Source organism: Citrobacter sp. Cb041 (assembly GCF_030336655.1).
In the GTDB taxonomy this organism is placed as follows: Bacteria; Pseudomonadota; Gammaproteobacteria; order Enterobacterales; family Enterobacteriaceae; genus Citrobacter; species Citrobacter braakii.
Map to the genome: position 1 here is coordinate 80,772 of NZ_JAOWDD010000039.1, position 57,671 is coordinate 138,442.

Genomic DNA, 57,671 nt, shown 5'->3' on the forward strand with positions numbered 1-57,671 from the left:
GTGGTCGCGCTGGGCATCGTTAGAAAATGGACAGACGTGCCGACGAATCTGTATCAGTTGCTTTTCTATAGCGCCCTGGCAGTGGGAATAATGAGCTTGTTTGTAAAATCCTGAATGAACAGCCGCAAGTTCGGAAGATGTCTTTTCATTTTCGCTCAAAGCAGACCAGGCAATCAGTTGGCCTGTCTGCTTCGAGCCAGAAGCTAACATCGATAAAAAATAACTTAATGGTCGAGCTCCACCAACTTCAGACCTTAGATTGCGTATTCAAAGTTTAAGGGTAAGACAGTCACAACGGACATGTAGACTTAACAGGCCGTATATATTACAAATTTAAGATCATTTTTCTCTCATAAAGTAAGGGCCTCTCCCATGTCTTTAATCATACGACAAGCAACATTAGCCGATTCGGGATTACTAAATGAGCTTGGCTACCGCTTCTATACTGCGCACTTTAAGCATATGTGGAAGTCAGAATCAGAATTTGATAATTATTTGGAGGGTGAATATTCACTTCCTGTTATTGAGCAGAGTATTAATGATAAAAACATTAGCTGGTATATAGTTGAAATCGAGCAGCCGATTGGTTTTGTGAAGCTGACATGGCAAGCAACTATCCCGAATACAGACATCAGCGGTGTTTTACTTAATAAACTCTACCTTGCCCCAACCAAAACGAATCAGCATTACGGTCAACTAATGTTTAATAAAGTCATAGATCTTGCCCGAAGTCAGGGGAAAAAATTTTTATGGCTGGAGGTTCTTGAACAAAATGAACGTGCTCAAAAATTCTATAAAAAGCAGGGAATGAAACACATCAGCGACATCATTTTCGAAACAAATTCACAGAGGAGCATACTCAAGTTAATGGGGATGTGTATATAAGGCCCGCTCCTCGCTCAGACCCGTTACCCTGACACGTGTGCAGCCTGGCCTTCATTCATAAATTCTCAGTGTATCGATAACTGCTCGCAGAGCGGGAGACACATTGCGGTGCGGATAATAGAGAAATGAGCCTTCCAGGCGTTGACTGTAGCGTTGTAATACTCTGATGAGCGAACCCTCTTCTAAATCATCGGACACCAGTTCTTCCGGAACATAAGCCAGCCCCAGCCCCAGTCTGGCGGCTTTGGCTTCCATATAACTGTCAGCAAAAGCCCATTGTCCCTGCGGCTGATGCGTTATTTTTTTACCATCCTGTTGAAGCTCCCATGTATAGAGGCTTCCATCGCCAAATTGATAAGCGATGCAGGGATGAACCGCCAAATCTGCCGGGACTTGTGGAAAGCCATAGCGGCGAAAGTGTTCTGGCGTACCAACAATGGCCATCTCCATGTCGGGGGAAATACGGACCGCTATCATGCCACCGCCAACTTCCGGTCCGAGACGTACACCGGCATCGAATCTTTCCGCAATAATATCGACAAAACGACTTTCGCTGATGAGTTCCAGCCGGATGTCAGGATAGCGTTGCTTAAACACCGCAAGCTTTGGCAGGAGCAGTTTATCAATAGCGTGCTGACTGGCATTAATCCGTACCGTACCTGACGGGGACTGGCGATAATGGGCCAGCGTGGCAAGCCCCATATCTAAAGCGTCGAATCCTGACTCAATGGTCCGGTAGAGCTGTTCGCCGGCATGGGTGAGCGATAGCCTACGCGTAGTGCGAGCCAGAAGCTGAACGCCCAGTCTTTCTTCAAGTTCGCGTACAGAACGGCTTATACCTGATTGTGCCAGGCCGAGTCGTTGCGCCGCAGCGGTAAAACTCCCTTCCCGCACCACCTGCATGAACAGGTATAAATCATTATAGTTTTCCCGTTTCGCCATCACGTTTCCCTCGCTATCGCATCACCATTTAGAACAATATGGTATTAATTCTAGCAATTTTACCCCTCTAATAAGCACTATTACTGCTCACTATAATGCTCGCATTGCAACAAAGCACAGCAGTGTTGTCCGTATGAAACCTGTATCTATCACGTTTTATGAGGGGATTTTGATGACTGCCTTCACCAAAAAACTGACAGCCGCGATACCAGCCATGCTGCTCTGCGCATCATTAAGTGGAGTTACAACGATGAGTTATGCCAATACAACCAATCCGAACGCGCCAGTTTCACTGGTCGAGACATGGGATAAAACCTTCGCTAAAAGTACGAAAATTAATCACCGTAAAGTGACCTTTCAGAACCACTTCGGGATCACCCTGGTCGGTGATCTCTACATTCCAAAGGATCGCGGCGAGCGCAAACTGGCAGCCATTGCCATCAGCGGGCCTTTCGGCGCGGTGAAAGAGCAGTCCAGCGGTCTGTATGCGCAGACGTTGGCTGAGCAGGGATTTGTTACCCTGGCTTTTGACCCTTCATATACGGGGGAAAGCGGTGGCTATCCGCGTAACGTTGCCTCTCCGGATATCAACACCGAGGATTTCAGCGCGGCTGTTGATTTCCTTGGCCTGCAAAATGAGGTTGATCGAAATCGTATCGGATTACTGGGTATCTGCGGATGGGGCGGGATGGCCTTAAACGACGCCGCGATGGATACCCGCGTGAAAGCGGTGGCGACCAGTGTGATGTATGACATGAGCCGTGCGATGGGGCATGGCGTAGGTGATGGTAAAGACCGTTATACCACTGCGGATCGTCGCGCCGTATTACAGTATCTGAACGCACAGCGCTGGGAAGATGCGAAGAACGGAGCTTTCGCGCCCGGCGGGCATGACATTTATGTTGATGAAAAGGGGGACGTCAGTACGTCGAAACGTATTCTGCCAGAAACGTTACCCGCAAATCCCAATCCGGTTCTGAAAGAATTCTTTGATTATTATCGCATGCCGCGTGGTTTCCATGCGCGTTCGGTCAACTCAACTGGGGCCTGGAATGCGACGATGCCGCTGTCATTTATGAATATGCCGCTGCTGAGCTACGCCAATGAAGTCACTATCCCCACGCTTATCGTGACCGGCGAAAAAGCCCATTCACGCTATTTTGCTGAAGATGCCTTTAGGGCGATCGGCAGCAATGAGAAAGAGCTGGTGATTGTCCCGGGGGCAAATCATGTTGATCTGTACGACAACGTTGCGGGTAAGATTCCGTTTGCTAAATTTGAGCAGTTTTTCAATACCAACCTAAGATAACCGCTCCAAGCCGCCTGATATTTACAGGCGGCTGTAAAACGCCTGTAGATCATTTTCATCCATGTTTTGACGTGATTTCCTGAATGACGTCTGTCCGGACTGCGCCTGAACCAGGCCGATTCGATATTAAGAGATCTGATAATGTCCACAGTAAGACTAAAACCACATTACGAAAAAAAGCATGCGCATTGGGGGGGCGTGTTTGCCATGACGCTGTGCGTGTTTGTGCTGATCGCTTCCGAGTTTATGCCGGTCAGCCTGCTTACGCTTATTGCCAGTGATTTACACATTACCGAAGGGCTGGCTGGCCAGGGAATTGCAATCTCTGGCGCGCTGGCGGTCATTACCAGCCTGACTATCTCCCATATTGCCGGAGATCTGAACCGAAAACATCTCCTGCAGGGGCTGACGGTTTTAATGGCCATATCGGGGATAGTCGTCGCCCTGGCACCCAGCTATCCGGTTTATATGCTGGGGAGGGCCCTGCTTGGGGTGGTCATTGGTGGATTCTGGTCCATGTCTGCTGCAACCGCCATTCGGCTCGTTCCGCAGCATCAGGTTCCCCGCGCGCTGGCGATTTTTAACGGTGGGAACGCGCTGGCTACCGTTGTAGCGGCACCGCTTGGCAGCTATCTGGGGACGACCGTGGGCTGGCGAGGGGCTTTTTTATGCCTCGTTCCCCTGGCTATAGCCGCGTTCATCTGGCAGTGGGTCAGCCTGCCATCGATGGAAAACGATAAAAAACAAAAATCCCAGAGATCTATGCTTCGTCTGTTCCGCATCACCATTGTCCCTGCGGGACTCCTGGCCTGCGGGCTCTTCTTCATGGGGCAGTTTGCCTTATTTACCTACGTGCGCCCCTTTCTTGAAACCGTAACCCGCGTAGGCCCTTCTGGTCTCTCTCTGATTTTGCTCGCAATAGGCGTGGCGGGTTTTGTCGGCACACTGGCCGTATCAATATTCCTGAACACAAGTTTTTATCAGACTTTAATCATGATCCCCCTGCTTATGGCTGCGACTGCCGGGGCGTTACTGCTGGTTGGACACAGCATCTGGGCTGTTGCCGTATTGCTCAGCCTGTGGGGACTACTAGCAACGGCTGCGCCAACGGGATGGTGGACATGGATAGCGCGGGCACTACCCGAAGATGCAGAGGCGGGTGGTGGCTTAATGGTTGCGGTGATCCAGCTATCGATTGCACTGGGTTCAACGGCAGGTGGGTTGGTATTCGACACTCTGGGATGGCGCAGTACTTTTGGCTTGAGTGGTTTCTTACTTCTGGCGGCGGCAGCAATGACGATTGTCACATCCCGTCAAAACAGCAAAGCAAACTAGAACTATCCATTCATTTCTGGCGTGCTCTCTGTCATGGCATACGGCAGAGAGCCGAGTGTCCGCCCTCGCTGATCGCGGACCATTAGCCCAGTTATCTTCTATTTTTTCACCAAATATTTTCGCATCAGTGCATTTTGTAATGTCACTCCGCGACAGGCAGGAAACCCACGTTCCACAACATGAAAGCCGTGTCGTAGAAAGAATGCCTCCGCAGCCTTACTGACATTTGAAGTCAGTTCGCCAATTCCACGTTGTCTGGCTTCTTCATGAATGCGATTCATCAGTAGTGTCCCTACTCCCTGTCTCGGGTAGGTTCCCGAGACAAAGAAATGGTCAATGTACCCATTTGGCTGAACATCTGCATATCCAGCTATTTCACCATCCACTTCAACAACAAAGGGGCGTAATTCCTTCATGTGATTGGCCCATTGTTCCGGGTCGATATCCGTTGGGGCCCACGCATCTATTTGTTCCTGTGTGTAGTAGTGTGATGCGAGGGTATGTACAGAAGATAAAAAGACGCTGAACAACGAACTTTCATCTCCATTACTAAACCTTCTGATTTTCATAAGACCTCGTCAGGAGAGTGACTTGTAGAACAATACCATTTTTGGTGCAGCGGAGCGTCAGCCCCTCGTGGTGAGTTTAATGGGTCAATGCAACGCTATTCTTAATCAAGGGAGATGCTCAGGCAACGCCGTTGAGTCAACATCAAACCATCGGCCTGTGGCGGTAATGTCGCTGCGCCACGGGTAAGGCTTTTTCCAGTTGAGTATGTAATATTGACTTATTGTGTAAAAAGATTACTTTTCAGGACATGAAGAAGATACTCATTATTGTTCCCGATGGCGGTATGCTGTTTGAGTCCGCCGGTATTGCCGACATTCTGATGCAGGCCAACCGCCTGCATACCAAAGGCGCTACGGAGACGTGTTACCAGGTTCAGTTAGCGACAACGCAACCGCATCAGGTGATCCATGGCCAGTCCGGCCTAAATCTACTGGCAGATCACCGCCTGCATGAGATAGATCCTCGCGAACCTCTCGATACCATCATCATCACTGGCAGAGGTCAAAACCCGCAGGAAGGGATTGCGGTGGTTGACTGGCTACGCCTTGCCGCTCCCCACGCCCGCCGCATTGCATCCATTTGCGGCGGCGCGATGCTGCTGGCAGAAACCGGGCTGCTGGACGGCAGACGAGCCACCACCCACTGGAAGCTACTGGAAACCATGCAGGCAGAATTCCCAAAGGTGCGCGTCGAAAGCGGTCCGCTCTATATCCAGGACGAACATATCTGGACATCAGGTGGCGTCAGTTCCGGCTTTGACCTGACGTTAGCGTTAGTTGAAGAGGATTACGGCTTCAGTCTGGCGCGCGACGTCGCTCAGGATTTCGTCATGTACCTGCGCCGTCCCGGGGGACAACTCCAGTTTAGCCGCTACAACCTTCAGCAGACCAGCACCCTGGGCCCGATTAACGATCTGCTCGCCTGGCTGCTTGAGAACCTCACCGCCGATCTCAGTGTGGATAAACTGGCGGAAAAAGTCGCCATGAGTCCGCGTAATTTCACCCGCGTGTTTACCCGAGAAACGGGCGCATCACCGGCACGCTACGTGGCCGAAGCCCGTCTGGCCGCTGCCCGACAGCGTCTGGAGCAGACCAACGAGACGCTGGAGCGTATCGCCGAACAAACAGGATTTGGTAGCAGCATTAACCTGCGAAGGCTGTTTGAAAAACAGCTTCACCTGACGCCTGGTGAATATCGCCAGCGCTTTCACTGTCGTAAAATGGCGTAAAGTGATCCTTTTTTGTCATTTACGCCAACACGTGACCGGCCTAAATTTACTCCAGAGACAACAGATAAGGAGTTCATCATGGTAAAGGTCGGTATTAACGGTTTTGGCCGTATCGGACGTAACGTACTGCGTGCTGCACTGGGTAACCCGGAGATCCAGATCGTGGCAATCAACGATCTGACAGACAGTAAAACGCTGGCGCATCTGCTGAAATACGACTCGCTGCTCGGTAAACTCGACGCCGACGTCACCGCCGGTGAGGGGCAGTTGGTGGTTAACGGTAAATCTATCACCGTGTTCAGTGAACGCGATCCAGCCAACATCCCATGGCGTCAGCGTGAAGTCGATATTGTCATTGAAGCAACCGGCTTCTTCACTGAACGTGACAAGGCGGCGGTGCATATCCACAGCGGTGGCGCAAAACGAGTGATTATCTCCGCCCCCGGTAAGAACGATGATTTAACCATCGTGATGGGCGTTAACGATCACCTCTACTCCGCGGATAAACACTTTGTCGTCAGCAACGGTAGCTGCACCACTAACGGTCTGGCACCTGCCGCACAGGTTTTGCACCAACATTTCGGCATTAAGCATGGTTTGATGAATACCACCCACGCCTATACCAACAGCCAGGCGCTGCACGACCAGCCGGAAAAAGATCTTCGTGGTGCCCGCGCCGCTGCATTGTCGATTGTCCCCTACTCCAGCGGCGCCGCGAAGGCGCTTGGCAAAGTCATCCCGGAGCTGGATGGTCGCTTAACCGGGTATTCGTTGCGCGTACCGGTTCCGGTGGTGTCCATTGTCGACCTGACCGTAACGCTTGAGCGGGATGTAACAGCAGAGGAGGTCAATAATGCGTTTCGTGACGCCGCTGCGACAGGGCCACTGAAAGGGATCCTCGGCTATAGCGATGAACCGCTTGTCTCAAGCGATTACCAGGGTGATCCGCGCTCATCCATCATCGACGGCCTGTCAACGCTGGTGATTGGCGGCAATATGGTCAAAATTCTGGCGTGGTACGACAACGAATGGGGATTCTCTAATCGCCTCGTCGACCTGGCACTGCTAATGGCAAGGCACGAACGTTAATCCCCTGCTCTCACACTCTCTCTAAATCCACGCCAGGCGTGGATTTTTTTATATCTGTTACGTGTTTGTCGCAGTGACAATCGCGCACAACGTCACGCCCCCCATTTTTAGTCGTCACCTAACGATGCTGCTGGGGTGACGCGTTTAAAAACATTAGCGATAACCCGACAAAATAATAAATCGCCAGCACTTCAACGGTCAGTTTATTAATCAGACAGTTGCGACCATAATAAAATGAGTAATGCGATCTTATTTGAGGATTCCGGCATGATCACCTTTTATCAACTTACAGCCACCCGTCTGCATGGTGAGCCCGTCTCTATGGCCGACTACGCTGGCAAACTGGTTCTGGTGGTCAATACTGCTAGCCATTGTGGCTTCACGCCGCAATATGCAGGCCTCGAAGCGCTTTACAAGAAGTACGCCGCGCAGGGTCTGGTGGTGCTTGGTTTCCCCTGCAACCAGTTCGGTAATCAGGAGCCCGGCGGGGCCGACGAAATCTCGCAAACCTGTCACATCAACTACGGTGTGAGCTTCCCGATATTTGAGAAAGTGGAAGTCAACGGTGCGGCTACGCATCCGGTGTTTCGTTACCTGAAAAACGAATTACCCGGCGTGCTGGGTGGGCGTATCAAGTGGAATTTCACTAAGTTCCTGATCGGGCGTGACGGCAAACCGCTCAAGCGTTTTGCGCCGTTCACTACCCCTGAGAAAATAGAAACCGCGATCCTTGCTGCGCTTAAAGTCTGAGCGCACCTGTCATTCAAACCGTCCCCATTATGCCCCAGCGCACAGCCTGAATAAAAAACACGCTGCAAAATCAACAAAATATAATCAACTTGCTTAATTACTCTGCAATCGCGTGAGTTCAGGAAGAAAAATGCTATTTCCCTCTTGCCTCATTCGGTCTGTGCCGCTAATATTCGTCCCCGTTGTCACCTACAACGTTGCGTTCATAGCTCAGTTGGTTAGAGCACCACCTTGACATGGTGGGGGTCGTTGGTTCGAGTCCAATTGAACGCACCATCTTGCGTCCGTAGCTCAGTTGGTTAGAGCACCACCTTGACATGGTGGGGGTCGGTGGTTCGAGTCCACTCGGACGCACCAAATTATTTCTATGATTTGGTGCTATTTCCCTTCGTTACACCTCATAATTTCTTTTTATTCCCCTGTTCGTAGCCTTAAGCTTAATCATTACTCCGTATGATGCTGGCACAAAGCGATGCGCCAAAGCCTTCTAAACGCTATGCTCAGCGCGTATCATTTATCCTCTTCGCAAACCCTTTTTCGTCAGAGATCGGATACCATGCCCTCTTCCATTATTCTGTTTGCCGCGGGCAGTTTACGCCTGGCATTTGCCCCTTTGATAAGCCAGTTCTCGCGCCATAGCGGAATAGACGTGAAGGTGGAATATGGTCCGGCCGGTTTATTACGCGAGCGTATTGAAGCCGGTGAACCGTGTGCGCTCTTTGCCTCAGCCAATCGGGAGCACCCGCAACGCCTGCTGGCTTTGCAAAAAGCTGTCCTCACGCAGACCTTTAGCTGGAATCAACTGAGTCTGGTCAGCAACCGAAACGGCGCCTGGCTGGATTTGCTCCGCGACCCAACGCTAAGAATAGGTACATCCACGCCCGGCTGCGACCCTTCCGGAGACTATACCTGGGCATTTTTCGACAATATGGATGTACTGGAGCCAGGACTCGGACAACAGCTTCGGGCGCGCGCCATCCCGCTGGTTGGTGGGCGTGATACGGTGAAAATCCCGTCTGGTGAACTGGCGAGCGCCTGGATCCTTCACCAGGGACTGGCCGATCTGTTTATCGGCTACGCGCATTACGCGAAAACGCTGCGCGCCCAACCCGACGTGCATTATGTAGCTATCCCTGATGAGCACAATATTCGCTGCGAATACCAACTGGCGGTGCTCGAGGCATCCAACGAGGTGATGGCGCTGGTTAAATTCATGCTCTCCAACGGCGGTCAGGCGTTTCTTACCTCCGCCGGGTTTTTACCTCTTAACGACGAACAGAAAACAGCGGTGCGATAAACGGCGTCGGGTGGTTCTCTACACGGAGTTTTCGCAGCAGTAAGCCATAGGCCAGGAACAGATTCTCTTCCGTCACAATGCTGTCCGTTGGCCCTGCCCGCCATTTTCCTTCGGGGAGCAGCAGCAAAGTATGGGTGGCTATTTGTAACGCATGCAGCGGATCGTGGGTCGAAAAAAGAATGCTGCATCCCTGTAGATGAGCCAGATCGCTGATGAGCTGAAGCACCACCTGCTGATTGGCGAGATCCAGCGCGGAGCACGGCTCATCAAGCAGCAGCGTTTGACACTCCGTCACCAGCGCCCGGGCTATCATCACCAGTTGCTGTTGCCCCCCGGAAAGTGAGCTAAACGAGTGGGAAGCAAGCTGGGCAATATTTAACTGCTCCAGCGCCTGGGTCGCTCTTTGTTGATCCTGCTGGCTGGGTTGCGCAAAAAGCTTCACGTGCTGTGCCCGCCCCATCAGCACCACGTCGCTCACCGTATAAGGAAATGGCAGGTGGCAATGCTGCGCCACAATCCCTATCCCGCCGTCATTTTCAATGCTGCCGTCCAAAGCTGGTAGCGTGCCGGTTAGCGTATCGAGCAGCGTACTTTTACCCAGGCCGTTACGTCCCAGCACAGCCCAGATCTCACCTTTCTGGCAACTGAATGTAAGCGGCTCAAATAGCGGCGTGCGATATCCATAGGTAAGCGTATTTACACGCAATGCGGCAGGTTTCATGATGTCCCCCGGCGGCTGGAGCGGATGAGTAAAAAAGCAAACAGCGGCGCGCCGAATAATGCGGTGATGATCCCAAGCGGTATCTCCGCGTGCATCAGGGTACGCGCAATATCATCCACCACAATCATAAAACCGCCTCCCATCCAGAAGGCGCACGGCAGTAGACGACGATGATCAACCCCCACCAGCAAACGCGCCAGATGCGGAATAACCAACCCAACCCAGGCGATACTGCCGCTGACCGCTACCTGAGCGGCAACTAAAAAAGCGCAGCACAGCAAAACGCTGCGTCGCAGAGGAACCACCGCGACGCCTAGCGAACGGGCATCTTTATCATTGAGCGATAACAGGTTTATCCGCCAGCGTAGCTGGTACAAAACTGTCGCAGCGATACCGACTGGAATCGCCAACAGCAGAACTTTATGCCAGTTAGCCGTCGCAAAGCTGCCGAGCAGCCAGAACACGATATTGGGTAACGTTTCTTCGGTATCAGCCTGATACTGAATCAGGCTTACCAGCGCGGCAAAAAAACCACTCAAAATGATACCCGACAGGATCAGCACCAGCGTATTCTCCAGCCCCTGCAGCGCAGCAATGGCATACACCAGGACCAGCGCCGTCAGACCGAAGAAAAACGTTGAACCCATCATCAACCACGGCGACAGGCCAAGCAGAATAGCCAGCGTTCCGCCAAAAGCGGCCCCGGACGTCACGCCAATAATATGCGGGTCGACCAGCGGATTATGAAATACCCCTTGCAGCGTCGCGCCACATAACCCCAACGCCCCACCCGCCAGCAGCGCCATCAGAATTCGCGGTAGCCTGACTGTCCAGATAACCTGACCGGCAATCCCTTCAGCGTCGCTATAGTGCATCAGGTGATAAAAGACTTCGCTTAACGACAGCGGATATTGTCCGAGGCACAACGAACCAAGGCCCAGCAACAGGACCGTCGCGATTAAGAGTGGTTGCTGGAGTAAAATGCGCTTACTTAACTGCATCAGGCTGCCAGTTCACACCATAAAAACGCTGATAGTAGTCTTGCGCCTGCGCATCAACATCCACGTCTTTATAGGCGTCCGGGTACAGTTTTTTGGCCATCCACAGCTCACCAATCGCCAACGCTTCAGGCATCGGATAGCCCCAGGCTTTGGCGTACTCAGGCATCAACCAGACGCGATGATTTTTCACCGCATCAATCCCCTGCCAGTTAGGATCGTTTTGGATCTCCGTTACCACCTGCGGGTAGCGATCCTGAACAAAAATTACCTGCGGGTTCCACGCCAATACCTGTTCCAGCGCAACCTGACGGGCGCCTTTCACACTGGCAGCCGCCACGTTTAGCCCACCCGCGTGCTGCATCATGAGTCCCGTGTACTTCCCGGAGCCGTAAGTCATCAGGTCGGGGTTAGCCATATAAATACGGACTTTTTGCGCATCCGGGATTTTTGCGACCGGCGCATTGAATTTTGCCCGCGCCGCAAAAACGTAGTCGATCAATGTCTCAGCTTGCGGTTTGCGCCCCACGACATCCGCAATCAGGCGAATCCCCTGCTTTAACCCTTCGTTGTAGACCTGCTCTTCATCAGCCATGGTCGGGTTCATTTTATTCTGTTGCCCGGCTGCATCCTTGCGCAATGAGATAGCCACGACCGGAATACCGACGTTCTGAATCTGCTGGATCATCTCCGCTGGCGCATAGTTGGCGACAAAAACCACCTGTGGATGAATCGCCAGTAGGCTTTCAATATTCACGCTGGTGAGATCGCCCGGCGTCGGCAATGTGGCAATTGTCGGCATAAAGCGCGCAAACTCAGGCCCGAGCTGTTTTTTCCAACTCGACATCACGCCAATAATGTCCTGCTGAGCATTAAGCTGGACCAGAATATTCAGCGTCTGGTGTTGCAGCACGACCACTTTGTCGACGTGGTCCGGAATCGTGACCTGACGACCAAGCTGGTCGGTGATTGTACGGTCGGCCTGGGCAGAAAACGCAAACAACATGCTGGCGCATACCAGCACAAAAGAGCGGAAAGTTAACATGGGATACCATCTGGATAGCGGAGTAAAAACGATGTGTATTAAATTATATAACGATATAACAGGCAACCCATTCGCGATAAATACCGCACGACACACGAGGAAGATCAATTTATGCCGACAAAAAAGCCGACGGTGATGACCACCGTCGGCTGTGGGTAACACTATGACTAACAGATTATTTGGTTGCCGCTTTAATGATATCGAGCGCTTTGGCGAACTGATCCTGCGGGATCGTCAGCGGATAAAGAAAGCGAATAACGTTGCCATACTGACCGCAGGTCAGCAGCAGTAATCCTTGCTCAAGGGCTTTCTTCTGCACGCGTTGTGCGGCGGCTGCGTTGGGTTCTCCCGTCGCTGCATCACAGAATTCAGCGGCGATCATAGAGCCTAAGCCGCGCACTTCGGCCAGTTCAGGACACCCGGCTTGCGCGTCAGTCAGAGTGGCGCGCAATTGTTCGCCGAGAGCTGCCGCACGCTGGCACAGCTGTTCATCACGAATGATATCCAGCACCGCATGAGCTGCCGCAATTGACAGCGGGTTTCCGGCGTAGGTTCCGCCCAGACCACCCGGCGCAGGCGCATCCATAATTTCAGCTTTGCCCACGACGCCAGACAGCGGCATGCCGCCCGCAAGGCTTTTTGCCATAGTCATCAGGTCAGCTTTGTCAGCGTAGTGGTCCATCGCAAACAACTGGCCCGTACGGGCAAACCCGCTTTGCACCTCATCGGCGATCATCACGATGCCATGCTCGTCGCAAATACGGCGGATGGCAGCCACAAACTCCGGCGGCGCCACCACGAAGCCCCCTTCACCCTGGACGGGTTCGAAAATGATCGCCGCGACCTGGGTGGGATCGATATCGGCTTTAAACAGGCGTTCAATCGCTTTGATGGAGTCCGCCGTAGAAATCCCCTGCAACTCGCAAGGATACGGTGCGTGGTAAACGGAGCCAGGGAACGGGCCGAACCCTTTTTTATATGGCGCCACCTTGCCGGTTAACGCCATCGTCATGTAGGTACGCCCATGAAAACCACCGCCAAAAGCAATAACGCCAGGACGGCCGGTATGTGCGCGCGCAATTTTCACCGCATTTTCGACCGCTTCAGCCCCGGTGGTGAAGAATGTGGTTTTGCGCTTGCCGTCGATTGGCGCAACGGCGTTGATTTTCTCCGCCAAAGACACATAGCTTTCGTACGGGACAATCTGATAAGCCGTATGGGTAAAAGCCTGCAGTTGCGCTTCGACTGCCTGCACCAGGCGAGGATGACGATGTCCGGTGTTCAGCACGGCAATCCCGGCGGCAAAATCGATGTACTGATTGCCTTCGATATCGGTAATTGTGCTGTTTTCTGCTGACTGGGCATAAAAATCACACATTACACCCACGCCACGCGGGGTGGCATCCAGACGACGTTGTTGCAGGTTTTTATTGTTCATTCTCTACACCTTGTCCATTAATACATTTAGGTTGAATTACCCTTTAAATTTAGACGCCATCTGGTACTTTAATCGAGAGCCAAATCGTTTTATTTTAAGGATCCAAATGCGTTCACTTGCCGGAGATGTGATCAAGCAGGCATTTAGCCAGCAGACCGATGAAAAGCTGCATCGTCGCCTGTATGCCGCCATCTGCAGCTGCATCCTCGAAGGTAGCCTGAAACCGGCTACCCGAATGCCTCCGTCGCGTGACCTGGCAGGCGAACTGACGCTATCGCGCAATACCGTCCTGCGGGTTTACGAGCAATTGCAGGCCGAAGGTTATATTTCCGCGCGCACCAGCAGCGGTACATTTGTCACCGACAGCGTGCTGGACAATCTCGACCTGCGTCCCCACAAAGAGCCCGTTGCAGCCACACTGGAGGATCACACCCGCTTATCTGCCCGCTGCCTTGAGCTGCTGGGCCATGCCAGCGCCAGCCCTCGTCAATGGGGCGCATTTATTCCAGGCGTGCCTGATGTGGAGCATTTCCCTCACCGGGTGCTCAAAAAAATTCAGGATCGGCTGGCGAGACGGTTGCGCCCGGAGTTTCTCACTTACGATGCCGCAGGCGGCGTGACTGAGCTGAAAGAAGCGCTGGCAGACTATCTGCGCACCGCACGCGGGGTGCGGTGTTCACCGGAGCAAATTCTGATTACTGAAGGTATTCACCAGGCGCTGGATCTGGTGACCCGGACGCTATGCAACCCGGGGGATAACGCATGGATTGAGGAGCCGGGCTACTGGGGAATCAAAAATATTCTGCGCATCAATGCGGTTAACTTTTCGGCGATCCCGGTTGATGAACAAGGTATGGTGCCGCCAGAGGCTAGCGAATCTGCGCCAAAGCTGATTTTTGTGACACCGTCACATCAATATCCGCTCGGTTCGGTAATGAGCCTCAACCGCCGTCGGGCACTTCTCTTTCGCGCACGTGAAACGCGAAGCTGGATAGTGGAAGATGACTACGACAGCGAATTTCGCTTTTCCGGCCAGCCAATTCCATCATTGCAGGGACTGGAAGAAGAGACGCCGGTCATCTATATCGGGACATTCAGTAAAACACTCTATCCCGCACTGCGGCTCGGTTATGTGGTACTGCCCAAACCGCTCGCCGCGCCGCTGAAGAAGGTTCATAACGACCTCTATCGTGGTGGACATTTGCTGATTCAGGCAGCGCTGGCGGAGTTTATCCGCGAGGGTTACTACGCGGCGCACATTCGTAAAATGCGCCAGTTATACAGTCGTCGCCGCCAAACCTTGGTGGAGCTTATCAGCCGCCAGTTGGGCGAGCAGTATCTTGGCTCCTTCAGCAGCAACGCCGGGTTGCATATGATTCTACAGTTGCCCGTCGGGAGCGATGACGTTCTCATTGCCCAACAGGCAAATGCGCAAGGGCTGCTGGTGCGCCCGCTGTCTCGCTATTACGTGAATGAAGAGAAACGCAGCGGCCTGCTGCTGGGATTTGCCAGTATCGAAGAGAATGAAATGGCGTCGGCGTTTACCCGACTGGTGGGTATTATCAGAGTAAACGCCGTTTAAGCACTGCCGGATGGCGCTGCAAGCACCTTGTCCATCCGACATGCTGTTTAATGTGACGCTTTTTTAATTCCTGCCAGGTCCTCCTGGCTTACTTCGCCATTCCCTTCTCCCCAACTTTTACGCACGTAATTAATCACGTCGCGCATTTCGTTGTCGCTTAACATGCCACCGTAAGCCGGCATCTTAAAGGAGACGCTGCCACGCGTTGTCGGTGTTTCTGCGCCGTGGGCAATCACTCTGAATAACGGCGTCGGGTCATCAACCATCACCAGCGGATTGTTGATTAAAGACGGTGCGTTATCATCCGTACCTTTCCCCTCCAGACCGTGACAGGTGGAGCAGTAGCGGTTATAGGTCACTTTGCCCGCCTCGGGTGAATTCGACCAGGACACCGTAGTTGCCGCTGCGCGCACCGTTTCAGGCTTCTCGCTTTTCAGGCTCAGCAGATATTGCGCGATCGCCGTGGCATCGTCATCGGTCAGGTACTGTGTACTCTGCGTAACGACTTCAGCCATCGAACCTGAAACCGCGGCATGCTTGCTTTTACCGGTCAGCAACAGCGATTTTAATTCCTGCTCAGACATTCCCGTGCCGCGCAGCGAAGGCGCATACCAGCCGTCGATCATCGCGCCGCTCAGGTACTCGGCATCAGCATTGGTATACGCTTTTTCGTTCATCGCCATGCCTCTCGGGGTATGGCAAGAACCGCAGTGTCCGGGACCTTCCACCAGATAAGCGCCCCGTTTTACCAACGCAGTGTTGTCATCCGTTTTCGCACGTTCTACAGCCGTCGCTGGCGCGTCGGTAAACAGCCAGTTCCAGATATGCAGCGGCCAGCGGGCGGAGAGTAGCCACGGAATGGCATTCTCTTTATTGGGCTGCGCAGAGGGGGTGACATCATGCATAAAATAGCGATACAACGCCTTTACATCGTCATCAGAAAGTTTCGCGTAAGAGGGATAAGGCATGGCCGGATAGAGCGGATGACCATCTTTGGCAATTCCCTGACGTACGGCCTTGTCAAAATCCTCGAATGAGTAATTACCAATACCCTGGGTTTTGTCTGGGGTAATGTTGGTCGAATAAATATCCCCTACCGGAGTAGGAAACTTTTTGCCACCCGCCATCGCCGCCCCCCCTTCGGTGGTATGACAGGCCACACAGTCAGAGATACGGGCGATATATTCGCCATTAGATTCCGCTGCACTCACAGAGGCGGTAAACAAACAGGCGGCAAGAACGGTTACGTTACGCATAGATCACCCCATATCCTTGAGTTCATTAACCGCACGCCATGCCTGGTCGATGGCCGTATGGGCATAAGCGCCCCAGTCAGAATCGGAATTAGCGATGGCAATGCGACCAACTGGCTGACGCGCCCGCTCGATAATTTCTGGCATTTTATCCATATCATCGAACAACGCGTTGGCGTAATACGCATAGCCATGCGCCCAGCGGTTAACCGTAATGGCGGAGATATCGCGTTGATTATCAAAGCCCGTTGAGCCAAACATTTCCTGCAACTGGGAGCGAATCATCTCCTCATGCGTCGCAAATGTGGTCCCCAGTAAATACGCTCGCCCCAGACGGAACTGCTCTCTGGCCGACAGATTACTGCCTGGATAAGTAGGCACATAGACCATGTGAATGACCATCGGATCGTCCGGTGAGGCCGGGTGTTGATACCCGCCGATGCTGACCGGATAGTCGAGCTTAATCCGGCTGTATGGTGCCGCCGGAGAGTAAAATTCATGCACGCCAAGCTGTTTGAACGCCTGCCAGTTTTTGACCACCACGTTGGTGTACACCAGCGGAGCCTTCACGTTCAGTTTGAGATCCGCCTGCTGCTGTTCCGGCATCTCAGGCACCAGATACGGAATCATCATGTTATAGCCCGCCATGATGGTGTTTTTACCGCGCACGCGATGCATTTTGCCGTCACGCAGATAGGTCACCACCACGCCATCCTCTGTGTTGGCCGCATTAATCACCGTGCTGTTCAGACGCAGGCGCGTGGTGTTTTCCGGCAGATCCAGCTTTTCGTAATGCAGTCTGGCAAGGACAGAGTCTTCCATCGTGTTACCCGGTAGCGCATCCGGCAGCATATACCTGACTAACAGTCGGGCCAGCCCGGCGTTACCGTCAGGGAAATGGTAAACATACGGCTCTTCGAGGTCGGCCAGCGACTCGCCGTCCAACGGCGGTATTCCCAGCGCCTCCATGCCGGGTAATGCGCACGCTCTGGCATCGCTACAGGAAATGCCTTCAATGCCGATGGCAAAGAAGTCATTAGAACGCTGCTGAAAATAGAGCAGCGCCATTTTGCTCAAACCAACTTTTGTGGCCAAAAATTCACTGTAGCTGTGGGTATCCAGCCATTCCATTTTCTCATCGACCGTCATGCCCGGAAGATAATCGCCAGGATGGACGTGCAGGTCGATCAACGCCTTTCGGTCGTGCTCACTTAGCGGAAAATCATTGATAAAGTCTTCAATTTTACGGCCATTGAGCCTGTTCGGCGGGATATCATCAGATACCGCGCGCCCCGGATCGCCGCTGACGATTTTTGTCTCGCCAAAATTCTTTTTGTCGAAGAAAACACCGCGACTGAGCTGCCAGTCGGGGTAGAAGTTTACGTCAAAACTCTCTTTTAACCGCGTGACGCTGACGCCCACGGTTTCCATCAGTTTTTGCACCTCAGGGCTGAAATTGTGCGCGGGCGACTGGAATGCTTCGCTACCGCCATAGCCGAGTAATTTCTTACCTGAGCTCGTAAATTCGTTACGTTTGGCGTGTCCGCCAAAATCGTCATGGTTATCGAGGATCAGGATCCGGCTATTTTGCCCGGCAAGCTGGCGCCAGAAACAACCGGCAGCCAGCCCGCTAATACCGCCGCCCACAATCACCAGATCGTACTCTTCCTCAACGGGCAGAGCGTTTAAATCAAAATGTTTATGCTCGCGGCCTACTGCATGCGCCATTTCAAACGATCCAGGATGATTACCCCGCAGCCCCGTCAGCCCTGGCGGATAATAATTTCCATCTATAAATGCGTTTCCCTTTCCTGCCGCCCTGACCCATTCCAGCGGGGTAAGCCCCGCCGCAATAGTCACCGCGACGCCGTTGAGAAAATCACGTCTGGTAATTGCCATTAACTTTTTTCCTTATTGCTACACACTGCCCTAAATACGACACAAATAAGAGATGTCCCCCTTCATAGTAATAAAGGGGTACAGCCGACTATTTCCCTGGCTTTAACTCTTCATCCAGTTTTTTAGAATCATAATAATCACCCTGCCAGGTGATTTTACCTGCTTTAACATGAATATAGCTGACACCTTCAAATTTTATCGGATTATTTGTCGGCGGACTCCCTGCCCATTCGCCACTATTTTTGCCTGAAAATTCCCAACGAAACGCCACGGTATCTTCGTCGTAAACGGGTTTGCCGACCATTTTCCAGCTCAGATCTGGCACCGCCTTAATAAAGGCACCGATAACCTCTTTTTCAGCTTTTTCTCTGCCATTTATCGGTTCGCCAGCGGCGGCATCATAATAGACTGCGTCATCAGCAAGATATTGCGCGGCTCGCGAAGCATCGTGTGCATTCCAGGCCGCCATATACTCTTTAACGGTATTCAGCGATGTGCTTTCTGCCAGGCTATAGCCCGAGAACATCACGAATGAAAGCACCGCTATGTTTAATGTTTTCATCGAAATCCTCTCTATTCAGAAATGTCACACATGATATGTTTCACCCGAGTATATTCTTCGAGCGAATAGGATGAGAGATCTTTGCCATAACCCGATTTTTTGAACCCGCCGTGCGGCATTTCGGCGCACAGAGGAATGTGATTGTTGATCCACACGGTGCCAAAATCGAGGTCAATGCTGAAGCGCTGTGCGCGACCATGGTTACTGGTCCAGACGCTGGCGGCCAGACCATATTCCACATCATTCGCTTTGTGTAGACCCTCTTCATCAGTCGAAAACGGCTGAATAGTCATTACCGGTCCAAATACTTCATGCTGAATAGCTTCGTCATGTTGATGCAATCCGGAGACGATCGTCGGCTCAAAATAGAAGCCCGGACCTGGCCCGGCACGCCCACCCGTTTCAATTTTTGCATGTGCCGGTAAACGCGCAATAAAGCCTTTCACCTGCTCCAGTTGGTTTTTACTGTTCAATGCGCCATATAGCGCAGCCTGATCCGCTGGCGGTCCAAATTTAATACTCTTCGTTTTCTGAACCAGCTTTTCCAGGAATTCAGCGTAGATGGATTGTTCGACCAGAATACGCGTAGCCGCCGTGCAATCCTGGCCGGCATTGAAGAAGCCTGCCGTGGTGATCGTCGCGATCGCCTTGTCCATATCTGCATCAGCAAACACCACCGCAGGCGCTTTCCCGCCCAATTCCAGATGTGCCTTGGTCAGGTTCGCCGCTGCCGAAGCCGCAACCTGTAGACCCGCGCGGACCGAACCGGTAATCGAAACCAGTGAGGCCTTTGGGTTTGAAACCACCAGCGAACCGGTGCTGGCTTTACCTAATACGACGTTAAACGCCCCTCTTGGGAACAACGGCGCGGCCAGTTCAGCCAACAGCAGCGTGCTGACCGGCGTGGTGTCGCTGGGTTTTAATACGACCGTATTGCCTGCTGCCAGCGCTGGCGCAATCTTCCATACCGCCATCATGAACGGGTAGTTCCATGGCGTGACTTGGCCAACGATACCCAGCGGTTCACGGCGGATAGTCGAGGTAAACCCAGCGGAATATTCCCCTGCCGCTTTCCCTTCAAGACAGCGCGCCGCACCGGCAAAAAAGCGGATGGCATCGCAGGATGCCGCGATCTCTTCCTTCTCAATAAAATGGCGAAGCTGACCGGTCTCCTGACTCTGCGCGTTCACCAGCCGCTCAACGTTTCGTTCAATCTCATCTGCCAGCTGCAATAACGCCTTTTGCCGCTGTGCCGGCGTCGATTTTCGCCAGATGCTAAACGCCGCCTCCGCCGCCGAGTAGGCCTGCTCCACCTCTTCCGCATTGGCGTTGGGTGATAATGCGTACGTTTCGCCGTCGACCGGACTCACCAGTTCGAAGGTATCTTCGCTACGACCTGCTACGTATTGCCCATTGATAAAATGCTTCAGGGTTTTCATGTCTGTCTCCTGCCCGTTAATACATAAAGAATCTTATGTAATATATATATTGTAAAAGATTTTCAAATGCGCAACATTGACACTATGATAAGCCTCGCATTTTTAACTTAATTTTTACATTTTCGGGATAAGGCTTTTCATTGTGAGCCGAGGCTTTATGCTCAGCTCATCATGAGGTTATCGGGACACACATCCGCTTGTGCAGTGACGTTGCGCATAGGCATGTAAAATAACTCGGCCATTCTTACCTTCCTTGCCCGACGGGCATGTGTTAAAAATGGTCGTTGTTTCAGGGAATTGAGTGCAGAAAAGATTATGATTACTCACGCGGTCATATTTGCGCCTATCGGGCAGGTCAGTCGTTCAGACCAGATAGTGCAGCGCCTGTCAAACGCCATTATCACGGGGTTGCTGGAGCCAAAAGAACAGCTCCCCAACGAAACTGATTTGGCAAAGATGATGGGTGTCTCACATATCACTATCAGAGAAGCGCTAAACACGCTTCGGGCTAATAATCTTATCCATACGGTTCGTGGTCGTAATGGCGGGAGCTTCGTTTGCGAAAATATTGATGGCAAAAACAGCGCCCTGCATCCGTTCAAAGCGATCAGTACGGATTATCTTTCTGACCTGGGCGAAATGCATTGCGCCATTATCAGCCATAGCGCAAGGCTGGCTTCCAGACGGATGACCGGCGCGGATATCGCCAAATTTCGCGAGTTTGTTGAGGTGCTCAGCAAGGCAAACTCACCAGAGCTGATGACCCAGGCCGATATGCGCTGTCTACTGGCGATAGCTGCCAGTTCACATTCCGCGCGACTGGCCAATCAGGAGCTGCAGGTCCAGGCTGAATGGGCATCGCTGGTGGCGATACTTTATCGCGCAGACAACATTCATGCCGAAATTATTGCGCTTTACTCGGCACTGGCCGATGCGCTGGCTGCTCACAACGAGGCAGAATCCGTGCAGCTTGCCACACGGATCATCGACACGTTTACCTATTACCTTATTGAAAAAAAGCTGAAATATAACTCGAACTGACAATCAGTGAAGGCAGGACAGACAATGAGCTCTTCGACATCCTTAAGCGCATTAATTCGTAAGATTGATGATATTACCGCCTCTACCGTAGATTCTACCGTTGCGCTGGCGAGGAGCATCCATGAGGCGATTTCCGGGGTGCAAAAGGCCTCAGCAGAAGTTGTCCTCGATCCATCGGTGAGATCTACCGTTCAGCAACACATCAAGCGCACCCTCAGTAACAATCATTACTGTTCAGGGGCCGGGTTCGCCAGCCATATTGAGAGCACTGCCACCACAAAAGAGTATTGGCTGCTGGAATGGTGGTATAAGAAAGATAATGGTTTGAGTCAGGCAAACCTCGATTTAGATCAGGCCACCCAGCAACGTCTGGATTTCAGAACCTTCGAGTGGTTTAAGCACTCACCTCCGGCAGGAAAAGCCTATATCCACGGTCCCTACGTCGACTATATCTGCAATATTTCCTACACCCTGACCTCGGCAGTGCCGATCTACTACAACGATCAGTTTCTTGGCGTTGCCGCCGTCGATCTGCTGGTCAGTCAGATTGAGGCCGAACTGCTCTCCTGCGCTCATCCTGACTATGTCATTCTGACCAATCTGGAAAACAGAATTATCTTTTCCAGTTGGCCACGTTTTCGCGTGGGTGAATTACTCTCTCCCGCAAACAGTACCGTTGTTTATCAGAGCGACTACTTTATCCTTTATCACTATCAAAACTAAGGGCCCGAAGGCCCTTAGTTTTTAGTTATCCTGCCCCATATTCAGTTTGTTAGCGTAGGCAATGGCGTCGTTTTCCGGTGCCGCAGAGCGACCAAACGGTCGGGTCAGGAACATATAGATAAGCCCGGAGCCAACGACAATCGCCAGGCCGAACAGTACCGTCCAACGGTCGATGAAATCGCTGCTGTCTGCCGGTTGCGCCAACAACCAGATCCCACACAATCCATAGGCTAGCGCCAGCACGTTCACAATCACGCCCCAACCGCCAATGGTCCACTCCCCGGCCGGTTTCCAGCCTTTCAGGCGCTGGCGCAGTGCGGCAAGCACAACCATCTGGAACGAGATATAAATACCGATGACGGCAAACGCGGTAATACGCGACAGATTGTCTGGCTGGAAATAGACCCAAACGCAGATGATGACTGGCAGCAGACAGCTAACAACCATGGCATTATCCGGAACGCCATTTTTAGAGATCTTTGACATCCACTCACTTCCCGGCAGCATTCTGTCACGGGAGAAAGAAAAGATAAGGCGGCTTAACGCAGCCTGCAGAGACAAAATGCACGACAGCATCGCCACAATCGCGACGATGATAAAGATAGTTGCACCAGTTTCACCAAGAGCTTCATTAAGGATGGCCGGAATCGGGTCAGATGTTTTGCCATTCACGATACTGACCAGATTTGGTGAAGCCAGGAGGTATCCCATGACGGAAATAATCGCCGAAATCGCACCAAATACGATGCTCAAAATCATCGCAACCGGGATCTTTTTACTCGGATTCTGTACCTCTTCCGCAACGTTACCGCAGGCCTCAAAGCCAAAGAACATAAACAGCCCCATCAGCGCGGCAGACATAAACGCGGTGGAATAGCTGCCGTCATGCGCCAGCACGCCCATCGAATCAAAAATTACGGAGAATGGCTGCGAACGGTGGAATATCAGCAGATAAATTCCCAGCGCAATCACGCTAACGATTTCACACCAGAAGCCAATTTTTGCGACCCGAGCCAGATTTTTAGTCCCGGACATATTAACAGCCATCATCAAAAGCAGCAGCAGGACGGAAGTCGCCAACATAGTGGCTGGCGTCTGACCATAGTGGAAGAGCGACTCAACAAATGTTGACGTATATTCCGCGATTGACGTAATGGTGACCACCAGGGCCCACAGGTAAATCCAGGCAGCGATCCACGCATATTTCTTGCCCCATAACCTTCTGGCCCAGGGATAAAGCCCGCCGGTTATCGGATACTGGGAAGCCACCTCACCAAACACCAACGCCACTAAAAGTTGTCCACATGCGACGATTAAAATCCACCAGACTGCGGGCGGCCCCGCCAGCGTTACGGCCAGTGCAAACAGCGAATAGACGGCGGTAAGCGGCGAAAGGTAGGTAAAACCCAACGCAAAGTTTGAAATAAGACCGATCGAGCGATTGAACTGTTCTTTGCCATCTTTTTGAAAATTATCGTTTTTCTTATCAGGTGTCTGTTCCATATAGCTTTCTCTTTTGTGGAATAGTCGCAGGGTTGAACAATTAATGTATAAAAGATATTAAGTTATATGTATAGTGATTTTGTCGCTAATTTGTTAAAAATGATCGCGCATCACGTTAATGAAAAAGTGGAAGTAGAACAGTCGAGGGCACAAGTATTTTTCGGTATTTCCGCTTCACGGTTCTTTAGCAATTGCGAACTGTTGGCCAATTGGCGGATAAACAGGCACCCCGAATTGAGTTCGACGCTAAGTAGCAAGAATCGCTGCTGTTAAGCAACATTTTTGCAATATAATAATGTGATGTTAAACGCTGAACCTGAGCAGGTGAATGATGGAAATTGATCTCGATAATCTGGTCTTTGATGGACTGGAAGAAGCGCAAGAGCGTAATGCTGAACGTCTGGAAGATGCTGACAAGAAAGCGCAGGACATTATTGCTGATAATGACTGCGGCGACGCCTGTAAAATCTGATTTCCAAACCGGCGCAATGCCGGTTTTTTTACCGCCAGACTATGCCCCTCCTCTTATCTACATTTCCCATTGCGTTTACCCATTGTTAACACCGCTTTCACTAATAACATTTTGTAAATAGATAAGAATTTTTTCTTATTTTGTCCTGAACGTAAGTTATGGGAGCGTAAAAAGCACAAACCAAAAACGACAGGGATTTACATCATGATGGCAACGAAAACTTACCGCGCTAAAAAAACATTGCTGGCACTCGGCGTGCTGCTGGCCACCGGCATTGCCGCCTCGCAGGCTCAGGCTGACCAACTGGCCGATATCAAAGCCGCAGGCGTAGTAAAAGTTGCGACATTCGACGCGAATCCACCGTTTGGTTCCGTCGATGCCAAAACGCATAAGATTGTCGGCTATGACGTTGATTTTGCTGAAGCGCTGGCAAAATCCCTCGGCGTAAAACTGGAACTGGTAGCGACTAATCCGGCAAACCGCATTCCGTTATTACAATCCGGTAAAGCCGATTTAATCGTGGCGGATATCACGATTACGTCTGAGCGGGCGCAGGTCATTGACTTCTCCGTCCCCTATTTTGTTACCGGGCAGCAGTTCCTGGTACCGGCCAAATCCCCGGACCAGCTCGATGCATACAGCAAAGCGCGAATCGGTGCGGTGAAAGGCACTACCGGTGAGCAGGCGCTCCATCAGCGCTTCCCGCAGTCGCGTGTGCTGGCCTACGACGATATTCCACTGGCGTTAACCGCGCTACGCAATGGCAATGTTCAGGCCATCACCCAGGACAGTACGATTCTGGCCGGTCTATTAAGCGGTGCGCCGGATAAAGCAGATTTCAAAATTCTGCCAGACCTGCTGAGCAAAGAAGAGATTGGCGTGGGAGTGAAAAAAGGTGAGCCAGCGCTGTTAAAAGCCGTCAATGATGAGCTTTTGAGGCTGGAATCTACCGGGCAGGCGGCAAAAATTTATGATGTCTGGTTTGGCCCTGAAACCAAAAATCCGCAACCCCGCGCCTTTAAAATAGAAGCGAAGTAATATGCTCTCAGCCCTGTTTCATCGTTGTGCAGTTTCCGCGGCGGATTTTAACCATTTGCGCCAGGCAAGCGTCGAACTGCGCAATGTCATCAAACAGTTTGACACTCACACCGTACTTAACGGCGTCAGCCTGTCAGTTGAACCCGGTGAAGTTGTGACTATTCTGGGCCCTTCTGGCTCGGGAAAATCCACGCTTATACGCCTTATCAATCAGCTTGAGTCGCTCAGCGGTGGCGAGATTTTCATTGATGACAAACCAATTAGTCAGTTGCGCGGGGCAGCATTACGCCAGTTACGCAGCCGTATCGGTTTCGTTTTTCAGCAATTCAATCTCTATTCGCATCTGACAGCGCATCAGAACATCTCGCTGGCGCTGGAATATGTTCACGGCTGGAACAAGGCGGCAGCGGCGCGTCGGGCACTCGAATTGCTGGATCAGGTGGGACTGGCAGAAAAAGCGAGCGCTTATGCCGCACAGTTGTCCGGTGGGCAGCAACAGCGCGTGGCCATCGCCCGCGCGCTGGCCTCATCGCCACAAATCCTTCTGTTTGATGAACCCACCTCCGCGCTGGATCCAGAAATGATCGGCGAAGTATTACAGGTGATGAAAAACCTGGCCCACAGCGGTATTACCATGATCGTTGTGACCCATGAAATGCATTTTGCCCGTGAGATTGCCGATCGCGTGGTATTCATCGATGGCGGAGAAATTCTTGAAGTGGCCGCGCCGGAGGATTTTTTCACCCGGCCACAGCACCCGAGAACCCGGCGTTTCCTGAAAAAAGTGCTCGACCCGTTACACCAGGAGTCATCGCTATAATGCTTGCAATGGACTGGCAGGGAGTGCTGAGCGGGCAACCTCTGCAATGGATAATTTCCGGTTTTCTCACCACGCTCTGGGTGACACTGGCAGGTGTCGTACTCGCCACGCTCATTGCCATCTTCCTACTCGGCCTGCGTCTGACGGGCAATCGCTTCAACAAAGCGGTGGTCAGTGTATGGGTTTCGGTGTTTCGCAACACGCCTTTACTGGTGCAACTGATGTTCTGGTATTTTGCCGCATGGAACTGGCTGCCCCGCAACGTCATTACCTTCATCAATGCAGAGCATCCCTGGTCTATTCTGCCAGGCGATGTATGGTGGTTAACACCAGAGTTTATCTGTTCAGCATGGGGGCTGGGCGTATTTACCTCGGCATTTTTGGTCGAGGAGATCGCCTCTGGTTTACAGGCGGTTTCTGCCGGACAACGTGAGGCTGCCGTGGCGCAGGGTTTTTCATCCTGGGCGACGTTTCGTCACATTCTGCTCCCTCAGGGACTGGCGAACGCCTGGCAACCCATTGTTGGGCAATACCTTAACCTGATGAAACTTTCCTCGCTTGCCAGTGGTATTGGATTTGCTGAGCTCACCTACCAGGTGCGGCAAATTGAGAGCTACAACGCGCACGCGCTGGAAGCCTTTGCTGTTGGCACTGCGCTCTATCTGTTCACAGGCATCGTTCTGGGTATGCTGCTTACGCGTCTTGGCCCATGGCCTGCATCGGGTAAATCGTCAAAGGTTAAAACGCGTATCTTCAGCGTCAGGAGCATACTGCATGATCGCTAATATTTCGGTCATTACCGACAATCTTGATTATCTCCTGTGGGGACGGGTGGCGGATGGACAACCCGGCGGCGTTCTGCTCACGTTGTTAATGGCTCTCGGCGCGGCGCTGCTGGCCTTGCCTGGTGGGATAGTTCTTGCCTGCTGCGCCTGGCGTTTTCCTGGCACGGTTCGCAACGGGTTGTTTATCTGGGCGGAGTTTATTCGCGGCATTCCGCTAATCTTTGTGATTTTCTGGATGTGGTATTTGCTACCCATGCTGACCGGAAGCGATCTCCCCGGAGCCGTTACCGTGACGCTGGCGCTGGCATGGTTCACCGCTGCCTCGGTCATGCACTCAGTGTATGCAGGAATTAGCGCGCTGCCTGGCGGGCAATATGATGCTGCCGTGGTTCAGGGTTTTCGCCCGTATCAGGCCCTGTGGCTTATCTTATTGCCGCAGGTGCTGCGTAACGTACTGCCATCGCTAACGGGTATTTTTATTGGATTACTGAAGGACACGTCGCTGGCGTTTATCGTTAACGTGCCGGAACTCACAACGGTTGCGGGTCAGGTTAACAACCGGGTACAAATCTATCCGGCAGCCATTTTTATCTTTACCGGACTGGTCTATTACCTGCTGTGCCTGAGCCTGGAGAAAATCACCCAACGCCGCTTCGCGTTAAAATGAGATCACGGCTCAACATTCCACAAACTGGTGGTCTTCGTTGAGCCGATATTTCACGCCCGCCCGGATGTTATTTTCCCCCTCAACGGCAAGCGCAAAACGCATTCTCTCGCCATCGTGATAGGCCAGCGCCGCGCAGCCGCCGGGACCGAGTATTATCGAATCGACAACACCGGTACTGGCAACAACGGCGTTCTCTCCGCTGGCAATAATGTGGATGTTGTCGGCGCAGTTGGCGATTTTAGACTCTGCGCCAAAACAGGCCAACTGAGTTAAATCACCACCGCAGGCAATCCGGTTTCTGTCGCCGAGCGAACTGATGCGTACGCGCATGCCGGTACTGGCGATACGCGTCCCGTCACCCACGCTACTGATACGTGCCGAATTTCCCGCAACCGCAATTCGCCCGCGATCGCCTGAACTGCCGATATGCGCGTTATAGCCTACGCTACCAATACGTGCGCTGTAACCTGCGCTGGCGATCTGTGCGGCATACCCGGCGCTGGTGATTTTAACGTTATCGCCTGCACAACTGAATCGGGCGTTATCTTCCGCACTCGCCAGCGGACGGCTGATTTCCCCCGCCGTTTGCACACGGGAAATATTCCCCATCGCGCGAATATCCTGCTGGGCAAAACTCGCCTCTTCCCGCCATTTTGACCAGCCGTATTCCACCAGGCTATTTGCCCAGTCTGTATATCCATCCCGCTGGAGCGCACGATGGACATCAGCATAGCTTCCGCCAGTTGGAAACGCGCGTAGAAACCAGCGATACATTACGGGCCCAACGCGCCAGGCCCGTAAGTCACTTCGCGTAATCATCATCGCTTAATGCCGGTGATAGCCATCCACCATACACTTGAAGGTTTCGCCCGGCGTACGACCTGTCGTGCAGAGATAAAGATGCCCAAAAATGAAAAACAGACTGATTATTGCCAGCGCGAAGTGCGCCTGGAGCAACCAGTAACGCACGCCGGGGAACAGGTCACCGACAACCGTCGGATAGAGCGATAACAACCCTGAGATCAGCAGCAGTGGCAGTAAGCCGTACATCACGCCAACATAGGCCGCCTGCTGTAGCGGGTTGAATTTACAACGCTTTGATGCCGGGAATGGGTGTGACTCGCCCTGCATAATGCCAAACAGGTAAAAACGCGTTTGTCTTTGCGCTCGTCCGATCCAGCCCTGACGTTGAATAATATAGTGATGCCCGTTGCCGCCAATCAGATTGATCAGGACAAAGCCAATCCAGCAAGCGAGCAGCAAAAAGCCGCAGATCTCATGCACGGTAAGCAGGCTTTTCATCACCGACGCACTGACGACGGAGAAGTGATTGACCAGGCCACTGACCAGAAGTAGCAGAAATAGCAGCGCATTCGACCAGTGCCACAAACGAACGGCCTTCGAGTATAAATAGACTTTCTCACCGTGCCCTGCCGACGCTTTATGCGCGGCCCGAAAGCGCAGCATGGCGTGTAGCGCCAGCACCAGCCACATCCCCACCAGCATTAACCCGGCGATGACCAACCACACAGGCCAGTAGTCCGGTGAAAACAGGGGAACAAACTGCGCAAGCTGGGCGTGAAACTGTTCGGCATTCTGCGACGCGTTCATACATTTTCCTTTTTAATCAAATGTTGACCGAACCGACGATACAGATGGGGTTTCCCGGCGCCTGCAAGTTGATGCTCGTAATACTTATTTTCTCTCAACCAGGTCTGAATTTCCGGGCTATCTTCGCGACCAAAAATCAGCGCATGTTCCGGGCAGGCGTTAACACAGATCGGCGGGAAACCTTTCGCCAGACGAGATTCAGCGCAGAAGTCGCATTTATCCGCCACTTTGGTCTGCGGGTTGAGATAACGCACCTGATAAGGACACGCGCCAATACAGTAACTGCAGCCGATACAGGAAGACGTGTCTACCCGCACAATGCCGTTGTCATCTCGCCATGAGGCGCCGGTCGGACACACCTCAATACAGGGGGCATCATCACAGTGCTGGCAGGACTGACGGAAGTAGTGATACAGCGTTTCGTTGTCGTTGTCCGAAACCGGAATATGAGCTATCGACAAACGGCTACCCTGCGCAGGAACATGATTGGTTTTCCTGCATGCGCGGGCGCAGATATTACATCCGTTACACAGTGATTCATCGTGAATCATGACGTAATGTACGTCTTTAGAACTCCTGGTACTCGCTAACAGATTTTGACCTGGGCCAGTGAAAAAAATCACCGTCCCCATGCCAATGACAAATTTTCGTCGGGTGAAGGACATCGGGTTATCCTCTAATACTGTGACAGTGGTCGTCCACACGTTCCATGACATCAACCTGAATAATTCAGGGGTTCTGATACTGCTCAACCTCAAGCCATTCGCACAGGCCGTACGCTTTGCCATAACTCATAAAACGTTCGCTGAACAAATAAGGCTCCGCATTTGACGATTCCACAGTCCGTATATCTGCATAATCAGGATGCGTTTCCATGGCCGTGAGCGCAGCGGCAATCTGTTGAGACTCAAAGCGATACGGCGGTTGCGTCAACATGGCGACCTTATAAGGGCGAGGATACGTTCGACAGTCGAAGCGTACCGCCTCGGCAATCGCACGGCAGATGTCGTTTTCCACCACCTGCACACACATGTCGGCGTAATTTGCCGTCATGGTTTGCGTCGAATAGAAATATGCTTCTTCCGCACCCTGCACACAGGTGATATCCGCACCATTCGCGTCCTGGCCCAGCACATCCAGCAGCGCGGAAAGATCGGTTTCAGGAACCGAATAAGGCGGCAGCAAAAAGACACTGCGCGCCACCAGTTGCCCCGATGCTGAATGCTGACGGATAAAATCTGCCACAATCGACTCCGGGCTGGCTGGTTCCTGAACCTGGGGCGCATTCATCTGTTCTACAGGCGGGTGAAACGCCTGCAGCCACTGTCTCTTTCGGCTATCCACTTCGTCAGGAAACGCCTCAACGGGGGTCAGAACGTCGCTCACGTTAGTCATCTCGCATTCCTTACGCCGGCAACAGATCTTGTGCAGCCAAATCAGCGGCCACATCTTCAAGTCCGAGTCGGTTCAGGGTTTCACGCGTTGGGCAACCCAGCTCTGGATCCCAGCCCATTTCCTGATAGAACATCGTCAGCGACTGACGCATATCTTCCCGGTCCATCTTGTCGGTCCCTTCAGTGAAGACCGGGATCTTCGGATCTTTATCAAACACCCAGGAGCAGATGAGATCATGCTCATTGCGCATATCTTTGGTTTGCATCAATTTGACCGTATAGGCACGGTGCAGGGTAAAGATGCGTTCAGCGGCCAGGTCCAGACTCTCCTGCGTGGTTTCATCGCCGGTGACCGCCTGGAAGAATTTTGCTTCCAGATCCAAATCGCCGCGATAGTTACGGCTCTTGAGTGGTGAAACCGTCATCGGCCACACCCAGTTGCACAGCGTAACCGCGTTATGCAGACAGACTTTCAGCAGCGTCCATTTGGCATATTTGATCTTGGCGGCATTGATCGGGGTGTAGTTTTTGGTTTCGTCGTATGCATCCTGCGAACCAAATAGCTCGCCCGCCACTTCGCGCTGTAATTTCAGCGGTAAACCGGAACCGATGAAGTTGATATGGGTATGCGCCATACAGTCACGGTTAAACATACAGTTGGTGATCGCCCCCACCTGTGCAGAGGCCTCGTTTGCATGGTGGACAGGAAAACCAAACGGCGACCACAGTTTATTTTTGGCATAACCCCAGTACTCTTCGCCCAAATCCCAGCGTTCAGCAATGGCATACGATCCGTCCGCAAGATGGCTGAGTTCCCCCACGCGATGTGCCAACCGGTAGTAAAAATCCTTAATAAAATGAGGATCGCCCGCTTCCAGCTGATCCCAGCGGATCTCCGCATACTCTTCAGCTGGCAGTACGCGCTTAAAGACGCCTTTCGAATAGCAGTAAGTAAAATCACGGTGCAACTGCCCGTAGTTACACCAGATGCCATAATCGTCAAACAGGTTCAGACCAATCAGATTTCCCACCACGCGCCCATCGTCTTTATCGTCGAAATCTTTCGGGCCATTGGGGAAAATGGTGGTGTGGACAAAGTTCGCCACGCAGGTGTTACCGCCGGTACTTGGCACGCCAAAATCTTTCACCCGCGGGACATTGAGCTGCGACATACAGCGAATGGGGCATGAATGGCAGCCGCTCATTTTGACCGTGTATTTCTCAGCAGCTGGCCCCAGATCGAATACGGATTTATAGGTACGGAAACCCACGGTATTCTGGTTACCCGGCGGGATTTCCCCGGTTTCGATTGGTCCCCCTTCTGCCGCGCCCCAGAACAGTCCCTTACGGGCCGTCCAGCGCGAGTTTGGCGAAGAGTATTCTGCCCAGGCCTGGGGGGTGCTTGGCACAACGTGGTTGTTGTTGGCACCGATGAGCTCGGTCATCATGTAATCATTGAGCCGCTTCATCTCTTTGCGATCGGCAATATTGACCCCTTTGGTCCCTTCTACCGCAATAGCCTTCAGGTTTTTCGACCCCATTACCGCGCCAGTACCGGCGCCTCCGCTGTGGTTGCGACTGTTGATCATGCAGGAGAGCGGCACCAGATTTTCACCCGCCTGACCAATAGCGGCGACGCAGGTTTCCGGGCTGGTAATGCGGCAAATCTCTTCGGTTGTGGCGCGCGTTCCCTTACCCCACAGGAAATCGGCTTTTTCGATGCTGACCTTTTCGTCTTTAATGTTGATCCAGACAGGCGTCGCGGACTTGCCTTCGATAATAATGGCGTCGTAACCGGCGAATTTCATTTGCGCAGCAAAGAAGCCGCCCATATGAGCATCCACCACTAAATTGCCTTTGGTAAAAGTCGATAAGGAGGTGATATTGACGCGGGAGCTACAAGGGGCACCAGAGCCCGTTAATGGCCCGGTGGCGAAAACCAGTTTATTCCCTTCATCGAAAGGCATGGTGCCTGGCGGGACTTCGTCGTACATAATTTTATAACCAAAGCCCATCCCGCCGACAAATTTTTTAAATTTACTGGAATCTTCAAGGGTGATATTCCCCGTGGTGAGATTGACCCGTAAAATATTACCTGTCCAACCATTAGCCATCATGTTTTCCTTTGCAAGAAGGTTTAATAGATATACCCGCCATCCTTCAGGCAGTTTTTTTGCAAAACTGCGATATTTTTGGCAATTAATGACGCGTATCAGGTATGCCTGCTATCTATCAAACAGTAATATCTTTCCACTCGATAATTTTTAATGCCCCAGTCGGACAAGCATTGGCGCACTCCCCACATAACACACATTTTGAGGATTTTTTTGTTTCGGTATTCACGGTCGCCATCATCCACGGGCAGGCGGTGGTACAAGCGCTACAGCCAATACAACGTTTATGATCCACCGCAATACAGCCGTCTTCCTGTTTCCAGGTAATAGCGCCAATGGGGCAGACCTTCATGCATTGCGGATCTTTGCACTGACGACAGGTATCAGCGGTATAGTTTAAATCGCCATACAGTCCGCCACCGGACCCGACGCCATCATCGCCAAAGAAGTAGTTGCGATGGATTTTTATACGGGAAAAGAAAGTCCCCACGGCACCATCGTTATAGTTGGTACAGGAAATTTCACAGCGGTGGCAGCCAGTACAGCGCGCTCGCTGGGTCACCAGCACCCCTTTCGGCGTATTGATAAGCCCCACGGTACCGCTGTCGATATCTTCCTGCTTACAGCCAAAAAGTGATAACAGTGCAGGGGCGATGGTTAATCCCGCCAAACCTTTTCCTGATATCCGCAGAAATTCAAGCCGCGTTAAACCACAATCTAAAAATGGACGATCAACCTGATTCATTTATTTCGCATCCTCTTCGCAAACGCTGTGTTAGCAACACCTCCAGGCTAAATTAATCCCGTGCAACTCAAGCCATTTCGGGCGGTTAATGTTGCCAACAACACGTAAATTTTTGCCCTAACCTGATCGCGTAAAATGACGGTGGTTAAACTGAATGAATCTAATCCTTTAGGGTTAGGCGTAAAGATAATGTGGTTATTCAGCGCTCATAGTTTTGATCGTCATCAATTAAAAAACGGAAGTGAAATAATAAATGCGGAGTGAGATTTATTATCATTAAGATAAGTTGAAATAATATTTCACATGCTTTGCAAATATTTGTGACTCTACTCGCATATATATTTTTATATATCATCCGGGATATAACTTAATATACAGCGGAGATTACTCCTCTAATTGCAGCACTAAATTATATATATTGATAGATTAACGTGACGAGAATAAAAGGACGGCGAACGAGACCACCATCCTCTTTTTGTGGATTAACCGGCTAATGCTTTAATTACGGTCTCAATAGCCTGTTTTTCTAACTCGCTGCGCTTCACGCGCTGGTTGGCGAGGGTGGTTCTCAGTACTCCCGCAATGACGATATGCTTAGGCTCTTGTCCCAGATCGCGCATTTCCAGCACTACTTTACCGACTACTCTGCACATTTCACGGTACAACTCATCGTCTTTGGTCTGATTTCCCATTTTTTCCCGCTCGTCATTAACTCAAACCAACAGCATATATCAGTCTGACGGATTAGACAAAATTCAATGAAAATCAAATAAATGTCATAAATTTACTGAATCCTCTGCAGTCGATTAACCAGTTCAGCAAGACTCCCCGCCTGCATTTTTTCCATCACCCGCGCCCGATGAACCTCAACCGTGCGCACGGCAATATTCATGGCATCAGCAATTTCCCGATTCATTAACCCTTTTGCTACCAGTCGCGCCAGCTCTCGCTCCTTTGGCGTAAGCTGCTGATAGCAAACCACGATCTCTTGTCGCGAAAAGGCGGCGTGAGAAATCTGCACTGCATGCTCTAACGCCGCTTGCAGAGGCGCGGCGGAAACCGGCTTTTGCAAAAAATCGACCGCACCGCGTTTCATTTGCTCAACCGCCATCGGCACATCGCCATGCCCGGTGAGAAATACCACCGCCAGCGTACTCTCACGCTGGCGCATGGCTTCATGCACAGCATGCCCATCCAGTACAGGCATACGCATATCCAGCAAAAGTACGCCCACCTGGTGCAGATTTGCCTCGATGAGGAATGTTTCGCCTTGCTCCCAGCAACACACCTCATATCCCAGACTTTCCAGTAAAAACGCGCAAGCCTGGGTGACGGCAATATCGTCATCCAGCAGATGAATGATTGCCACGACGGCCTCCCTCCGGGTTTTGCTTAAAATGTAATGTCACCACCACGCCCGCTTTTTCATCTGGAGCCTGATGATTTTTGATCTCAATGTCTCCGTTTGCGTAGCGCACCAGCCGCTGGCAAATGGCTAGCCCCAGCCCCATGCCCTCTTTACGGGTGGTCATAAACGGCTGAAAAGCCTGGTACAGCTGCACCTCATCAATACCTCCGGCGTTATCCTGCACCTGAATACTCACATCACCATCCTCACGCTGAGCGCTAAACCACACGGTGGTTGCCCCCGCCTGGGCGGCGTTGAGAACCACATTGGCCAGTACCTGTTCGAGGAGAACACTCGGCAACGTTAATGTTAACGCCTTACCGATCTGCGTTTGCAGCGCTACCGCCGGAAATTGCTGGGGCATGCGTAATAATTGCCAGACGTGATGGATAGCATCATGAACGTTGACGACCTGCCAGTCATCGGTCATCACCGGATTGCCCTGTGCCTGGCTGACCCACTGGCGAAGATTGTGCAGCGTATCAGCCCCCCGCTGCGCCTGGGTATCAATGTGCTCCAGCGCGGGCAGCAGCGGATGCTGTTGATCCTGATTACGCAGGCGGATCAGACAGCCCTGCGCATAATGACGGATAGCCGATAGCGGCTGATTGAGCTCGTGGGCAAAACCCGACGTCATCTCGCCAAGCACGCTCATTTGGCGAGCGGTTTCCAGCTCTTGTTCCTGTTTGCGCAACAGTACGTTATTTTGCTCCAACTGCCTGCCGCGTCGGCGGACCAGCAACATCACCCAGATGTAATTGAGCGTCAGCAACAACAGTACGAGAGCCGCGCCCCCCATCGCCAGCCGATGTTGAATAAACCAGCTTTTGACATCCAGCCACAGCTGGCGCTGCTGCGGATGCTGGCGGACATCGCGCAGCAACGCTTCCACCTCGCGGGTCGAGGCGGGCGCCCCCCAGCGAAACGTCGCGTTTTGCGGCGCGTTGAACAGAGCCCGCGTGACGCGATCGGCCAGCTCGTCGCTTACCGCAGGCAGTGCCGCAAATGACCAGTCAGGATAGAGCGGCGTACTGGTTAAACAGGGAATCGACGTCGGATGGTTAAGCACGGCCGTAAAATCTGTTTTACGAATAAGCCCTTCTTCGTCCATTTTTTCCAGTAGGCACACCGGCACAATCACCGCCTGCACGGCTTTTTCGCGTAATAAATAGAGTAAGGCATCGGCGGGAAATCCGGTAAACGTCAGGCGCAAATCGCGCTCCGGGCGCAGGCCGGCATCGCTGAGCGCTTTATATCCCAGCAAATAGCCGCCAAATGCCTGAGCATCAATGGCACCCACCGTTTTGCCGATCAGATCGTGTGCGGAGGTTATCCCGCTATCGCGCCTGACGAGGATCGCGCTGCCAATCACATTACTGGTGGCTTTCCCCCCGCGAGTAGAACGGAGTGACGCCAGCCAGCGTAGCGCAGCGCGGCTGTTTAGTTGAACAAATTGCGCCGGATTAGTGACCACAAATTGTACCGTTCCACGATTCACCGCCTCCTGCATCTGCCGCAGGTCCAGTGGTTGAATGTGAAACTGTTCGCCGGGAATTTGTTGATTCAACAGGGTTTCCAGCGGCTGCCAGTGATTACGTGTGGAGACCTCCCCACGCATCGCCAAAACGCCAATGTTCCATGTCTGAGCCCTGACCACACCGCTTAGCATCCATAGCGATACCAGCACCGTCAGACATTTTGCTACGTTGCGTCCCACTCAATTATCCCTGTCAATTATGTTGTTTTAGATCAACAACAAGCCGGGTATGTGGTTAACCACAATAGAGTCCCCCCCGTCACGATTTTTACACTGTAAATCATCAAGATTCTTTATTCATCACACGCAAACCAACGGCGTGACCAATGTTTCGTTGTTGCATCGTGACGGGAGAAAATATGGACAGCAGTAAACGGCAGTTTCTCCAGCAACTGGGCGTCCTGACCGCTGGCGCATCACTGGTACCCTTGGCTCAGGCGCAATTTCCCTTCTCGCCTGAACGCCATGAAGGCTCACTTCAGCATCGCTACGCCATGCTGGTTGACCTGCGACGCTGTATCGGCTGCCAGGCCTGTACTGTCAGTTGCGCCATTGAAAACCAGACGCCGCAGGGTGAATTTCGCACCCTCGTTAACCAGTACCAGGTGCAGATTGAAGGTCAGCAGAGCGTCACCAACGTCCTGCTGCCGCGGCTGTGCAACCATTGTGATAATCCTCCCTGCGTGCCCGTTTGCCCGGTACAGGCTACCTTCCAACGCGAAGACGGCATTGTGGTGGTCGACAACACGCGCTGCGTGGGCTGCGCCTACTGCGTGCAGGCCTGCCCTTATGATGCGCGGTTCATCAACCATGAAACACAAACCGCCGATAAATGTACCTTTTGCGTTCATCGCCTCGAAGCTGGCCTGCTCCCGGCCTGCGTGGAATCCTGCGTCGGCGGCGCGCGCATCATAGGCGATATCAAAGATCCGCACAGCCGGATTTCTCAAATGCTGCGTGAACACCATGACGCCATCAAAGTCCTGAAACCGGAAAACGGGACATCACCGCACGTGTTCTATCTGGGTCTGGACGAAGCGTTTGTAACCCCGTTGATGGGACGTGCTCAACCCGCTCTCTGGCAGGAGGTTTAAATGAACCATTCACTGGTTATTGAAGAGGTTCTGGCCCATCCCCAGGACGTAAGCTGGTTACCCTGGGCCGTACAATATTTCTTTTTCATCGGCATTGCCGCCTGCGCCGCGCTGTTCGCCTGCGTGCTTCACTGGCGTAAACAAGAGATGCCGGAACTGGAAAACCTGACGCTGTTAATCGCCCTGACCTGCGCGATTACCGCGCCGCTGGCGCTGACCGCTGACTTACACCAAACCGCCCGCGTCTGGCATTTCTACGCCTGGCCGACGCCGTGGTCCTGGATGCCCTGGGGCGCGCTGTTTTTACCGCTATTTACCGGCTTCTTAGGTCTGTGGTTTCTGGCGCAGCATGTTAAACGGTTAACGCTTAAAAGTTACAGTGTCACCAAGTGGCTGGCGATAGGTAGCGCCTTGTCAGCCATCGGGTTGCTGGTATACACCGGCCGCGAAGTGTCGGTAGTGCAGGCGCGTCCTGTCTGGTTCAGCTACGCCTTTCCGGTTGCGATGTTCCTCAGCGCGCTGCAAACGTTTCTCGCCCTGCTCATCGCCGCGACAAAACGCGAGGGAACATTGGCCCGCAAACTGGCGTGGGGGCAGGCAGTCACCCTGATGGTACTGGCTTTGGTCGTGGTGATATGGGTGAGCGGCAATACGCTTTCCGGTTCGGCTATTCGCCAATGGCTGAACGTTGCCCCGTTAGCACGACACTACGCTATCGGTTGGGTTACGCTATGGCTTGTTTCGCTTGTCCTGTGCGGGCTGGTGCTCCGTAACCCCTTATCGCTGCCGCTGCGCATATTACTTGCATTTAGCGCGATGGCGCTGTGCTGGCTGATGCGCTGGACGTTACTTATCCAGGTGCAGACCGTACCGAAATTTAACGCGCTGTTTAATCCTTATACCCTGCCCGGTGGTACCGATGGCTGGCTGGCCATTGTGGGCACCTTCGGCCTGTGGATAGCACTGATCATTATTGTTCGTGAAGCCCTGAACGCGATCGCAAGGAGAATGCAACATGGCTAATTTAACCCGTCGTCAGTGGCTTAAAGTAGGCCTTGCCGTAGGTGGTATGGTGACTTTTGGCCTGAGTTATCGGGATGTGGCAAAGCGCGCGATAGACGGTTTGCTGGACGGCTCCTCGGGCAAAATTACCCGAGACCGCATCTTTGGTAACGCCCTCATCCCCGAAGCCAATGCCCAGCCGCGCTGGCAGCAGAACCCGCAGCAGGTTATCTCCATGACACAGTGCTTCGGCTGCTGGACGCAGTGTGGCGTGCGGGTGCGCGTTGACAGCGAACAAGGCAAGGTGTTGCGCATTGCGGGCAACCCCTATCACCCATTGTCTCACGAGCACCATATTGACGCCTCCGTCCCCTTTGCCACCGCAATGGAACAACTGGCGGGCGAAACGGGTCTTGACGCTCGTTCCACGGCCTGCGCCCGTGGCGCAACCTTACTTGAAGGTTTATACAGCCCGTTACGCATTCTCCAGCCCATGAAACGTGTCGGCAAACGCGGTGAGGGAAAATGGCAGAGCATCAGCTTTGAACAGCTGATCAAAGAGGTGGTGGAAGGCGGCGACTTGTTTGGTGAAGGCCACATTGACGGCTTGCGGGCAATCCATGACACCAACACACCGCTTGATGCCAGGCATCCCGGCTTTGGCCCTAAATCCAATCAACTGCTGGTCACCAATACCAGCGATGAAGGACGTGATACATTTTTGCGCCGCTTTGCATTAAATAGTTTTGGCAGTAAAAACTTCGGCGCTCATGGCGCTTACTGTGGTCTGGCATACCGGGCCGGTTCCGGTGCGTTAATGGGCGATCTGGATAAAAATACCCATGTGAAGCCCGACTGGGACAATGTCAAATTCGCGCTATTTATGGGAACGTCTCCGGCGCAATCCGGTAACCCGTTTAAGCGCCAGGCTCGCCAACTGGCCAGCGCCCGTTTACGCGACGACTTCCGTTACGTGGTGGTGGCACCGGCCCTGCCATTGACCACGGTGCAGGCTGACAATCGCGGCCACTGGCAGCCTGTACGTCCGGGAAGTGACTCCGCGCTGGCGATGGGGATGATCCGTTGGATTATCGAAAAACAGCGTTATAACGCCGATTATCTCACCATTCCCGGCGTACAGGCCATGCAGCAGGCCGGAGAAAAAAGCTGGACTAACGCCACGCATCTGGTGATTACCGATGAGCTTCCAACCCTTGCCGGACAGCATTTAACCCTCGCGCACCTGAGTGCAAACGCCGCCCAGGAGCCGGTGGTCATTAACGAGGCCGGCGAAATTGTCGCCGCCAGCAGTTGCCCACGCGCGCAGCTGTTCGTCACCCGCCAGGTCACACTGGCAGACGGTCAGACGGTGACGGTAAAAAGCAGCTTCCAGTGTCTGAAAGAGTCCGCCGGGAAACTAACGCTGACGCAGTACAGCCAACAATGCGGCGTGTCTGAAGCTGACATTGGCGCCCTGGCCGACGCGTTTACCCGCCATGGCCGCCAGGCAGCGGTGATTACGCACGGTGGAATGATGGCAGGCAATGGATTTTATAACGCCTGGTCGGTGATGATGCTCAATGCGCTGATTGGCAATCTCAGTCTTGAAGGCGGCGTATTTGTCGGCGGCGGCAAGTTCAATGGCGCCACCGACGGTCCGCGCTACAACATGGAAAGCTTCGCCGGGAAGGTAAAACCAAAAGGATTAAGCATCGCGCGCAGTAAAACTGCTTATGAGTCTTCCGAAGAGTATCGCAATAAGGTGGCGGCCGGACAATCGCCCTTCCCGGCCAAAGCCCCGTGGTATCCGTTTGTCGCAGGCCAGCTTACCGAACTCCTCGTCTCGGCGCTGGAAGGCTACCCTTATCCGCTGAAAGCCTGGATCTCCAACATGACCAACCCGTTCTACGGCATCGCAGGGTTGCGCGGCGTGGCGGAAGAAAAGCTCAAGGATCCTGCGCGTCTGCCGCTGTTTATCGCTATTGACGCCTTTATGAACGAAACCACGGCGCTGGCCGATTACATCGTGCCAGATACCCACAACTTCGAAAGTTGGGGATTCAGCGCCCCGTGGGCCGGCGTTGCCAGTAAAGCCACCACCGCGCGTTGGCCGGTAGTGACAGCGGCAACCAGCAGTACCGCTGATGGTCAACCCGCCTCGATGGAATCTTTCTGTATCGCAGTGGCAAAACGTATCGGGCTCCCCGGATTTGGTGACAATGCGATTACCGATCTGCAGGGCAATCACTATCCGTTGAATCGTGCGGAAGATTACTACCTGCGACTCGCCGCCAATATTGCGTTTATGGGCAAAGCGCCGGTCGCTGAAGCGCAACCGGAAGACCTGGCGTTGACTGGGGTACAGCGGATCGTGCCGGTGATGACCCAAACGCTGAAAGCCGATGAAATCAGCCGGGTGGCGTTTATCTACTCCCGCGGTGGGCGTTTTGCGCCAGACAACAGCGGGCGGGTTGAGAATCGGATAGGCAATGCGTGGGAAAAACCGCTACAAATCTGGAATGCGGACGTCGCCGCGCACCGCCATGCAATTACCGGCGAGCGCTACAGCGGCTGCCCGGCCTGGTATCCTTCACGCCTGTCAGATGGGCGTGCGGTCGAGGAGTTGTTCCCGGAACAAGAGTGGCCGCTGAAACTGATTTCTTTTAAATCCAATACCATGTCCAGCGCCACGGCGGTGATCCCTCGTTTGCATCATCTGAAGCCGGTTAATCTGGTGGCGCTTAATCCGCAGGATGGTCAACGATATGGTTTAGCGCACGGCGATATGGTGCGTATCACCACGCCTGGCGGTCAGGCGCAGGCGCAGATAAGCCTGCTTAATGGCGTGATGCCGGGCGTGATCGCCATTGAACACGGTTATGGGCATAAAGAAATGGGCGCGGCGCAGCATACGCTCGACGGCAAGCCGATGGCGTTTGACGCACAAATAAGGTCGGGGATTAATCTCAACGATTTGGGCTTTGCGGATCCTTCCCGGCAGGTAGCCAATACCTGGCTTGACTGGGTGTCAGGTGCAGCGGTGCGCCAGGGGTTGCCAGCGAGGATTGAGCGAGTGAAACTCTAGCGCCGGATGGCCACACCAACGCGTTTTATCCGGCCTACAGAACATCGTAGGCCGGATAAGGTAACGCCAGCGGATCAGTTATTTACCGGGATCACCGCACCTTTATATTTGGTGCGGATCCAGTCCTGGATCTCTTTTGAGTGCAGGACATCAACCAGCGCCACGATATCTTTTTTCTTCTCGTCGCCACGATGCACGGTAATGATGTTGGCATACGGGTTGTTTTCACCACTTTCGACAGCGATAGGATCTTTCACCGGATCCAGCCCGGCGTCGATGGCGTAGTTGGCGTTAATCACCACCGCATCGCCTTCGTCGTTGTTATACATCTGCGGTAACAGCGCGGCTTCCACGTTAGGCAGGAACTTCAGTTTTTTCGGGTTCTCGACGATATCGCTAATGCGCGCGGTGACTTTATCCACGCCCGGCTTCAGCTTGATTACGCCCTCTTTTTCGAAAATCGACAGAATACGGCCTTCCTCAGATACCGCATCGCGCATGATGACCTTGCCGCCTTCCGGCAGATCTTTAAGCGATTTCACTTTTTTCGAATAGATCCCAATTGGCTCGATGTGAATCGCTCCGGCACTGACGAAATCGTAGGTTTTATCGCCCGCATGATCTTTAATCACGCTGTTCAGGTACGGAATATGCTGGAAGTAGTTAGCGTCAATCTCACGGCCAGCCAGCGCGGTGTTGGGCAGAATGTAATCCTGGAACGGTTTAATCTCTAAATCGATCCCTTGCTTCGCCAGAATAGGCTTAGCCTGCTCAAGGATCTCCGCGTGCGGCACGTTTGAGGCGCCAACGGTCAGAGTATCGGCCCAGGAGGCAAAGCTCAGGGCGCTTAAGGTTGCTGCGGCGAGTAACGTCAGTGATTTTTTCATGATAATGGTTTCCGTATTTTATTAGCGTTTATCTAACAGAGAGGTGATCACATCGCCGCAAAGCTGGATGATGAAGACAATGAGCAAAATCGTCACCGTCGCCACCAGCGTGACGTCGCTGTGGTTGCGCTGGAATCCTTCCAGATAGGCCAAATTCCCTAAACCACCGGCACCAATCACCCCTGCCATCGCGCTGTAGCTGACCAGCGCAATCAGCGTCACGGTGATCCCGGACACCAGAGCAGGAGAGGATTCCGGCAGTAAAACCCGAAAAATAAGCGTGCTTAGCCGTGCGCCCATCGAACGCGTCGCCTCAATAACCCCTTTGTCGACTTCACGCAGGGCAATTTCGACCAGACGCGCATAAAACGGTGCCGCCCCTACAATCAGCGCAGGCAACGCGGCATTAGCGCCGAGAATGGTGCCAACCATCGCTTTGGTAAACGGGATCAGCAGCACGATCAGAATGATGAACGGGATGGAACGAAAGATATTCACCACCAGCGAAATAACGCTATACACCGCGCGATTGTGAAACAGTCCGCCGCGTGCGGTCAGGAACAGCGCCAGACCAAGTGCAACGCCCAGGACAAAGGTCGCCGCGCCAGAAAGGACCGTCATGTAGAGCGTTTCCTGGGTTGCTGCCAGCAGTTGCTCCCACTTCAGATGAGGAAACAGTTCTTCAGCCATGGTTTATCACCTCGCCTTCAATGTCGCTCTGGCGCAGATCGGCCAAAATATTGTTCAATTGTTCCTCAGAGGCCACAACGTGCACCCAAAGCTGACCAAACACACCGTGCGCGGTTTGCGTCATCTTGCCGTGTAAAATGTTAAACGGCAGGCCATAGCGCAGGGTCAATTCGCCAACCACAGGCCGATGCGTACGTTGCCCGGTAAACGTTAGCTTGATCACCACACCGCCCAGCTCGCGGGCCAACTGTGGGTTAAACTCGTCTTCTTCGGTGTACTGACTCACCTGACGAACGAACTGTCGGGTGATCGGCTGCTGCGGATGGGTAAAGACGTTGAGCACGTCGCCTTCCTCAACGACCCTGCCGTTTTCCATTACCGCGACGCGATCGCAGATTTTGCGTACCACGTGCATTTCATGCGTGATCAGCACAATGGTTAATTTGAAACGGCGATTAATATCGAGCAGCAAATCGAGGATCTGATCGGTAGTTTGCGGATCCAGCGCCGAAGTGGCTTCGTCACACAGCAGAACGTCAGGATTGTTCGCCAGCGCACGGGCAATTCCTACCCGCTGTTTTTGCCCACCGCTAAGCTGGGACGGATACGCATTTTCACGACCGCTCAGCCCCACCAGCGAAATCAGTTCAGCAACTCGCGCTTTAATTGATGCTTTTGGTGCTCCAGCAATTTGCATAGAGAACGCAATATTTTCACTAACCGTTCGTGACCACAGCAAATTGAAGTGTTGAAACACCATGCTGATTTTCAGTCGCGCCTGACGTAAAGATTCCCCACGGGCGGCAGAGATATCGTGGCCGTTAATCGTTACGCTGCCTGAAGTCGGTTTTTCCAGACCATTAAGTAAGCGTATTAAGGTGCTTTTCCCCGCCCCGCTGTAACCAATAATTCCGTAAATCTGTCCCTGTTCAACCGTCAGGTTGACGTTATCGACAGCGGTAATGGCAAGCCTGCCTGGCGTAAACACTTTCGAAATATTTTTCAGGACAATCATGTCGTTTAGGTATCCGCTGCTGCTTATTGTTCTGCTGCTAGCGCTTTTGGCTGTTTAGCAGTATGGATGTCCAAACGAGTGTAATCAGTGAGATTAGCTTTTAAAATGAATTAAAACGCATTTGATATAACTTTTAGAAATATGTCGGTTTGGTCGGAGTTATACACAAAAAGTCAGGGATTGGGATGTAATGCTTGTCAGTTAAGCATTATTGAGAACATATGATTTCGGCTCAGGGTTCCGTTCACCTCAGTGGTATCAATTCTCTGAAGCTCAGATACCCGTGAACGTGCAAGGGAGGCTCATCGATTTTCAGCCTGACCGGGGTCATCGCTGCAACGCACTGACTTCCAGTTAACTCTGTTTTGCTGTTCAGATATATTCCAATAAAAACGCAGGGGGTCAGGTGTGGGCTGGTCCGGCTGAAAATTGCCGACGTGTTTCCGTAAGGCCGGGAGAACCCGCAGGGATGCGGGTTCAGGGCGCGTTTTGCAGGGACGCTGCCTCGCGCCCGGCCCGGTAGCCTGGAGGAATAAACGGAGGGGACCGCGGAGCGGCAATTTTCCCGCCGGGAGCCGGGATTGTTAAGGGTACGGCGATAGTACCCTTAACACGTTCACTGGAATCGTGTTTCAGAGAAACGATGAACATGAGGTGAACGGAACCCTTTCTCTGCGATGGGATGTTCATTACCTCCGCCAACACATGTTGATGCTTTCTGAAACTAAGGTGTTAGCTGAACGGCATTGGGGTGACAGTTACACCTTGTTGCGCAACAAATGCTGCTGCGAACAACCTCTTTATCCATACCTGGAAACAAATTAATGAATATTTTCTGTAAAACTGCACAGAAGTGTTTTGAAACGCTGTTTCCATTTTCCTTTTTGATAATTTTCAGCGTATAATGCGCGCCAATTGTCTCTTGAATGGTTTCAGCACATTGACCTGTAAAACTCAACGACTACAAAACTCACCATCCCGTTGGGCTGAAACACAAGCACACATTCCTCTGCACGCTCTTTCGATGTCACCTATCCTTAGAGCGAGGCATCACAACTTTCGTAACTCAGGTTTAGCTTCCCGTCCGTGCGCGGCGGGAGCCAGATTTCCATATCCTTCTCAACTTAAAGACTAAGACTGTCATGAAAAAGACGAAAATTGTTTGCACCATCGGTCCGAAAACCGAATCCGAAGAGATGTTAACCAAAATGCTGGACGCGGGCATGAACGTCATGCGTCTGAACTTCTCCCATGGGGACTATGAAGAACACGGTCAGCGCATCAAGAATTTGCGCAACGTCATGAGCAAAACCGGCAAGAAAGCCGCAATCCTGCTCGACACCAAAGGTCCGGAAATCCGTACCATCAAACTGGAAGGCGGTAACGACGTTTCCCTGAAAGCGGGCCAGACCTTCACCTTCACCACCGACAAATCTGTGGTCGGCAACAACGAAATCGTTGCTGTTACTTATGAAGGCTTCACTAAAGATCTGTCCGTCGGCAATACCGTTCTGGTTGACGATGGTCTGATCGGCATGGAAGTTACCGCTATCGAAGGTAATAAAGTTATCTGTAAAGTGCTGAACAACGGCGACCTGGGCGAAAACAAAGGCGTTAACCTGCCGGGCGTTTCCATCGCGCTGCCAGCACTGGCTGAAAAAGACAAACAGGACCTGATCTTCGGTTGCGAGCAAGGCGTTGACTTCGTTGCAGCATCCTTTATCCGTAAACGTTCTGACGTCGTTGAAATCCGTGAGCACCTGAAAGCGCACGGCGGCGAAAACATCCAGATCATCTCCAAAATCGAAAACCAGGAAGGCCTGAACAACTTCGACGAAATCCTCGAAGCATCTGACGGCATCATGGTTGCTCGTGGCGACATGGGCGTTGAGATCCCGGTTGAAGAAGTTATCTTCGCGCAGAAGATGATCATCGAAAAATGTATCCGTGCACGTAAAGTCGTTATCACTGCGACCCAGATGCTGGACTCCATGATCAAAAACCCGCGTCCGACCCGCGCTGAAGCCGGTGACGTAGCGAACGCCATCCTCGACGGTACCGATGCAGTAATGCTGTCTGGCGAGTCTGCAAAAGGTAAATACCCGCTGGAAGCCGTCACCATCATGGCAACCATCTGTGAGCGTACCGACCGCGTGATGACCAGCCGTCTGGACTTCAACAACGACAGCCGCAAACTGCGCATCACCGAAGCCGTTTGCCGTGGCGCGGTTGAAACTGCAGAAAAACTGGATGCTCCGCTGATCGTTGTAGCAACCCAGGGCGGTAAATCTGCTCGCGCAGTACGTAAATATTTCCCGGATGCCACTATCCTGGCGCTGACCACCAACGAAACTACCGCGCGTCAGCTGGTGCTGAGCAAAGGCGTTGTTGCACAGGTAGTTAAAGAAATCAGCTCTACCGATGATTTCTATCGTCTGGGTAAAGAAGTCGCTCTGGAAAGCGGTCTGGCTCAGAAAGGTGACGTTGTGGTGATGGTTTCCGGTGCACTGGTTCCGAGCGGCACGACCAACACGGCATCCGTTCACGTACTGTAATAATTCCAACGCGAATTAATTTGCTTAAAAAAGCGCCCTGGTGGCGCTTTTTTTATTTTATCGATAGCTACAATTAATAAAAAATCAAATCGGATTTCACTATCTAATCCGTGATTATCTAAGATGAATCCGATGGAAGCTTTCTGTTTTCACTCGGGTTTTTAGCCGTTTTTGCACAATTCGATGCTTCTTTGAGCGAACGATCAAAAATAAGTGCATTCCCATCAAAAAAATATTCTCAACATAAAAAACTTTGTGTAATACTTGTAACGCTACATGGAGATTAACTCAATCTAGAGGGTATTAATAATGAATCGTACTAAACTGGTACTGGGCGCGGTAATCCTGGGTTCTACTCTGCTGGCAGGTTGCTCCAGCAACGCTAAAATCGATCAGCTGTCTTCTGACGTTCAGACTCTGAACGCTAAAGTTGACCAGCTGAGCAACGACGTGAACGCAATGCGTTCCGACGTTCAGGCTGCTAAAGATGACGCAGCTCGCGCTAACCAGCGTCTGGACAACGCAGCTACTAAATACCGCAAGTAATAGTATCTGTGTAATAAAAATGGCGCACATTGTGCGCCATTTTTTTTGCTCTGAATTTCCCTTCCCTGTTATTGCGTAGCGCGCACCTCTGCATCCTCTCCCGGCACGCCATTCTGTGCAGACTTCACTTCCGCGCCATTGCTTACGACCGACGCTTGCCCGGCCGTTACGGTGACCGGATAGCCCGCACGACGATACAAGGCTCTTTCCACCAAACTGTTATCCACGGCTTTATTGTCTTTAAACTGGGTAAAACCGGCTGGCAGCACATACGGCATGGTCTGGACGTTTTGCTCCTCTTCCGGCGACAGCGGTCGATGCACCTCGACATAGCGCATTCCGTTCGGCTCTATCGAATATTTTATCGGCTCATTAATCACCCGAACCGGCGTTCCTGTCCGGACCTGAGCAAACAGTGCTTTGATGTCCGGCGCGTTCATGCGAATACACCCAGAACTTACGCGCAGTCCCACGCTGTCCGGCGCACTGGTGCCATGGATCAGATATTCACCGTTTCCATGCGCCAGACGCAGTGCAAAGCGTCCTAACGGGTTATTTGGCCCGGCAGGTACTACCGGCGGTAATGTTATGCCGCGCTCCAAAGAGCGTTTACGGATGCCTGCTGTAGGGGTCCAGGTCGGATTCGGGATTTTCTGCCCAACCCGGGTTTCCATTACCGGCGTTTCCAGCCCCTGCAAACCGATACCAATTGGGAAAACCTGAACAATATTCTCTCCCGGCGGGAAGTAATACAGACGCAGTTCCGCCAGATTCACAATAATGCCTTCTCGTGGTGCATCCGGTAGCAGTAATTGCGAGGGAATAGTAATCAGCGTTCCGGGTTTAGGTACGGGGGCAATCGTATTATTGGCTTCAAGGATCAGCATTGCGGCGGTATCAAACTTACGGGCAATCGCCTGTAGGTTTTTATCGCCTTCCTGCACGGTGTAAGTTTGATTTTGCCCAACAAGACGGCTGTTCGCCTGAGGCAAAGGATAATCGACCGCCCATGCGGCCTGAATAGCGCTGTAAGCGCCGATTAGCATTAACGTAATAACAGACGCGCGTTTCATACTCACCCCCCTGGCGTTCCTGCCGGACGGCGTCGAGCGCCAGATCCGGCCTACGAGTCACTGCGTTGCACTACCTCACTCTTTCACGTCGAGCTGAAATTGACGTGTTTTATCAGTTTAGCTAAGAGTTGCGGCTTTGGTGCGAATAGCCCGAATCATCGCCTCCAGCCCTTGTGAACGAGACGGTGTGAGATGCTGTGCGAGCGCCATTTTTTCAAACCACGGACGCACATCAAAATTCACAATATCCTGGGCCGTCATGCGGTCATATAAAATGAATACGACAGCGATAAGCCCTTTCACAATTGCCGCATCGCTGTCGCCCTGTAATTCAATAATTCCTTCAGCATTCTGACGCATGACAATCCATACCTGACTTTGACAGCCCTGGATGCTATTTTCCGTATTACGATCGACGTCGTTTAATTCCGGCAAACGCTGACCCAGTTCAATAATGTACAGGTATTTCTCTTCCCAATTAGCGCAACGCAGAAAATTACGCAACAACTTTTCTTTATCCGGTAGCGCAGCCATAACGCCTCCCTGTTATCCCAGTAAGTGATGAATACGCTTGAGGCCCGTTACCAGGCGATCCACTTCTTCGTGGGTGTTGTACATGGCAATCGACGCCCGGCACATCGCAGGAACGTTATAGTAGGCCATCAGCGGCATAGCGCAGTGATGCCCTGTCCGCACGGCGATACCATAGTTATCAAGAAAACTCCCGACATCATAGGCGTGATGTTTGCCGAGGTTAAACGCAATCACCCCCAGACGATTATCCGGCCCGTAGAGCGTTAAATCCGGCACATCCGCCAACTGTTCCAGCGCATAGCGCATCAGGAATTGTTCATATTCGCTGATTTCAGTAAGCCCCAGCGCGGAAACATATTCAATAGCCGCGCCGAGTCCAATAATTCCCCCGGTGTTTGGCGTTCCGGCTTCAAACCGCCAGGGGGCTTTGGCCCACGTCGTCCCCTGGCTCAGGCTCACCGTCGCAATCATCGACCCACCGCCTTCCCACGGCGGCATCTCCTGCAGCAACGACTCTCTGGCATACAGAACGCCAATACCAGTTGGCCCGTAGAGCTTGTGCCCAGAGAAAACATAGAAGTCGCAATCCAGCGCCTGCACATCCACCTGATGATGCATAACTGCCTGTGCGCCATCCACCAGCACTTTCGCACCGTATTGATGCGCCAGCTCAATCATCTCAACCAATGGGTTTTCCGTGCCCAGCACGTTAGACACATGGGTAATCGCCAGCAGTTTCGTGCGATCGTCAAACAGCGTCGGCAGCGTTTCCAGTTGCAACGTACCCTCTGTATTGAGCGGAATAACGCGCAGTTCTGCACCTACGCGGGCGCACAACATCTGCCAGGGCACAATATTGGCGTGGTGCTCCATTTCGCTGATGATAATGTTATCGCCCGCCCGCACATTGCTGCCGCCCCAGCTGTTAGCTACCAGGTTGATACCTTCCGTTGTGCCGCGAACAAACACCAGTTCTTCAGCTGAACGGGCGTTGATAAACAGCGAGGCGAGCTTGCGCACATTCTCCATTTTTTCCGTGGCCTGCGCGCTCAGCGTATGGATCCCGCGGTGGACCGCGGCATAGCCGTGACGGTAAAACTCGGCTTCGGCATCAATCACCTGGTTGGGCTTTTGCGCACTGGCGGCGCTATCCAGATACGCCAACGGTAAACCGTTCACTTCGCGCGTCAGGACCGGAAAATCAGCCCGCACTTTTTCAATGGGAAATGTCATGCTACGCCTCCCGGCAAGCGTTGGGCGATCCGTGCCAGGACCTGTTGTTTCAGCGTTTCCTCGCCCAGGGCTTCCGTCAGCTCAGCGGCAAACGCATAGAGAATCATTTGTTGGGCATCCTGCTGGCCGATCCCGCGCGAACGTAGATAGAACATCTGCTCGTCGTCGATCCGCCCTACCGTCGCCCCGTGGCTGCATTTCACGTCGTCGGCGTAAATTTCAAGCTGCGGCTTGGTATCCACTTCCGCCAGTTTTCCGAGCAGCAAATTATTGTTGGTCATCTGACCGTCGGTTTTAATGGCGTGCTGAGCGACGTTGATCAGGCCATTGAATACCGCGCGCCCCTTATCGCTGACAATCGTTTTATGCAGTTGTCGACTGTTGCAATATCCCTTGTTGTGCGCAAGCCAGGTGCGGGTATCGCAGACTTCATTTTTCACCGGCATCGCCAGGCTGTTAAGCCGAAGCGTGGTGTTTTCGCCGTTAAGCTGGGTGCTGGTGTTATGGCGCAACACCGCATCACCGAGTAAAAAGCTGTGGCTGGCGGCCGTGGCATCAGCGCCCAACTGAATATCATTATGCGCGAAGTGGTGGCTGAGCGGATTCTCAAACGCCAGTTTGATGTGGCGCAAGTGTGCGTTTGCCGCGACGTTCATCGTTAATCGTGCACCGGTAAAATGGCGATATTCGCTGAGGCTGACATAGTGTTCAATGACGGTGGCTTCTGCGCCTTCTGCCAGATCCAGATGGTGGCGATAGTGCGCCGTGTTCACCTCATCACCCGCCAGCCCCTGGGTAATGTGCAGCAGCAGCAATGGTTTTGCCGGTCGCTGGTTACGCTTCACCTGAATGTGCGTTACGCTGCGGGAGAGGCTTTCGGTCAGGTGCAGAAAGACTTCCGGTTGGATAGCCACCGGTAGCGACTGGCGCACATCATCAACGGTAATGTTGAACCCGCTACCTTCCGCGCTGTCGCTGAGCGTTGGACAGAATTGCCCGTCAACAAACACCAGGCGGACAGCATCAATAGCCGGCGCTAACGCTTCACACTGGGCGGACGTTATCTCAGTGACATGACTGACAAACTGGCTGTTGGTTAATCCTTCCAACGGCGTGTATTTCCAGTCCTCATGCTTACGCGTTGGCAGTCCCAGACGCAGCATCTGCTGCAGGTGCTGCTGGGCATGGTGCGAGCGCGTCTCCCCTTGCGTTTCAAACAGATGATGCCACTGTTGCAGCACGTTACTGCTGTTCGCTAAGCCAGCCATAACCTTGCTCCTCCAGTTGTTTGACCAGCGTGAAATCGCCGGATTTCACAATTCGCCCCTGGTAAAGAACGTGCACATAATCGGGTTTGATGTAATCCAGGATGCGCTGATAGTGGGTGACGATAATGAATGAACGTTGCCCGTCGCGCAGCGAGTTCACGCCATCCGCAACGACTTTCAGCGCGTCGATATCCAGCCCGGAGTCCGACTCATCAAGAATGCACAGCTGAGGTTCCAGCACCGCCATTTGCAAAATGTCATTACGCTTTTTCTCGCCACCGGAGAAACCAACGTTGACCGAACGCGTTAGCAAATCTTCCGGCATCTTCAATAACGCGATTTTCTCTTCCATCAGATCCTGGAAGTCAAACCTGTCCAGCGACTCTTCACCACGGTAGCTGCGCACCGCATTCAGTGCCGTTTGCAGGAAAAACTGATTACTGACGCCGGGGATTTCTACCGGATACTGAAATGCCATAAAGATCCCTTCACCGGCCCGGTCTTCGGGTGACAGTTCCAGTAAATCCTTACCGTTGAATTCTACCGTCCCGCCGGTGACTTCGTAGTCATCGCGCCCGGCGAGCGTTGCGGAAAGCGTACTTTTCCCGGAGCCGTTCGGCCCCATAATGGCGTGTACCTCTCCTGGGCCAATATCCAGGCTCAGCCCACGCAGGATCGCCTTATCTTCCACACTGACCTGTAAATTTTTAATGCTTAACATGTGCTTTCCTTAAATTTTAACCGACGCTGTGTTCAAGACTTATGGCGAGAAGTTTTTGCGCTTCAACGGCAAATTCCAGCGGCAGTTCAGAGAACACGTCTTTACAGAAACCATTAACGATCATCGAAATGGCATCCTCTTCGCTGATGCCGCGCTGTAAACAGTAAAACAGTTGGTCTTCACCAATGCGCGAGGTCGTGGCTTCATGCTCAAGCTGGGCGCTGTTGTTACGACACTCCACATACGGGAAGGTGTGCGCTCCACAATCCGCGCCAATCAGCATCGAGTCGCATTGGGTATAGTTGCGGGCGTTGGTTGCGGTTGGCATGATCTTCACTAAGCCGCGATAGCTGTTTTGACTGTGTCCAGCGGAGATCCCTTTCGAGATAATGGTCGATTTGGTGTTCTTGCCGATGTGGATCATCTTGGTGCCGGTATCGGCCTGCTGATAACCACTGGTCAACGCGACGGAGTAGAATTCGCCGATAGAGTTGTCGCCGCGCAGAATACAGCTTGGGTATTTCCAGGTAATGGCCGAGCCGGTTTCCGACTGCGTCCACGACATTTTGCTGTTTTCGCCTTCGCACAGAGCGCGCTTGGTGACGAAGTTCAAAATGCCGCCGGTGTTACCATCACCAGGGAACCAGTTTTGTACCGTCGAGTATTTCACTTCGGCATCTTTGTGGATGATGACTTCCACCACCGCGGCATGCAGTTGGTAGCTATCGCGTACCGGGGCTGAACAGCCTTCGATATAGCTGACGTAACTGCCCTCATCCGCAACCAGAATGGTGCGTTCAAACTGACCGGTTTTTTCCGCATTTATACGGAAATAGGTCGACAGTTCCATTGGGCAACGTACACCTTTCGGGACATAAATAAACGTGCCGTCGGAGGCCACCGCCGCATTCAGCGCCGCAAAAAAATTGTCATTACCCGGGACAACCGTACCCAGATATTGTTTTACCAGCTCAGGGTGATCGTGAATCGCCTCACCAAACGAACAGAAAATAATGCCCTGTTCCGCCAGTTTATCGCGATAAGTTGTCGCCACCGACACCGAGTCAAAAATGGCATCAACCGCCACCTCTTTGCCTTCGCGGACCGGCACGCCAAGCTGCTCAAATGCGTCCTCAACTTCTTTACTTAAAAACGCATTCGCCCCCGTTTGCTGCACCGCGCCCGGCTCAGACGCGCAGGTTTCATCGCAATTACCGCAGGACGGCGCGGAGTAATAACTGTACTCCTGATAGTTCAGCTTATCGTAATGCGCTTTTAGCCAGTGCGGCTCTTCCATGGTTAGCCACGCTTTAAAGGCATTCAGGCGAAATTCCAGCATCCAGTCGGGTTCATTACGTTTTGCCGAAATCGCGCGCACGACATCTTCGTTAATCCCTTTCGCCAGCTCATCGGTTTGTAGATGGGTGAAGAAGCCCTCTTTGTAATTAAGGTGCCCGCCAGCCCAGGTGTTGACATCGTCAGTTGCTTCAGTATTACGAGACATAGTACCGCCTATACCCCAAAACTTTCGCCACAGCCGCATTCGTTCTGGGCTTTCGGGTTATGAAATTTAAATAGCTGATTTAATCCTTCGCGCACGAAATCGACTTCTGTGCCGTCGATGAACGGCATCGCCTGTAACGGTACATAAAGTCTGGCCCCCTCCGTTTCAAACAGCAGATCGTCTTTTTCCGCCTGGCGAACGGTGTCCAGCACGTAGCCAAATCCCGCGCATCCCGTTTGCTTCACGCCTAAACGCACGCCTAACATGTCGGGTTGCTTTGCCACCAGCTCGCGGATGTGCGCCGCAGCCGCTGGCGTTAACGTCAGACCACGCCAGGCAAAATCGTCCGGGTTAAATGTTCCTGAATGCAATTCCATAGGGTTACCTCGAGTCACTAGCTTTCAAGCTATAACAACATGTTAGTGATAATGATTATCACTTCAACCCCTCAACAGCAGGGGCATTCGGGTTAATCGCCCTTTTTGACCCCTTTTACTAAGCATAGACCCTGTTGCGTGGGTTAACAGGGATGGATTTTTTTGTTCAATGCATTGATTAATAATGGATTTTAACAATTGAATCGTACAGGCAGGTCAAAGACTAAAAGATGTATAGATAATGTCTATTTAAGTAATAAGTTTTAAAAATTTAATGAAATCATACGACTATTGTATAATCATTAACTTAATATCTTCTTGTTATAGCCAAAAACGGACTAGTTAATCCTCTAAATTGCGCCCCAGTGCGTTTTTGCCCCCCAAAGTTCACCCTTTTTCATGCGCCCTCTGCGCGTGATTTATCCAAAACACCACAACGCCTTCCGAACAAAATCGACGGTACGGTTTGCGCGTCTACTTTTAAGATCCTGCTTGATAGCATTACAAAGACTTTCTCAATATCAGAATTAAGCAATATATTTCGCTTCAAAATCTCACTATTCTTATATGTGCACCATTACTATTCTTTTTTAATTCTAAGCTTTTTATTTCTCTCATAAATATCAATAAAACATAATAAAAATGTATGACATTTATTGCCTTGCGTACTCATGCGTCATGTCGTTTATTACAGTTTCCTTGCGTATGTGAAATGGAGTTTTAAATGGCTATACCTGCGTATTTGTGGTTAAAAGATGATGGAGGAGCAGACATCAAGGGTTCTGTAGATGTTCGCGACCGTGTGGGAAGCATTGAGATCTTAGGGTTTAGTCATGGCCTGCACCTCCCTACCGACAACAACACAGGGAAAATAACAGGAACACGAGTACACACCGCTCTTATATTTGAAAAGGAGTTTGATAGCTCCAGTCCATATTTTTACAAAGCAGTAGCCACTGGACAAACCCTTAAAGAGGCCGAATTTAAATGGTACAAAATCAATGATGCAGGACAGGAAGTTGAATACTTCAATATGCTACTCGAAACAGTGAAGGTGGTTTCAATTTGTCCTCTAATGCATGACGTGAAAAACGCAGCCACTGAAAAACACAATCACCTTGAAAGTATTGCTCTTAGATATGAACGAATAACCTGGAAACACTGCGACGGGAATATAATATTTTCTGATTCCTGGAGTGAACGGTGATTCGTTGCACATTTCATTTAAACGGTGGGCAGCTATCAAATCTTAGCTGCCCCGGAGTTGGCTTCTTCCCTGCATATTCAGGTAACAGTGGGGAGCATAGAAACAACCCTGAATCGGTAGCAATTAAGGATATCGGGCCGCTTCCTCCCGGTAAATACTATATTGTTTCGCGTCCGAAAGGCGGGATTTTCAGCGCAATTAAAGATTATACTGCGTCAGAGATTAGCGGTTCAGACCGCGATATCTGGTTCGGATTATTCAGAGAGGATGAAAAATTAGATGACGTTACGTTCTATAACAAGGTCAACCGTGGGTATTTCAGATTGCACCCTGCGGGGTATACTGGCGTCAGTAATGGCTGTATAACTCTTCCCAGTAGAGCTCATTACAACATACTCCGGGAAGCACTTTTAAGTACTCCACAAATGCTGATTACCCCCAGACTTCGTGCATACGGCACTATTCAGGTGTATTAATGAAACATATTAAAAAAGTCATCACATGGTATTTATTTGCAATATCTTGGGTTTGTTTTTTTCTATTTATTTTCAAATATTTACCTGAAAATAAATTATTTGATTTAATCTATCCCGATGTGAAAGAGATGGACCCCAGCGTCTGGGACAATACACACATGACCGTTATCTTTATGGGCGCATTATTATTGAACGGAATTTTTATATTGTTCATGTCGATGATAATGGAAAGATGCAAAAATTAAATGAAAATGCTTAACAGTGGGACTTCAGTCCCACTGTTTTCAGTATCGAACCTACCCCACTGCCAATTTAGGCGAGTTCACATTCCACAACTCTACTGACTGGCAACAAGGTCATCTAGTCAGTATGCGTCGTTGATAGCCAGTTGCCTACAGCACTGTCCTCAATCGCAAGGCTGGTTAAAGAAAATTCTTTAGATTTAGATATATACTCATTTTACAGAATTACTATCTATTTAGAGATACGTAGGAATGACGGGAGGGAAAAAATTCAAATTATGAACAAACAACAAAAAACCCTTAAGGCTGCTTGCTGGCAGGCTTAAGGGTTCCGGCCCCATCCGGCGCTTATCTCCGGCACTCACGATGGCTTAGCTCTTGAAGGGGCGATAAGAATAATCTCACTTCCGGATATGTTTTGTTTAACACAAATTGCGATTTGACTATTTTATAAGCGTATTCAATCAATTATTAGGCGCTGTTTTTCACTGAGCGCGTCCAGCAACAGGCGCAGTCCTGCAGGCTGATGCTCCCGCGAAAGATATAAACCATAAATTGGCAGGCTTTTTGGTTGAAGCTCGGGCAAGAGTCTAACCAGCTTTCCCTGTGCCAGCCCTTCCCGCGCCTCCAGTTCCGGCACCAGCGCAATGCCCGTTCCCGCCAACGCCGACTCACAAAGCAACGAAGAGATCCCGGCGCTCAAATTGCCTTTAATCGCAACAGCGGCAGCCCGCCCCTGGGCATCCAGAAAGTGCCAGGATTTTCCGGCAAACCCGCTGTAGTACAGACAATTATGCCGCGTAAGGTCGTCGATAGTCTCAGGAGTGCCATGTTGATGCAGGTACTCGACAGACGCGCACAGTACCGATTTACAGTCGCCAAGGCGACGGGCGATAGTTCCAGGTTCAGGGTTTTCCGTTATACGGATCGCCACATCAATGCGTTCTCCAACGAGGCTTACCGGTTGATTATTGATCTCCACCTCGATACGCAGTTGCGGATACTTCGTCAGAAACGCGGGCAGTACCGGCGCTAAAATATGCATAGCTGTAAAATGCGCACAGGCCACACGTAGCGTGCCAGAGGGAGTTTGCGCGGCGCTGGCGGCACCAATATCCAGCGAAAGCTGCGCCAGAGAACGCGTTTTCACTAATGCCTCTTCACCCGCTGGCGTGATCGTCAGACGGCGCGACGAGCGATGGATAAGCCTTGCACCCGCCCATTTCTCCATCTCGTCGAGGTAACGACTGACCATCGGACGGGAAAGCCCCAGCGCACGCGCGGCGGCGCTCAGACTGCCCAAATCACAGATATGGTTGAATACCGTTGCCGCCATCACTCTGTCCATTGCATCCCATCCGATCGTTTTATGAAACTCAGCATGTCCTAATAAGGGAATTCTAACAGATCCGAATTTCCTTAAAATACAGGAACTATCAAAAGACAATTTCCTGCACAAGGATACCTGGCATGAAAGTTAAAACGCTGGCCCTGCTGTTACCTCTGTTCGCCTCTTCAACCTTTGCCGCGACGCTACAGCTGGACGTCTACAATCCACAGGACAAGGCTATTTTCCCGGTCTCTTCAACGCTGGTTTCAGGACCGAAAGAAGCGATATTGTTTGACGCACAGTTCAGTACTAAAGATGGTGAACAGCTGGTGCAGATGATTCGCGCCAGCGGTAAAACGCTGAAGGCCATCGTGATCACCTCCGGCGATCCGGATTTCTATTTCGGACTGCAGCCTATCGTCAAAGCCTTCCCACAGGTAAAAGTCCTGGCAACACCGCACGTAGTAGACCATATCCGTGCCACCAAAGAGGCCAAACTGCAATTCTGGGGTCCGCTAATGAAGGATGGCGCGCCAACATCGCTCACCGTTCCGCAGGCGACAACGCAAACGCATTTCACAGTTGATGGTGAAGCGCTGGAACTGCGCCACCCTAATGATTATGCAGCCTAC

The 57,671-nt window shown here is 52.1% G+C and carries 55 protein-coding genes and 2 tRNA genes (1 of these 57 only partly in view); 26 read left to right on the forward strand and 31 right to left on the reverse strand.

What is annotated here, in order from left to right:
* Positions 1-372 precede the first annotated feature (372 nt).
* Complete coding sequence (locus OGV52_RS13345) at positions 373-885, forward strand: GNAT family N-acetyltransferase (protein ID WP_287108627.1); 513 nt, start codon at positions 373-375, stop codon at positions 883-885.
* A gap of 51 nt (positions 886-936) precedes the next feature.
* On the opposite strand, the gene OGV52_RS13350 is transcribed toward OGV52_RS13345, so the two are convergent.
* A complete protein-coding gene (locus tag OGV52_RS13350; RefSeq protein WP_016152950.1) occupies positions 937-1,827 on the reverse strand; it encodes a LysR family transcriptional regulator in 891 nt (296 codons plus the stop codon).
* 172 nt (positions 1,828-1,999) lie between these two features.
* Between OGV52_RS13350 and OGV52_RS13355 the strand changes: the two genes are divergently transcribed.
* Together OGV52_RS13355 and OGV52_RS13360 are read left to right on the forward strand one after the other, a co-directional pair.
* A complete protein-coding gene (locus tag OGV52_RS13355; protein ID WP_200107808.1) occupies positions 2,000-3,136 on the forward strand; it encodes an alpha/beta hydrolase in 1,137 nt (378 codons plus the stop codon).
* Positions 3,137-3,277: 141 nt separating this feature from the next.
* On the forward strand, positions 3,278-4,471 hold the full coding sequence (locus tag OGV52_RS13360; RefSeq protein WP_200107809.1) for an MFS transporter: 1,194 nt from the start codon (positions 3,278-3,280) through the stop codon (positions 4,469-4,471).
* A gap of 98 nt (positions 4,472-4,569) precedes the next feature.
* On the opposite strand, the gene OGV52_RS13365 is transcribed toward OGV52_RS13360, so the two are convergent.
* Complete coding sequence (locus tag OGV52_RS13365; protein WP_200107810.1) at positions 4,570-5,040, reverse strand: GNAT family N-acetyltransferase; 471 nt, start codon at positions 5,038-5,040, stop codon at positions 4,570-4,572.
* 248 nt (positions 5,041-5,288) lie between these two features.
* Between OGV52_RS13365 and OGV52_RS13370 the strand changes: the two genes are divergently transcribed.
* The 6 genes from OGV52_RS13370 to OGV52_RS13395 all read left to right on the forward strand — a co-directional run bounded on the left by OGV52_RS13370 (position 5,289) and on the right by OGV52_RS13395 (position 9,405).
* Entirely contained in the window at positions 5,289-6,269 is a 981-nt protein-coding gene (locus tag OGV52_RS13370; RefSeq protein ID WP_287108629.1) for a GlxA family transcriptional regulator, read from the forward strand.
* A gap of 78 nt (positions 6,270-6,347) precedes the next feature.
* Complete coding sequence (gap, locus tag OGV52_RS13375; RefSeq protein ID WP_047417734.1) at positions 6,348-7,358, forward strand: type I glyceraldehyde-3-phosphate dehydrogenase; 1,011 nt, start codon at positions 6,348-6,350, stop codon at positions 7,356-7,358.
* A 267-nt stretch (positions 7,359-7,625) separates the two neighbouring features.
* Positions 7,626-8,108, forward strand: a complete 483-nt coding sequence (locus OGV52_RS13380) for a glutathione peroxidase (protein ID WP_016152944.1) — start codon at positions 7,626-7,628, stop codon at positions 8,106-8,108.
* 199 nt (positions 8,109-8,307) lie between these two features.
* Positions 8,308-8,384 (forward strand) — tRNA-Val (locus OGV52_RS13385).
* Between the two features lie 4 nt (positions 8,385-8,388).
* Positions 8,389-8,465, forward strand: a tRNA-Val gene (locus tag OGV52_RS13390).
* Between the two features lie 199 nt (positions 8,466-8,664).
* Complete coding sequence (locus tag OGV52_RS13395) at positions 8,665-9,405, forward strand: substrate-binding domain-containing protein (protein WP_287108630.1); 741 nt, start codon at positions 8,665-8,667, stop codon at positions 9,403-9,405.
* Here OGV52_RS13395 and OGV52_RS13400 read toward each other — a convergent pair.
* The 4 genes from OGV52_RS13400 to puuE form a co-directional block, all read right to left on the reverse strand.
* The gene (locus OGV52_RS13400; protein ID WP_287108631.1) at positions 9,374-10,126 is read right to left on the reverse strand and encodes an ABC transporter ATP-binding protein; all 753 of its coding nucleotides are present in this window, start codon (positions 10,124-10,126) and stop codon (positions 9,374-9,376) included. The genes OGV52_RS13395 and OGV52_RS13400 overlap by 32 nt on opposite strands.
* Positions 10,123-11,127 carry a FecCD family ABC transporter permease gene (locus OGV52_RS13405; RefSeq protein WP_094168916.1) on the reverse strand — a complete coding sequence of 335 codons (1,005 nt, stop codon included), beginning with the start codon at positions 11,125-11,127 and terminating at the stop codon, positions 10,123-10,125. The genes OGV52_RS13400 and OGV52_RS13405 overlap by 4 nt, the downstream gene beginning before the upstream one ends.
* Positions 11,114-12,169 carry an ABC transporter substrate-binding protein gene (locus tag OGV52_RS13410; RefSeq protein WP_049040492.1) on the reverse strand — a complete coding sequence of 352 codons (1,056 nt, stop codon included), beginning with the start codon at positions 12,167-12,169 and terminating at the stop codon, positions 11,114-11,116. Before OGV52_RS13410 ends, OGV52_RS13405 begins: the two co-directional genes overlap by 14 nt.
* 175 nt (positions 12,170-12,344) lie before the next feature.
* Positions 12,345-13,607, reverse strand: a complete 1,263-nt coding sequence (gene puuE, locus OGV52_RS13415) for a 4-aminobutyrate transaminase (protein ID WP_046274906.1) — start codon at positions 13,605-13,607, stop codon at positions 12,345-12,347.
* Positions 13,608-13,713: 106 nt separating this feature from the next.
* On the opposite strand from puuE, the gene pdxR reads away from it, so the two are divergent.
* Positions 13,714-15,189 carry a MocR-like pyridoxine biosynthesis transcription factor PdxR gene (pdxR, locus tag OGV52_RS13420; protein WP_287108632.1) on the forward strand — a complete coding sequence of 492 codons (1,476 nt, stop codon included), beginning with the start codon at positions 13,714-13,716 and terminating at the stop codon, positions 15,187-15,189.
* A gap of 47 nt (positions 15,190-15,236) precedes the next feature.
* Here the strand turns inward: pdxR and OGV52_RS13425 are convergent, their stop codons facing one another.
* The 4 genes from OGV52_RS13425 to OGV52_RS13440 form a co-directional block, all read right to left on the reverse strand.
* Positions 15,237-16,445, reverse strand: coding sequence for a cytochrome c (locus OGV52_RS13425; RefSeq protein ID WP_200102356.1), 1,209 nt, complete (start codon positions 16,443-16,445; stop codon positions 15,237-15,239).
* Positions 16,446-16,448: 3 nt separating this feature from the next.
* Positions 16,449-18,341: a flavin monoamine oxidase family protein gene (locus OGV52_RS13430; RefSeq protein ID WP_019076696.1), complete on the reverse strand. Its 1,893-nt coding sequence runs from the start codon at positions 18,339-18,341 to the stop codon at positions 16,449-16,451.
* 88 nt (positions 18,342-18,429) lie between these two features.
* Positions 18,430-18,903 carry an ester cyclase gene (locus OGV52_RS13435; protein ID WP_016152935.1) on the reverse strand — a complete coding sequence of 158 codons (474 nt, stop codon included), beginning with the start codon at positions 18,901-18,903 and terminating at the stop codon, positions 18,430-18,432.
* An 11-nt stretch (positions 18,904-18,914) separates the two neighbouring features.
* On the reverse strand, positions 18,915-20,342 hold the full coding sequence (locus OGV52_RS13440) for a gamma-aminobutyraldehyde dehydrogenase (protein ID WP_016152934.1): 1,428 nt from the start codon (positions 20,340-20,342) through the stop codon (positions 18,915-18,917).
* 315 nt (positions 20,343-20,657) lie between these two features.
* On the opposite strand from OGV52_RS13440, the gene OGV52_RS13445 reads away from it, so the two are divergent.
* A complete protein-coding gene (locus OGV52_RS13445) occupies positions 20,658-21,383 on the forward strand; it encodes a FadR/GntR family transcriptional regulator (protein ID WP_016156385.1) in 726 nt (241 codons plus the stop codon).
* 24 nt (positions 21,384-21,407) lie between these two features.
* Entirely contained in the window at positions 21,408-22,106 is a 699-nt protein-coding gene (locus OGV52_RS13450) for a cache domain-containing protein (RefSeq protein ID WP_049281872.1), read from the forward strand.
* 21 nt (positions 22,107-22,127) lie between these two features.
* Here OGV52_RS13450 and OGV52_RS13455 read toward each other — a convergent pair whose 3' ends face one another.
* Positions 22,128-23,609, reverse strand: a complete 1,482-nt coding sequence (locus OGV52_RS13455) for an APC family permease (RefSeq protein WP_016152931.1) — start codon at positions 23,607-23,609, stop codon at positions 22,128-22,130.
* A gap of 331 nt (positions 23,610-23,940) precedes the next feature.
* Between OGV52_RS13455 and OGV52_RS13460 the strand changes: the two genes are divergently transcribed.
* From OGV52_RS13460 to OGV52_RS13480, 5 genes are all read left to right on the forward strand, one after another.
* Positions 23,941-24,081 carry a hypothetical protein gene (locus OGV52_RS13460; RefSeq protein ID WP_016152930.1) on the forward strand — a complete coding sequence of 47 codons (141 nt, stop codon included), beginning with the start codon at positions 23,941-23,943 and terminating at the stop codon, positions 24,079-24,081.
* A gap of 204 nt (positions 24,082-24,285) precedes the next feature.
* The gene (locus OGV52_RS13465) at positions 24,286-25,119 is read left to right on the forward strand and encodes an ABC transporter substrate-binding protein (RefSeq protein ID WP_287108633.1); all 834 of its coding nucleotides are present in this window, start codon (positions 24,286-24,288) and stop codon (positions 25,117-25,119) included.
* A gap of 1 nt (position 25,120) precedes the next feature.
* Entirely contained in the window at positions 25,121-25,939 is an 819-nt protein-coding gene (locus tag OGV52_RS13470) for an amino acid ABC transporter ATP-binding protein (protein ID WP_287108634.1), read from the forward strand.
* Positions 25,939-26,724, forward strand: coding sequence for an amino acid ABC transporter permease (locus OGV52_RS13475; RefSeq protein ID WP_287108636.1), 786 nt, complete (start codon positions 25,939-25,941; stop codon positions 26,722-26,724). The genes OGV52_RS13470 and OGV52_RS13475 overlap by 1 nt, the downstream gene beginning before the upstream one ends.
* Positions 26,714-27,391, forward strand: a complete 678-nt coding sequence (locus OGV52_RS13480; RefSeq protein WP_287108637.1) for an amino acid ABC transporter permease — start codon at positions 26,714-26,716, stop codon at positions 27,389-27,391. The genes OGV52_RS13475 and OGV52_RS13480 overlap by 11 nt, the downstream gene beginning before the upstream one ends.
* Positions 27,392-27,400: 9 nt before the next feature.
* Here the strand turns inward: OGV52_RS13480 and ydhT are convergent, their stop codons facing one another.
* The 9 genes from ydhT to ttrS all read right to left on the reverse strand — a co-directional run bounded on the left by ydhT (position 27,401) and on the right by ttrS (position 36,332).
* The gene (ydhT, locus tag OGV52_RS13485; protein ID WP_019076691.1) at positions 27,401-28,213 is read right to left on the reverse strand and encodes a protein YdhT; all 813 of its coding nucleotides are present in this window, start codon (positions 28,211-28,213) and stop codon (positions 27,401-27,403) included.
* A gap of 3 nt (positions 28,214-28,216) precedes the next feature.
* Complete coding sequence (gene phsC / locus OGV52_RS13490) at positions 28,217-29,002, reverse strand: thiosulfate reductase cytochrome B subunit (RefSeq protein ID WP_287108638.1); 786 nt, start codon at positions 29,000-29,002, stop codon at positions 28,217-28,219.
* Positions 28,999-29,667: a 4Fe-4S dicluster domain-containing protein gene (locus OGV52_RS13495; RefSeq protein ID WP_016152923.1), complete on the reverse strand. Its 669-nt coding sequence runs from the start codon at positions 29,665-29,667 to the stop codon at positions 28,999-29,001. Before OGV52_RS13495 ends, phsC begins: the two co-directional genes overlap by 4 nt.
* A 64-nt stretch (positions 29,668-29,731) precedes the next feature.
* On the reverse strand, positions 29,732-30,397 hold the full coding sequence (locus tag OGV52_RS13500) for a YdhW family putative oxidoreductase system protein (protein ID WP_046274687.1): 666 nt from the start codon (positions 30,395-30,397) through the stop codon (positions 29,732-29,734).
* 10 nt (positions 30,398-30,407) lie between these two features.
* Positions 30,408-32,510 carry an aldehyde ferredoxin oxidoreductase gene (locus OGV52_RS13505; RefSeq protein ID WP_046274686.1) on the reverse strand — a complete coding sequence of 701 codons (2,103 nt, stop codon included), beginning with the start codon at positions 32,508-32,510 and terminating at the stop codon, positions 30,408-30,410.
* A gap of 118 nt (positions 32,511-32,628) precedes the next feature.
* Positions 32,629-33,255 (reverse strand): ferredoxin-like protein, encoded by a 627-nt coding sequence (locus tag OGV52_RS13510; RefSeq protein WP_038640293.1) that lies wholly within the window; start codon positions 33,253-33,255, stop codon positions 32,629-32,631.
* A 482-nt stretch (positions 33,256-33,737) separates the two neighbouring features.
* Entirely contained in the window at positions 33,738-33,947 is a 210-nt protein-coding gene (fumD, locus tag OGV52_RS13515) for a fumarate hydratase FumD (RefSeq protein ID WP_003029345.1), read from the reverse strand.
* A 92-nt stretch (positions 33,948-34,039) separates the two neighbouring features.
* Positions 34,040-34,624 carry a tetrathionate respiration response regulator TtrR gene (ttrR, locus tag OGV52_RS13520; RefSeq protein WP_287108641.1) on the reverse strand — a complete coding sequence of 195 codons (585 nt, stop codon included), beginning with the start codon at positions 34,622-34,624 and terminating at the stop codon, positions 34,040-34,042.
* Positions 34,599-36,332 (reverse strand): tetrathionate respiration histidine kinase TtrS, encoded by a 1,734-nt coding sequence (ttrS, locus tag OGV52_RS13525; protein ID WP_287108739.1) that lies wholly within the window; start codon positions 36,330-36,332, stop codon positions 34,599-34,601. The genes ttrR and ttrS overlap by 26 nt, the downstream gene beginning before the upstream one ends.
* Before the next feature lie 227 nt (positions 36,333-36,559).
* On the opposite strand from ttrS, the gene ttrB reads away from it, so the two are divergent.
* Genes ttrB through ttrA form a run of 3 tightly spaced genes read left to right on the forward strand, consistent with a single transcriptional unit; the run spans position 36,560 to position 41,381 of the window.
* A complete protein-coding gene (gene ttrB, locus OGV52_RS13530; protein WP_019076686.1) occupies positions 36,560-37,294 on the forward strand; it encodes a tetrathionate reductase subunit TtrB in 735 nt (244 codons plus the stop codon).
* Entirely contained in the window at positions 37,295-38,317 is a 1,023-nt protein-coding gene (ttrC, locus tag OGV52_RS13535) for a tetrathionate reductase subunit TtrC (protein WP_287108642.1), read from the forward strand.
* Positions 38,310-41,381: a tetrathionate reductase subunit TtrA gene (gene ttrA / locus OGV52_RS13540; RefSeq protein ID WP_287108643.1), complete on the forward strand. Its 3,072-nt coding sequence runs from the start codon at positions 38,310-38,312 to the stop codon at positions 41,379-41,381. Before ttrC ends, ttrA begins: the two co-directional genes overlap by 8 nt.
* Before the next feature lie 74 nt (positions 41,382-41,455).
* Here the strand turns inward: ttrA and OGV52_RS13545 are convergent, their stop codons facing one another.
* Genes OGV52_RS13545 through OGV52_RS13555 form a run of 3 tightly spaced genes read right to left on the reverse strand, consistent with a single transcriptional unit; the run spans position 41,456 to position 43,973 of the window.
* Entirely contained in the window at positions 41,456-42,268 is an 813-nt protein-coding gene (locus OGV52_RS13545; RefSeq protein ID WP_003029358.1) for a MetQ/NlpA family ABC transporter substrate-binding protein, read from the reverse strand.
* Positions 42,269-42,289: 21 nt separating this feature from the next.
* Positions 42,290-42,958: a methionine ABC transporter permease gene (locus tag OGV52_RS13550; protein WP_016152914.1), complete on the reverse strand. Its 669-nt coding sequence runs from the start codon at positions 42,956-42,958 to the stop codon at positions 42,290-42,292.
* Positions 42,951-43,973 carry a methionine ABC transporter ATP-binding protein gene (locus tag OGV52_RS13555; protein WP_016156371.1) on the reverse strand — a complete coding sequence of 341 codons (1,023 nt, stop codon included), beginning with the start codon at positions 43,971-43,973 and terminating at the stop codon, positions 42,951-42,953. The genes OGV52_RS13550 and OGV52_RS13555 overlap by 8 nt, the downstream gene beginning before the upstream one ends.
* 940 nt (positions 43,974-44,913) lie before the next feature.
* Between OGV52_RS13555 and ynhH the strand changes: the two genes are divergently transcribed.
* The 3 genes from ynhH (at position 44,914) to lpp (ending at position 47,074) form a co-directional block, all read left to right on the forward strand.
* Positions 44,914-45,108 (forward strand): protein YnhH, encoded by a 195-nt coding sequence (gene ynhH / locus OGV52_RS13560; protein WP_242637968.1) that lies wholly within the window; start codon positions 44,914-44,916, stop codon positions 45,106-45,108.
* 7 nt (positions 45,109-45,115) lie between these two features.
* Positions 45,116-46,528 (forward strand): pyruvate kinase PykF, encoded by a 1,413-nt coding sequence (gene pykF, locus OGV52_RS13565; RefSeq protein WP_016152912.1) that lies wholly within the window; start codon positions 45,116-45,118, stop codon positions 46,526-46,528.
* 309 nt (positions 46,529-46,837) lie between these two features.
* Positions 46,838-47,074: a murein lipoprotein Lpp gene (gene lpp, locus OGV52_RS13570; protein ID WP_003029373.1), complete on the forward strand. Its 237-nt coding sequence runs from the start codon at positions 46,838-46,840 to the stop codon at positions 47,072-47,074.
* Positions 47,075-47,142: 68 nt separating this feature from the next.
* On the opposite strand, the gene ldtE is transcribed toward lpp, so the two are convergent.
* The 7 genes from ldtE to sufA all read right to left on the reverse strand — a co-directional run bounded on the left by ldtE (position 47,143) and on the right by sufA (position 53,784).
* Positions 47,143-48,147, reverse strand: coding sequence for a L,D-transpeptidase LdtE (gene ldtE / locus OGV52_RS13575; protein ID WP_016152911.1), 1,005 nt, complete (start codon positions 48,145-48,147; stop codon positions 47,143-47,145).
* Positions 48,148-48,264: 117 nt separating this feature from the next.
* Positions 48,265-48,681, reverse strand: coding sequence for a cysteine desulfuration protein SufE (gene sufE / locus OGV52_RS13580; protein ID WP_103766237.1), 417 nt, complete (start codon positions 48,679-48,681; stop codon positions 48,265-48,267).
* Positions 48,682-48,693: 12 nt separating this feature from the next.
* Positions 48,694-49,914: a cysteine desulfurase SufS gene (sufS, locus tag OGV52_RS13585; RefSeq protein ID WP_016156370.1), complete on the reverse strand. Its 1,221-nt coding sequence runs from the start codon at positions 49,912-49,914 to the stop codon at positions 48,694-48,696.
* Positions 49,911-51,182, reverse strand: coding sequence for a Fe-S cluster assembly protein SufD (gene sufD, locus OGV52_RS13590; protein ID WP_200051744.1), 1,272 nt, complete (start codon positions 51,180-51,182; stop codon positions 49,911-49,913). Before sufD ends, sufS begins: the two co-directional genes overlap by 4 nt.
* Positions 51,157-51,903 carry a Fe-S cluster assembly ATPase SufC gene (gene sufC / locus OGV52_RS13595; RefSeq protein WP_016152907.1) on the reverse strand — a complete coding sequence of 249 codons (747 nt, stop codon included), beginning with the start codon at positions 51,901-51,903 and terminating at the stop codon, positions 51,157-51,159. Before sufC ends, sufD begins: the two co-directional genes overlap by 26 nt.
* A 16-nt stretch (positions 51,904-51,919) precedes the next feature.
* The gene (sufB, locus tag OGV52_RS13600; RefSeq protein ID WP_016152906.1) at positions 51,920-53,407 is read right to left on the reverse strand and encodes a Fe-S cluster assembly protein SufB; all 1,488 of its coding nucleotides are present in this window, start codon (positions 53,405-53,407) and stop codon (positions 51,920-51,922) included.
* Between the two features lie 8 nt (positions 53,408-53,415).
* Positions 53,416-53,784, reverse strand: a complete 369-nt coding sequence (sufA, locus tag OGV52_RS13605; RefSeq protein ID WP_016152905.1) for a Fe-S cluster assembly scaffold SufA — start codon at positions 53,782-53,784, stop codon at positions 53,416-53,418.
* Between the two features lie 724 nt (positions 53,785-54,508).
* Here sufA and OGV52_RS13610 point away from each other — a divergent pair.
* Both OGV52_RS13610 and OGV52_RS13615 read left to right on the forward strand, forming a co-directional pair.
* Complete coding sequence (locus tag OGV52_RS13610; protein WP_016156368.1) at positions 54,509-54,991, forward strand: Hcp family type VI secretion system effector; 483 nt, start codon at positions 54,509-54,511, stop codon at positions 54,989-54,991.
* A complete protein-coding gene (locus tag OGV52_RS13615; protein ID WP_200051743.1) occupies positions 54,988-55,467 on the forward strand; it encodes a DUF2778 domain-containing protein in 480 nt (159 codons plus the stop codon). The genes OGV52_RS13610 and OGV52_RS13615 overlap by 4 nt, the downstream gene beginning before the upstream one ends.
* Before the next feature lie 702 nt (positions 55,468-56,169).
* Here OGV52_RS13615 and OGV52_RS13620 read toward each other — a convergent pair.
* The gene (locus OGV52_RS13620) at positions 56,170-57,057 is read right to left on the reverse strand and encodes a LysR family transcriptional regulator (RefSeq protein WP_029139523.1); all 888 of its coding nucleotides are present in this window, start codon (positions 57,055-57,057) and stop codon (positions 56,170-56,172) included.
* Between the two features lie 122 nt (positions 57,058-57,179).
* On the opposite strand from OGV52_RS13620, the gene OGV52_RS13625 reads away from it, so the two are divergent.
* Positions 57,180-57,671, forward strand: the 5' portion of a protein-coding gene (locus OGV52_RS13625; RefSeq protein WP_200051742.1) for a Vmh family MBL fold metallo-hydrolase. 360 nt of this gene lie beyond the right edge of the window; only the first 492 of its 852 coding nucleotides appear in the window; its start codon is at positions 57,180-57,182; the stop codon falls past the right edge of the window.

Coding starts and splice junctions, on each gene's coding strand:
- OGV52_RS13345 (WP_287108627.1), top strand. CDS start 373: ATGTCTTTAATCATACGACAAGCAACATTAGCCGATTCGGGATTACTA.
- OGV52_RS13350 (WP_016152950.1), bottom strand. CDS start 1,827: ATGGCGAAACGGGAAAACTATAATGATTTATACCTGTTCATGCAGGTG.
- OGV52_RS13355 (WP_200107808.1), top strand. CDS start 2,000: ATGACTGCCTTCACCAAAAAACTGACAGCCGCGATACCAGCCATGCTG.
- OGV52_RS13360 (WP_200107809.1), top strand. CDS start 3,278: ATGTCCACAGTAAGACTAAAACCACATTACGAAAAAAAGCATGCGCAT.
- OGV52_RS13365 (WP_200107810.1), bottom strand. CDS start 5,040: ATGAAAATCAGAAGGTTTAGTAATGGAGATGAAAGTTCGTTGTTCAGC.
- OGV52_RS13370 (WP_287108629.1), top strand. CDS start 5,289: ATGAAGAAGATACTCATTATTGTTCCCGATGGCGGTATGCTGTTTGAG.
- gap (WP_047417734.1), top strand. CDS start 6,348: ATGGTAAAGGTCGGTATTAACGGTTTTGGCCGTATCGGACGTAACGTA.
- OGV52_RS13380 (WP_016152944.1), top strand. CDS start 7,626: ATGATCACCTTTTATCAACTTACAGCCACCCGTCTGCATGGTGAGCCC.
- OGV52_RS13395 (WP_287108630.1), top strand. CDS start 8,665: ATGCCCTCTTCCATTATTCTGTTTGCCGCGGGCAGTTTACGCCTGGCA.
- OGV52_RS13400 (WP_287108631.1), bottom strand. CDS start 10,126: ATGAAACCTGCCGCATTGCGTGTAAATACGCTTACCTATGGATATCGC.
- OGV52_RS13405 (WP_094168916.1), bottom strand. CDS start 11,127: ATGCAGTTAAGTAAGCGCATTTTACTCCAGCAACCACTCTTAATCGCG.
- OGV52_RS13410 (WP_049040492.1), bottom strand. CDS start 12,169: ATGTTAACTTTCCGCTCTTTTGTGCTGGTATGCGCCAGCATGTTGTTT.
- puuE (WP_046274906.1), bottom strand. CDS start 13,607: ATGAACAATAAAAACCTGCAACAACGTCGTCTGGATGCCACCCCGCGT.
- pdxR (WP_287108632.1), top strand. CDS start 13,714: ATGCGTTCACTTGCCGGAGATGTGATCAAGCAGGCATTTAGCCAGCAG.
- OGV52_RS13425 (WP_200102356.1), bottom strand. CDS start 16,445: ATGCGTAACGTAACCGTTCTTGCCGCCTGTTTGTTTACCGCCTCTGTG.
- OGV52_RS13430 (WP_019076696.1), bottom strand. CDS start 18,341: ATGGCAATTACCAGACGTGATTTTCTCAACGGCGTCGCGGTGACTATT.
- OGV52_RS13435 (WP_016152935.1), bottom strand. CDS start 18,903: ATGAAAACATTAAACATAGCGGTGCTTTCATTCGTGATGTTCTCGGGC.
- OGV52_RS13440 (WP_016152934.1), bottom strand. CDS start 20,342: ATGAAAACCCTGAAGCATTTTATCAATGGGCAATACGTAGCAGGTCGT.
- OGV52_RS13445 (WP_016156385.1), top strand. CDS start 20,658: ATGATTACTCACGCGGTCATATTTGCGCCTATCGGGCAGGTCAGTCGT.
- OGV52_RS13450 (WP_049281872.1), top strand. CDS start 21,408: ATGAGCTCTTCGACATCCTTAAGCGCATTAATTCGTAAGATTGATGAT.
- OGV52_RS13455 (WP_016152931.1), bottom strand. CDS start 23,609: ATGGAACAGACACCTGATAAGAAAAACGATAATTTTCAAAAAGATGGC.
- OGV52_RS13460 (WP_016152930.1), top strand. CDS start 23,941: ATGGAAATTGATCTCGATAATCTGGTCTTTGATGGACTGGAAGAAGCG.
- OGV52_RS13465 (WP_287108633.1), top strand. CDS start 24,286: ATGATGGCAACGAAAACTTACCGCGCTAAAAAAACATTGCTGGCACTC.
- OGV52_RS13470 (WP_287108634.1), top strand. CDS start 25,121: ATGCTCTCAGCCCTGTTTCATCGTTGTGCAGTTTCCGCGGCGGATTTT.
- OGV52_RS13475 (WP_287108636.1), top strand. CDS start 25,939: ATGCTTGCAATGGACTGGCAGGGAGTGCTGAGCGGGCAACCTCTGCAA.
- OGV52_RS13480 (WP_287108637.1), top strand. CDS start 26,714: ATGATCGCTAATATTTCGGTCATTACCGACAATCTTGATTATCTCCTG.
- ydhT (WP_019076691.1), bottom strand. CDS start 28,213: ATGATGATTACGCGAAGTGACTTACGGGCCTGGCGCGTTGGGCCCGTA.
- phsC (WP_287108638.1), bottom strand. CDS start 29,002: ATGAACGCGTCGCAGAATGCCGAACAGTTTCACGCCCAGCTTGCGCAG.
- OGV52_RS13495 (WP_016152923.1), bottom strand. CDS start 29,667: ATGTCCTTCACCCGACGAAAATTTGTCATTGGCATGGGGACGGTGATT.
- OGV52_RS13500 (WP_046274687.1), bottom strand. CDS start 30,397: ATGACTAACGTGAGCGACGTTCTGACCCCCGTTGAGGCGTTTCCTGAC.
- OGV52_RS13505 (WP_046274686.1), bottom strand. CDS start 32,510: ATGGCTAATGGTTGGACAGGTAATATTTTACGGGTCAATCTCACCACG.
- OGV52_RS13510 (WP_038640293.1), bottom strand. CDS start 33,255: ATGAATCAGGTTGATCGTCCATTTTTAGATTGTGGTTTAACGCGGCTT.
- fumD (WP_003029345.1), bottom strand. CDS start 33,947: ATGGGAAATCAGACCAAAGACGATGAGTTGTACCGTGAAATGTGCAGA.
- ttrS (WP_287108739.1), bottom strand. CDS start 36,332: ATGCTAAGCGGTGTGGTCAGGGCTCAGACATGGAACATTGGCGTTTTG.
- ttrB (WP_019076686.1), top strand. CDS start 36,560: ATGGACAGCAGTAAACGGCAGTTTCTCCAGCAACTGGGCGTCCTGACC.
- ttrC (WP_287108642.1), top strand. CDS start 37,295: ATGAACCATTCACTGGTTATTGAAGAGGTTCTGGCCCATCCCCAGGAC.
- ttrA (WP_287108643.1), top strand. CDS start 38,310: ATGGCTAATTTAACCCGTCGTCAGTGGCTTAAAGTAGGCCTTGCCGTA.
- OGV52_RS13545 (WP_003029358.1), bottom strand. CDS start 42,268: ATGAAAAAATCACTGACGTTACTCGCCGCAGCAACCTTAAGCGCCCTG.
- OGV52_RS13550 (WP_016152914.1), bottom strand. CDS start 42,958: ATGGCTGAAGAACTGTTTCCTCATCTGAAGTGGGAGCAACTGCTGGCA.
- OGV52_RS13555 (WP_016156371.1), bottom strand. CDS start 43,973: ATGATTGTCCTGAAAAATATTTCGAAAGTGTTTACGCCAGGCAGGCTT.
- pykF (WP_016152912.1), top strand. CDS start 45,116: ATGAAAAAGACGAAAATTGTTTGCACCATCGGTCCGAAAACCGAATCC.
- lpp (WP_003029373.1), top strand. CDS start 46,838: ATGAATCGTACTAAACTGGTACTGGGCGCGGTAATCCTGGGTTCTACT.
- ldtE (WP_016152911.1), bottom strand. CDS start 48,147: ATGAAACGCGCGTCTGTTATTACGTTAATGCTAATCGGCGCTTACAGC.
- sufE (WP_103766237.1), bottom strand. CDS start 48,681: ATGGCTGCGCTACCGGATAAAGAAAAGTTGTTGCGTAATTTTCTGCGT.
- sufS (WP_016156370.1), bottom strand. CDS start 49,914: ATGACATTTCCCATTGAAAAAGTGCGGGCTGATTTTCCGGTCCTGACG.
- sufD (WP_200051744.1), bottom strand. CDS start 51,182: ATGGCTGGCTTAGCGAACAGCAGTAACGTGCTGCAACAGTGGCATCAT.
- sufC (WP_016152907.1), bottom strand. CDS start 51,903: ATGTTAAGCATTAAAAATTTACAGGTCAGTGTGGAAGATAAGGCGATC.
- sufB (WP_016152906.1), bottom strand. CDS start 53,407: ATGTCTCGTAATACTGAAGCAACTGACGATGTCAACACCTGGGCTGGC.
- sufA (WP_016152905.1), bottom strand. CDS start 53,784: ATGGAATTGCATTCAGGAACATTTAACCCGGACGATTTTGCCTGGCGT.
- OGV52_RS13610 (WP_016156368.1), top strand. CDS start 54,509: ATGGCTATACCTGCGTATTTGTGGTTAAAAGATGATGGAGGAGCAGAC.
- OGV52_RS13620 (WP_029139523.1), bottom strand. CDS start 57,057: ATGGACAGAGTGATGGCGGCAACGGTATTCAACCATATCTGTGATTTG.